Origin of the sequence: Gemmiger sp. An50, assembly GCF_002161595.1 — a bacterium.
Lineage (GTDB): Bacteria > Bacillota > Clostridia > Oscillospirales > Ruminococcaceae > Allofournierella.
This window is the reverse complement of sequence record NZ_NFID01000010.1, coordinates 57013-112931: the sequence shown is the minus strand read 5'-3', so window position 1 is coordinate 112931 and position 55919 is coordinate 57013. Positions and strand designations below refer to the sequence as shown.

Annotated in this window: 54 protein-coding genes (1 of these 54 running past the window's edge); 16 read left to right on the top strand and 38 right to left on the bottom strand. The window is 62.6% G+C overall.

Annotated elements, in window-relative coordinates:
• Positions 1-310: 310 nt before the first annotated feature.
• From B5G03_RS10335 to B5G03_RS10310, 6 genes are all read right to left on the bottom strand, one after another.
• The gene (locus B5G03_RS10335; protein WP_087181622.1) at positions 311-778 is read right to left on the bottom strand and encodes an S-ribosylhomocysteine lyase; all 468 of its coding nucleotides are present in this window, start codon (positions 776-778) and stop codon (positions 311-313) included.
• A gap of 14 nt (positions 779-792) precedes the next feature.
• On the bottom strand, positions 793-1335 hold the full coding sequence (gene yfcE / locus B5G03_RS10330; RefSeq protein WP_087181621.1) for a phosphodiesterase: 543 nt from the start codon (positions 1333-1335) through the stop codon (positions 793-795).
• Complete coding sequence (locus tag B5G03_RS10325) at positions 1332-2669, bottom strand: hypothetical protein (protein ID WP_087181620.1); 1338 nt, start codon at positions 2667-2669, stop codon at positions 1332-1334. Before B5G03_RS10325 ends, yfcE begins: the two co-directional genes overlap by 4 nt.
• Positions 2670-2745: 76 nt before the next feature.
• Positions 2746-4371 carry a phosphotransferase gene (locus tag B5G03_RS10320; RefSeq protein WP_087181619.1) on the bottom strand — a complete coding sequence of 542 codons (1626 nt, stop codon included), beginning with the start codon at positions 4369-4371 and terminating at the stop codon, positions 2746-2748.
• 161 nt (positions 4372-4532) lie between these two features.
• Positions 4533-5588, bottom strand: a complete 1056-nt coding sequence (locus B5G03_RS10315) for a helix-turn-helix domain-containing protein (RefSeq protein ID WP_087181618.1) — start codon at positions 5586-5588, stop codon at positions 4533-4535.
• 143 nt (positions 5589-5731) lie between these two features.
• Positions 5732-6457 carry a Bax inhibitor-1/YccA family protein gene (locus B5G03_RS10310; RefSeq protein WP_242962398.1) on the bottom strand — a complete coding sequence of 242 codons (726 nt, stop codon included), beginning with the start codon at positions 6455-6457 and terminating at the stop codon, positions 5732-5734.
• A gap of 117 nt (positions 6458-6574) precedes the next feature.
• Between B5G03_RS10310 and hemW the strand changes: the two genes are divergently transcribed.
• Positions 6575-7666, top strand: coding sequence for a radical SAM family heme chaperone HemW (gene hemW, locus B5G03_RS10305; protein ID WP_087181617.1), 1092 nt, complete (start codon positions 6575-6577; stop codon positions 7664-7666).
• 153 nt (positions 7667-7819) lie between these two features.
• Here hemW and B5G03_RS10300 read toward each other — a convergent pair whose 3' ends face one another.
• From B5G03_RS10300 to B5G03_RS10285, 4 genes are all read right to left on the bottom strand, one after another.
• Positions 7820-9424 (bottom strand): MBL fold metallo-hydrolase RNA specificity domain-containing protein, encoded by a 1605-nt coding sequence (locus B5G03_RS10300; RefSeq protein WP_087181616.1) that lies wholly within the window; start codon positions 9422-9424, stop codon positions 7820-7822.
• A gap of 229 nt (positions 9425-9653) precedes the next feature.
• Positions 9654-10217 carry an ATP-binding cassette domain-containing protein gene (locus B5G03_RS10295; RefSeq protein ID WP_087181615.1) on the bottom strand — a complete coding sequence of 188 codons (564 nt, stop codon included), beginning with the start codon at positions 10215-10217 and terminating at the stop codon, positions 9654-9656.
• The gene (locus tag B5G03_RS10290; protein WP_087181614.1) at positions 10214-10972 is read right to left on the bottom strand and encodes an ABC transporter permease; all 759 of its coding nucleotides are present in this window, start codon (positions 10970-10972) and stop codon (positions 10214-10216) included. Before B5G03_RS10290 ends, B5G03_RS10295 begins: the two co-directional genes overlap by 4 nt.
• A complete protein-coding gene (locus tag B5G03_RS10285; RefSeq protein ID WP_087181613.1) occupies positions 10959-12038 on the bottom strand; it encodes an ABC transporter substrate-binding protein in 1080 nt (359 codons plus the stop codon). The genes B5G03_RS10290 and B5G03_RS10285 overlap by 14 nt, the downstream gene beginning before the upstream one ends.
• A 130-nt stretch (positions 12039-12168) precedes the next feature.
• Between B5G03_RS10285 and B5G03_RS10280 the strand changes: the two genes are divergently transcribed.
• From B5G03_RS10280 to B5G03_RS10270, 3 genes are read left to right on the top strand one after another with little or no spacing between them, the layout of a single operon-like run.
• Positions 12169-12876: a Crp/Fnr family transcriptional regulator gene (locus B5G03_RS10280; RefSeq protein WP_242962397.1), complete on the top strand. Its 708-nt coding sequence runs from the start codon at positions 12169-12171 to the stop codon at positions 12874-12876.
• Positions 12877-12893: 17 nt separating this feature from the next.
• Positions 12894-13859: a glycosyltransferase family 2 protein gene (locus tag B5G03_RS10275; protein ID WP_087181612.1), complete on the top strand. Its 966-nt coding sequence runs from the start codon at positions 12894-12896 to the stop codon at positions 13857-13859.
• Positions 13856-14548 (top strand): flavin reductase family protein, encoded by a 693-nt coding sequence (locus B5G03_RS10270; protein ID WP_087181611.1) that lies wholly within the window; start codon positions 13856-13858, stop codon positions 14546-14548. The genes B5G03_RS10275 and B5G03_RS10270 overlap by 4 nt, the downstream gene beginning before the upstream one ends.
• A gap of 68 nt (positions 14549-14616) precedes the next feature.
• Here the strand turns inward: B5G03_RS10270 and B5G03_RS10265 are convergent, their stop codons facing one another.
• The 10 genes from B5G03_RS10265 to B5G03_RS10220 all read right to left on the bottom strand — a co-directional run bounded on the left by B5G03_RS10265 (position 14617) and on the right by B5G03_RS10220 (position 24455).
• Entirely contained in the window at positions 14617-14889 is a 273-nt protein-coding gene (locus tag B5G03_RS10265) for a GNAT family N-acetyltransferase (RefSeq protein WP_058965350.1), read from the bottom strand.
• A gap of 48 nt (positions 14890-14937) precedes the next feature.
• On the bottom strand, positions 14938-15192 hold the full coding sequence (locus tag B5G03_RS10260) for a hypothetical protein (protein ID WP_087181610.1): 255 nt from the start codon (positions 15190-15192) through the stop codon (positions 14938-14940).
• Positions 15193-15207: 15 nt separating this feature from the next.
• Positions 15208-17052: a glycosyltransferase family 2 protein gene (locus B5G03_RS10255; protein WP_087181609.1), complete on the bottom strand. Its 1845-nt coding sequence runs from the start codon at positions 17050-17052 to the stop codon at positions 15208-15210.
• A 47-nt stretch (positions 17053-17099) separates the two neighbouring features.
• Positions 17100-18977, bottom strand: coding sequence for a glycosyltransferase family 2 protein (locus B5G03_RS10250; RefSeq protein ID WP_087181608.1), 1878 nt, complete (start codon positions 18975-18977; stop codon positions 17100-17102).
• Between the two features lie 74 nt (positions 18978-19051).
• The gene (locus B5G03_RS10245; protein WP_087181651.1) at positions 19052-19768 is read right to left on the bottom strand and encodes an ABC transporter ATP-binding protein; all 717 of its coding nucleotides are present in this window, start codon (positions 19766-19768) and stop codon (positions 19052-19054) included.
• Positions 19769-19818: 50 nt separating this feature from the next.
• A complete protein-coding gene (locus B5G03_RS10240) occupies positions 19819-20613 on the bottom strand; it encodes an ABC transporter permease (protein ID WP_087181607.1) in 795 nt (264 codons plus the stop codon).
• Positions 20614-20625: 12 nt separating this feature from the next.
• Complete coding sequence (gene rfbC, locus B5G03_RS10235) at positions 20626-21192, bottom strand: dTDP-4-dehydrorhamnose 3,5-epimerase (RefSeq protein WP_087181606.1); 567 nt, start codon at positions 21190-21192, stop codon at positions 20626-20628.
• A gap of 34 nt (positions 21193-21226) precedes the next feature.
• Positions 21227-21667: a sugar 3,4-ketoisomerase gene (locus tag B5G03_RS10230; protein WP_087181605.1), complete on the bottom strand. Its 441-nt coding sequence runs from the start codon at positions 21665-21667 to the stop codon at positions 21227-21229.
• 13 nt (positions 21668-21680) lie between these two features.
• Positions 21681-22781, bottom strand: coding sequence for a DegT/DnrJ/EryC1/StrS family aminotransferase (locus tag B5G03_RS10225; protein WP_087181604.1), 1101 nt, complete (start codon positions 22779-22781; stop codon positions 21681-21683).
• 240 nt (positions 22782-23021) lie between these two features.
• On the bottom strand, positions 23022-24455 hold the full coding sequence (locus B5G03_RS10220) for a D-alanyl-D-alanine carboxypeptidase family protein (RefSeq protein ID WP_087181603.1): 1434 nt from the start codon (positions 24453-24455) through the stop codon (positions 23022-23024).
• A gap of 225 nt (positions 24456-24680) precedes the next feature.
• Between B5G03_RS10220 and B5G03_RS10215 the strand changes: the two genes are divergently transcribed.
• Positions 24681-25265, top strand: coding sequence for a 5-formyltetrahydrofolate cyclo-ligase (locus B5G03_RS10215; RefSeq protein WP_162613386.1), 585 nt, complete (start codon positions 24681-24683; stop codon positions 25263-25265).
• Here B5G03_RS10215 and B5G03_RS10210 read toward each other — a convergent pair.
• Both B5G03_RS10210 and B5G03_RS10205 read right to left on the bottom strand, forming a co-directional pair.
• Entirely contained in the window at positions 25262-25837 is a 576-nt protein-coding gene (locus B5G03_RS10210) for a dipicolinate synthase subunit B (RefSeq protein ID WP_087181601.1), read from the bottom strand. The two genes, B5G03_RS10215 and B5G03_RS10210, sit on opposite strands and share 4 nt — an antisense overlap.
• The gene (locus B5G03_RS10205) at positions 25834-26634 is read right to left on the bottom strand and encodes an NAD(P)-dependent oxidoreductase (RefSeq protein ID WP_087181600.1); all 801 of its coding nucleotides are present in this window, start codon (positions 26632-26634) and stop codon (positions 25834-25836) included. The genes B5G03_RS10210 and B5G03_RS10205 overlap by 4 nt, the downstream gene beginning before the upstream one ends.
• Positions 26635-26968: 334 nt before the next feature.
• Here B5G03_RS10205 and murC point away from each other — a divergent pair, with 334 nt between their 5' ends.
• The gene (murC, locus tag B5G03_RS10195) at positions 26969-28342 is read left to right on the top strand and encodes a UDP-N-acetylmuramate--L-alanine ligase (protein ID WP_087181598.1); all 1374 of its coding nucleotides are present in this window, start codon (positions 26969-26971) and stop codon (positions 28340-28342) included.
• 73 nt (positions 28343-28415) lie between these two features.
• Here murC and B5G03_RS10190 read toward each other — a convergent pair whose 3' ends face one another.
• The 7 genes from B5G03_RS10190 to B5G03_RS10160 form a co-directional block, all read right to left on the bottom strand.
• Positions 28416-30299 (bottom strand): hypothetical protein, encoded by a 1884-nt coding sequence (locus B5G03_RS10190; RefSeq protein WP_087181597.1) that lies wholly within the window; start codon positions 30297-30299, stop codon positions 28416-28418.
• Positions 30300-30592: 293 nt separating this feature from the next.
• The gene (locus tag B5G03_RS10185) at positions 30593-30943 is read right to left on the bottom strand and encodes a type II toxin-antitoxin system PemK/MazF family toxin (protein WP_058962553.1); all 351 of its coding nucleotides are present in this window, start codon (positions 30941-30943) and stop codon (positions 30593-30595) included.
• A 114-nt stretch (positions 30944-31057) separates the two neighbouring features.
• Complete coding sequence (locus tag B5G03_RS10180; protein ID WP_087181596.1) at positions 31058-31438, bottom strand: holo-ACP synthase; 381 nt, start codon at positions 31436-31438, stop codon at positions 31058-31060.
• Positions 31439-31518: 80 nt separating this feature from the next.
• Positions 31519-33321: an ABC transporter permease gene (locus tag B5G03_RS10175; protein WP_087181595.1), complete on the bottom strand. Its 1803-nt coding sequence runs from the start codon at positions 33319-33321 to the stop codon at positions 31519-31521.
• Positions 33318-34001 carry an ABC transporter ATP-binding protein gene (locus tag B5G03_RS10170; RefSeq protein WP_087181594.1) on the bottom strand — a complete coding sequence of 228 codons (684 nt, stop codon included), beginning with the start codon at positions 33999-34001 and terminating at the stop codon, positions 33318-33320. Before B5G03_RS10170 ends, B5G03_RS10175 begins: the two co-directional genes overlap by 4 nt.
• 75 nt (positions 34002-34076) lie before the next feature.
• A complete protein-coding gene (locus tag B5G03_RS10165) occupies positions 34077-35063 on the bottom strand; it encodes a sensor histidine kinase (RefSeq protein WP_087181593.1) in 987 nt (328 codons plus the stop codon).
• Positions 35056-35727, bottom strand: a complete 672-nt coding sequence (locus B5G03_RS10160) for a response regulator transcription factor (protein WP_087181592.1) — start codon at positions 35725-35727, stop codon at positions 35056-35058. The genes B5G03_RS10165 and B5G03_RS10160 overlap by 8 nt, the downstream gene beginning before the upstream one ends.
• Before the next feature lie 202 nt (positions 35728-35929).
• On the opposite strand from B5G03_RS10160, the gene B5G03_RS10155 reads away from it, so the two are divergent.
• Positions 35930-37426 carry a hypothetical protein gene (locus tag B5G03_RS10155; RefSeq protein ID WP_087181591.1) on the top strand — a complete coding sequence of 499 codons (1497 nt, stop codon included), beginning with the start codon at positions 35930-35932 and terminating at the stop codon, positions 37424-37426.
• A 62-nt stretch (positions 37427-37488) separates the two neighbouring features.
• Here the strand turns inward: B5G03_RS10155 and B5G03_RS10150 are convergent, their stop codons facing one another.
• The 9 genes from B5G03_RS10150 to B5G03_RS10110 all read right to left on the bottom strand — a co-directional run bounded on the left by B5G03_RS10150 (position 37489) and on the right by B5G03_RS10110 (position 47579).
• Positions 37489-37845 (bottom strand): EamA family transporter, encoded by a 357-nt coding sequence (locus B5G03_RS10150; RefSeq protein WP_087181590.1) that lies wholly within the window; start codon positions 37843-37845, stop codon positions 37489-37491.
• Complete coding sequence (locus B5G03_RS10145; RefSeq protein ID WP_087181589.1) at positions 37838-38209, bottom strand: EamA family transporter; 372 nt, start codon at positions 38207-38209, stop codon at positions 37838-37840. The genes B5G03_RS10150 and B5G03_RS10145 overlap by 8 nt, the downstream gene beginning before the upstream one ends.
• Positions 38210-38212: 3 nt before the next feature.
• Positions 38213-39136, bottom strand: a complete 924-nt coding sequence (locus B5G03_RS10140) for a sodium/glutamate symporter family protein (protein WP_087181588.1) — start codon at positions 39134-39136, stop codon at positions 38213-38215.
• Positions 39137-39167: 31 nt separating this feature from the next.
• Positions 39168-40418: an ATP-grasp domain-containing protein gene (locus B5G03_RS10135; RefSeq protein WP_087181587.1), complete on the bottom strand. Its 1251-nt coding sequence runs from the start codon at positions 40416-40418 to the stop codon at positions 39168-39170.
• Positions 40415-41386, bottom strand: a complete 972-nt coding sequence (locus B5G03_RS10130) for a glycosyltransferase family 2 protein (protein ID WP_087181586.1) — start codon at positions 41384-41386, stop codon at positions 40415-40417. The genes B5G03_RS10135 and B5G03_RS10130 overlap by 4 nt, the downstream gene beginning before the upstream one ends.
• A 36-nt stretch (positions 41387-41422) precedes the next feature.
• Positions 41423-42598, bottom strand: coding sequence for a hypothetical protein (locus B5G03_RS10125; protein WP_140401676.1), 1176 nt, complete (start codon positions 42596-42598; stop codon positions 41423-41425).
• 12 nt (positions 42599-42610) lie between these two features.
• Positions 42611-44596 carry a hypothetical protein gene (locus B5G03_RS10120; protein ID WP_087181584.1) on the bottom strand — a complete coding sequence of 662 codons (1986 nt, stop codon included), beginning with the start codon at positions 44594-44596 and terminating at the stop codon, positions 42611-42613.
• Positions 44597-44598: 2 nt separating this feature from the next.
• Entirely contained in the window at positions 44599-45729 is a 1131-nt protein-coding gene (gene rffA, locus B5G03_RS10115) for a dTDP-4-amino-4,6-dideoxygalactose transaminase (protein ID WP_087181583.1), read from the bottom strand.
• A 140-nt stretch (positions 45730-45869) separates the two neighbouring features.
• Complete coding sequence (locus B5G03_RS10110) at positions 45870-47579, bottom strand: hypothetical protein (RefSeq protein WP_087181582.1); 1710 nt, start codon at positions 47577-47579, stop codon at positions 45870-45872.
• Positions 47580-47757: 178 nt separating this feature from the next.
• Here B5G03_RS10110 and B5G03_RS10105 point away from each other — a divergent pair, with 178 nt between their 5' ends.
• From B5G03_RS10105 to B5G03_RS10065, 9 genes are all read left to right on the top strand, one after another.
• Positions 47758-48003 (top strand): IreB family regulatory phosphoprotein, encoded by a 246-nt coding sequence (locus B5G03_RS10105; protein WP_058963256.1) that lies wholly within the window; start codon positions 47758-47760, stop codon positions 48001-48003.
• 151 nt (positions 48004-48154) lie between these two features.
• Positions 48155-49273 (top strand): glycosyltransferase family 1 protein, encoded by a 1119-nt coding sequence (locus B5G03_RS10100; RefSeq protein WP_087181581.1) that lies wholly within the window; start codon positions 48155-48157, stop codon positions 49271-49273.
• Between the two features lie 19 nt (positions 49274-49292).
• A complete protein-coding gene (locus B5G03_RS10095; RefSeq protein ID WP_162613385.1) occupies positions 49293-50273 on the top strand; it encodes a glycosyltransferase family 2 protein in 981 nt (326 codons plus the stop codon).
• A 24-nt stretch (positions 50274-50297) separates the two neighbouring features.
• Complete coding sequence (locus tag B5G03_RS10090) at positions 50298-51533, top strand: glycosyltransferase (RefSeq protein WP_087181579.1); 1236 nt, start codon at positions 50298-50300, stop codon at positions 51531-51533.
• A 3-nt stretch (positions 51534-51536) separates the two neighbouring features.
• Entirely contained in the window at positions 51537-52802 is a 1266-nt protein-coding gene (locus B5G03_RS10085; RefSeq protein WP_087181578.1) for a glycosyltransferase family 4 protein, read from the top strand.
• Positions 52799-53749 (top strand): glycosyltransferase, encoded by a 951-nt coding sequence (locus B5G03_RS10080; protein ID WP_087181577.1) that lies wholly within the window; start codon positions 52799-52801, stop codon positions 53747-53749. The genes B5G03_RS10085 and B5G03_RS10080 overlap by 4 nt, the downstream gene beginning before the upstream one ends.
• Positions 53746-54759, top strand: coding sequence for a glycosyltransferase family 2 protein (locus B5G03_RS10075; RefSeq protein ID WP_087181576.1), 1014 nt, complete (start codon positions 53746-53748; stop codon positions 54757-54759). The genes B5G03_RS10080 and B5G03_RS10075 overlap by 4 nt, the downstream gene beginning before the upstream one ends.
• Positions 54760-54789: 30 nt before the next feature.
• On the top strand, positions 54790-55791 hold the full coding sequence (locus B5G03_RS10070; RefSeq protein WP_087181575.1) for a glycosyltransferase family 2 protein: 1002 nt from the start codon (positions 54790-54792) through the stop codon (positions 55789-55791).
• Positions 55792-55819: 28 nt separating this feature from the next.
• On the top strand, positions 55820-55919 hold the start of the coding sequence (locus tag B5G03_RS10065; RefSeq protein ID WP_087181574.1) for a glycosyltransferase family 2 protein. The gene runs 908 nt beyond the window's last position; the window shows 100 of its 1008 coding nt (coding positions 1-100); it begins with the start codon at positions 55820-55822; the stop codon falls past the right edge of the window.

The following is a 55919-nucleotide window of genomic DNA, read 5'->3' as shown; positions in this document are numbered from 1 at the left end:
GGGATACATTCTGTTTTGTGCCGTCTTATCCGTACGGGCCGGATATTCGGCACGCTTTTGGTTAGCAGAAACTAACCAAGGAGTAAAAATTTTGCGCGGCTGGCCGGTTCCCTGCCGCGCATTGCAAGTGTTGGATCAATCCCGAATCATTCCAGGCAGCAGAACGCGCCGGAAAATTTTGGCGCGATAGCCTTGCCTGAGCTCTTGGGCATGAATTGTGCGGGATCGGCCTTATTATAGCATGCAAAAAAGCAGCCGCGCAATCAATTTGTTGCGCGGCTGCTTTTGAAATTTTGCGGTTTGGAAACGCTTACGCCTGGTAGTCGTACTGCAGCATGGGCACGGTCCAGTGCTCCAACACCTTGCACATATCCGCCGCCACGGCCTTGGCGCCGGGCAGGTCGTGCTCCAGATAGTTGCCGCACTCCTTGCGCTCGCTGCCGGGGATCTTGCCCTCGAAGCCAGCGATGAAGGCGAAGCACTCCCGCACCAGGGCAATGGCCTGCTCCTTTTCCAGGGCATCCCGGGTGAGGAAGTAAAAACCGGTGCGGCAGCCCATGGGGCCCACATAGATGATCTGGTCGCTGTAGGCGGAGTTGCGCACATAGGTGGCGAACAGATGCTCGAAGGTGTGCATGGCGGGACTGGGCAGATACACGCCCCCGTTGGGCTTGACCATGCGGATATCGTAGGTAATCACGTCGCCGTCCACCCGGGAGACATACATGCCTTTTTCCAGCTTGTCGTGGTCGACGGTAAAGCTTGCGATGGTTTTCATGGGAATCCTCCTGCTCAGTAGGCAATGCTGCCCAGCACCTGGCCGTCGATGGTCTTGGTGGTGAACAGGCCGTTTTCATAGATCATATAGCTGTGGGAGCCGTCCTTAGGAATGGACACACTGCCCGGGTTCAGAATCAGGGTATCGTCCCGCCAGCGGGCATGCTTCACGTGCACATGGCCGAACACAAAGGCGCTGTGTGCGGGCATGGGGGGCAGGTTCTCCGGGTTAAATTTATGGCCGTGGGTGGCAAACAGGCATTTGCCTTCCTCCAGCCAAAGGGTGGTGTAATCCGCCATCACCGGGAATTCCAGCACCATCTGGTCCACCTCTGCCTCGCAGTTGCCCCGCACCGCGATGATCTTCTCCTTCAGGCCGTTCAGCATGGGGATCACCTTTTTGGGTGCGTAGCCCTCGGGCAGGTCGTTGCGGGGACCGTGGTACAACAGGTCACCCAGCAGCAGGATGCGGTCCGGCTGCTCGGCCTGGATGCGCTCCATCAGTTTTTCACAATAATAGGCCGAACCGTGCAGGTCGGACGCAATCAGAAGCTTCATATGGTTACGACTCCTTTGGAATGGATTTTCTCTTTTTCCTCTTCCTTTTCAAAGCCTGGCTGGCGGCGGGGCCAGAAAATCACTCCGCACAGCAGCCAGATGGTCACATTCACGCAGGCCCACATCACATGGGTCTCCATGGTGGCGTGGCAGAGCATCACCAGGCAGCACACCGCCTCGGCGGCCAGGCCCTCTTTGAGCAGCCGCCATACCAGCAGGGCAAAGCCCAGCCAGATCAACGCACTGGCCACCGGACCGGCCACAATCCAGTAGTGCAGGTAGGCATTGTCCACCAGCATTTCCTCCCCGGGCATCTGGCCCGCAATGGCAAAGGGCATCGTGGTAAGGCCCTCCCAGCCCAGCGAGATCCGGGTACTGAGCAGGCCATCCAGCCGGGCCAGCAGCGGGTTCTCCGGGTTCCAGCCAAGGGCAAGGCCCATGCTGGCGGCGAAAGCAAGCAGCGGTGCGGCCGTGAGCAGCAGCCGCACCGGCAGCGGCCGCAACACGCCAGGCCAGACACGCACCACCAGCAGAGCTGCAATGAGCAGTGCCAGGCACATGGTGGCGGCACGGCTGTCCGGTCCGAAGTTACAAAGCAGTGCCAGAGCTGCCAGCAAAGCAAAGTCAAACCATTTCAGCCGCTTTGCTCCACGCAGGCACACGTACATCAGCGCCAGCCCCAGCAGGCAGGCACCGAAAAAGTTGTACCATCCATAGCCGAAACTGTTCCGGTAGCGGCCGGTGCCCAGCTCCTGCATGGTATCGATCACACCGGTCACCGAGCTGAGCGCCACAACGCCCACGCTGAGCGCCCCCACCGGGAACACCAGCTTCAGCGCCCGGCGCAGCGGCACATCCTTGGCCGCCAGCGCGAACAGCAGTGCCATCATCATCCACTTGTCGTGGTTATTCATGAACACCCAGCGGATCACAAACAGCACGCAGAAGACGGCAGCCAGCTGCCGTCCGTCGTACCGGGTGCAGAACAGGATCTTCCCCAGCAGGCAGAGCGCCACAAGGTGGTCCAGCGCCATGGTCCCGTATTCAAACAGCCAGGGAAGACGGTCCCGGTACAGACTGTTCACAAAAAAGATCTCGAACTGGTAGACCGCCGCTGCCACTGCAAACAGCCAGGGCGCCAGCGTCTGCCGCGCGCCGCCCAGCCAGCCGCCGAACAGCTGCCGCTGTACCGTCAGCTGCCTGCCCAAACCGAACCAGGGCGCCTCCATCGGGCGGCGCAGCGTCTGCCAGGCGTACCACACGCAGGCAAGCGCAAGCCCCAGCACGGCGAGATCCGCATAGCCGTAAAGGCAGTCGATAATAAAAGAATGCAAGGGTCCTTCTCCTTCAAAAAACAGGGTGGCAGAGCCCGCGCCGGCAGGCCCTGCCTTGTGCCGCGTCCCGTGCGGCTCAGCTGTATTTCTTCACAATGGCCTGCATGGCCTCGAACTGCTGCTCCATATCCTGCACCAGCTTGAACTGGGTGCGGGCCCGAACCAGATTGTGGGTGGGATACTGGGTCTTGAAATAGGTATCCCCCTGCAGATAGTCGGTCAAGAAGCGCATGCCGCATTCCAGGGTCAGGATCTTGGCGCCCCAGGCCAGGTTCGCCTTCTCGTTTTCGGTGAGCACATCGCCCGCGGTTTCCAGATAGCCCTTGGTGTAGGCCTCGAACAGATCAATGTCAAAGCTCACCTTGGACAGATCCGGCTCGTCCTCGGCGGCATGGGTGGCGCCGAAGCGGATGGAATCGCCGAAATCGTTGAGGGCAAGGCCGGGCATGATGGTATCCAGATCGATGATGCAGATGCCCTGGCCGCTCTTCTCGTCAAACAGGATGTTGTTCAGCTTGGTGTCGTTGTGGGTGACCCGCAGCGGCAGAGTTCCCGCCCGCAGCTGGCTCATGAGCACGCTGCAGTCCGCCGCGTGGTCCAGCACAAACTGGATCTCGTCCTTGCAGGTGCGAGCACGGTTTTTCACATCCCGGCGCAGCGCCTGTTTAAAGTTCTTCAGCCGGTCCTCGGTATCGTGGAACTTGGGAATGGTCTCATACAGGGTGTCGGCGGGATAGCCGTCCAGCTGCTTGAGGAAGCGGCCGAAGCTGCGTGCAGACTGGTAGAACTGCTCCGGGCGCTCCACGCTCTGGTAGCACACGGAATCCGGAATGAAGTTGTAGCACCGCCAGGGCAGACCGTCGGTGTCCTCGTAATAGTTTTCCCCGGCTTTGGTCTTGATATAGCTCAGGGTCTCCCGGTCCGGGTCGCCGCCGGAAGCGCGGATGCTCTGACGCAGATACTCGGTCACGCCGAAGATGTTCTCCATTACCTCGCGGGGCTTTTTGAACACGTGGATGTTGATGCGCTGCAGCACATAACTCAGCTCTTCCTCGCCGTTCTCGCCGGGCATGAACACCGCGTAGGTCTCGTTGATGTGGCCCGCGCCGAAGGGCTGCACATAGCTGCACTGGTTGCCGAAACCGAAGGCATACAGTGCATCCTCCAGCATGCGGCTGTCCACGCCGTCGATCTTGCGGCGCTTGGCGAAGATCACCTCGCCCGCCTCCACCTTGCGGTGGGCCTCCACATGGCAGTTGGCCTTGACCACGCTGCCCAGTCCGATGTGCGCGCCCTCGTCCACCACGGTGTCGTGGTCGATGATGGCGCCGCTGTTCACCAGGCAGCCCAGGCCCAGCTTGGTATGGGTGTTGATCACGGCGCGCTGCATCACGAAGCTGCCCGCGCCAATCTCGGCGCTGGGGCTGACCACCGCGCTGGGATGGATGATGGTGGGCACCACAAAATCGGCCTCCAGCAGCTTTTTCACCCAGTGCAGCCGCATCTTGTTGTTGCCGAATGCAGCCACTGCACAAGGGTATTCCTTGCGGAAGTCTTTATAGTCCACCAGCTTGCCGATGACGCAGCTCTCCTTGCAGGCGTCGTCCAGCATGGCGATCTTATCGAACTGGCGGGTCGCCATGGCGGATTCATAGACCATATGGCCAAAACCGCCCGCGCCCAAAATCAATAGGTTCGGCATTGGGTTTTTCCCCTTTCTGTTCTGCCCGGCCGCCGCGTTCTGCGCGGCGCATCCGGTGAAAATCTGTCAGAAATCAATGTAATTCTATTATAGTAAAAGAGACACCCCAATACAAGGTATCGGGGTGTTTTTCCTATTGGTCATCCAATTCACAAAGTTAGTCACCAGCTGCCGCCGCCCTGCATGAATACAGCCGCCAGCAGCTGCAAAACCATCAGCGCCGCCGCACCCAGCAGCATGGCCGCTCCGCTTTTGTTCATTTTCCATTTTTGCTCCTCGGCCGCCATTCGTTTGGCCCGGCTCGTCTGGCACAGCAAAAAGGCGATGCCCAAGCAGACACCGGGCAGCATGGTGGCCATCTGCGCCACAGCGCCCGGACTGTTGTTGGGAATGCGAAATACTCCCACGCAGAACAGACACAGAAAGAATTGCGCCCCAAACAGTCCGCTCCACCAAAGCGCCGGCTTTGTCTGCTGGGTCTGGATGTCACGCGCCTTCTGCCGCCCTGCCTGGCCCGTTTGCCCGAGCCCGGGATATCCGGTGACCAGATCCCGGCCATATTTGTACTGAACACATCCCACGGCCCCCAGCAGCCCGACCACCTGGGAGATGATCAGTACCACAAAGCCCGCCCCACTGGCGGCAAAGCCGACGGGCACCGCCATCAGGCTGATGCCCAGATTTGCCAGCTGGACCCACAGATCCATGGCACGCACCAGCGTTTCCAGCTTTTTTCTATCATAGGCCGCGTCCGGATCATACCCCGCCAGCATGGTGTAATCGCCGCTGGAGATCATCACCGCCAGCATCGGATGCAGGCTGCCTCCGCACAGAAACAGCAGCACCGGCAGCAGTACCCATTCCATCGTTCCCCGCATCGCGCCCAGCACAAACAGCCCCAGCTGAACGGCCAGTGCCAACCAGAAGGCAAGGCGGGTGGTCTTCTGCCAGGAGGCACAGCGGCGGCGGAAAGCGGCGTCCGGGTCCAGCCCGCCCACCAATTCATCCAAACTACAGCCCAGCACCGCGGTCAGCTGCTGCAGGGTGGCAAGGTCCGGCTGGGTGCGGTTGCCCTCCCAGCGGCTCACCGCCTGCCGGGTCACGAACAGCTGCTCGGCCAGCTGCTGCTGGCTCAAACCCGCCGCCCGGCGCAAGGCCGCCAGTCTACCGCCAAAATCCTGCCGGTTCTCCCTTTGTTCCGCATGCTGTTCGCTCATAATCCTTCCCCGCTTTCTCGCCGGTTTTCTGCCCTCAGTATAGCACCGGCCCGCTTTCCGGGGCAAGAAACATCCTGTTGCTCGCCTCTTTGCGCGCAAAAAAGCGGGAGCCGCTGGCTCCCGCTTGGATGCATTGATTCAAATCAGTCCCGGCTGCGGCTAAAGATGCGCAGCAGGTACAAAAACAGGTTGATGAAGTCCAGATACAGCTGCAGCGCCGCGTAGATGGAAGCCTTTTTTGCCATGGCCTCGTTGCCCGCGTAGGCAAAGTACAGCGCTTTGATCTTCTGGGTGTCGTAAGCGGTGTAGCAGGAGAAGATCACGATGCCCAGGATGCTGAACAGGATGCTGGACCCGCTCATGAAGAACATGCCGATCACGCTCACGATCATCAGCACGATCAGGCCAACCATCAGCGGAGTGCGCCAGCTGGTCAGGTCCCGCTTGGTCAGGTAGCCGTAGGCAGCCATCACGCCGAAGTACAACGCGGCCGCACCGAAGGCCATGAGCACATCCCCCATGCCATACAGCCACAGGTAAGAGCTGAACACCAGACCGTTCACCGCCGCATAGACGAAGAACAGGCCCCGGGCCGAGCTCACGCTCATGCTGTGCAGGCGGGAAACCAGCGCCATGACCAGCACGATTTCCAGAATCGCCAGACCGAAGAAGGCAAAGCTGGAACGCAGCAGGTAGAAGCCCAGATTGCTTGCATAGGCCGCCAGCGACACGCCGAAGGTGACCAGCAGGCCTGCGAACATCCACAAAAAGGTTTTTGCGGTGTAGTTGCTCAGGGTTTCGTACTGGAATTTTTCGTTCATATAAACGGTGTTAGGGCCGGAATTGTTCCATTGATTGTAATCATTCATATCATCAGATCCTTTCTTTAAGACTGATTATATCGTATATTATATCTGTATTTGTAAATAAAATCAAAATCTTTTATAATGACTTTGTGACAAGATCCCCCAAAAGGAGCGTTTTCCATGGCCTTTGGTCTTTATCTTCATATCCCCTATTGCCTGGCAAAATGCCGCTACTGCGATTTTTATTCCAAGGGCGGCAGCCGGGGCGTTCCGCAGGAATATGTGGACGCGCTGGTGCGCCGGATGGACAGCTTTCGCCGACAGGGCCTTTTACCGGAGCATCCGGACACAGTGTATTTCGGCGGCGGCACGCCCAGCCTTCTGACCCCGGAGCAGGCCGCCCGGCTCATCTCTGCCGCCTCCCCTGCTCCCGGCGCGGAGGTGACGCTGGAGGCAAACCCGGAAACCGTGGATGAAGCCAGTCTCTCCGGATTTTTGCAGGCGGGAGTGAACCGGCTGAGCCTGGGGGTGCAGACCGCCTTCGACGAGAGCCTGGCCCGTCTGGGCCGCCCCCACACCGCCGCCCAGAGCCGGGAAGCTTTTGCGGCAGCAAGGCGGGCGGGATTTTCCAACATCAGCGGCGACATCATGCTGGCCCTGCCCCAGTATACGCGGGAGGAGTTCGACGCCACCCTGGAGCTGATCGGCTCCGGCGGGGCCACCCACATCTCGGCCTATCTGTTAAAAATTGAGCCGGGCACCGCCTTCGGCAAGCGTCCCCCCGCCGGTCTGCCGGACGAGGACGCTGCCGCAGATTTTTATCTCTACGGTGTAGAGCAGCTGGAAAAGGCCGGCTTTGCCCAATACGAGATCAGCAACTTTGCCCGCTCCGGTTTTGAGGGACGGCACAACCTGTTGTACTGGAACTGCCAGGATTACCTGGGTCTTGGCCCTGCGGCCCACAGCTGCGTGAACGGCAAGCGCTTTTACTGGCCCGGCGACACCCATGGCTTTCTGGACCCGGACTGCCAGCCGGTGCAGGATGGGGGCTGCGGCGCGGAGGATTACATCCTTTTGCAGCTGCGTCTGACCAGCGGCTTGGACCTGAACGCCTTGAAAACACAATACAATGTGGAGTTTTCTCAAAAGCAATTGCGATTTGTAGAAAAATGTGTGACCGCCGGGTATGCCCGATTCCAAAACAATGTGCTCACCCTAACCCCCGCCGGTCTCATCATCCAGAACAGCATTCTGTGTGAACTGCTTGCCTGAGGTGTGTATTCCCGGCTTCCGACCCAGGGTCCCAGAGAACCTCACAGCAAAACTGCGCCGCCCGCCTTCGGTTTTGTCCGAAAGCGGGCGGCGTTTTCATACAGTCTTATTTACAAATCGTATATTCCCAATCATTTTCTACGAGTTTTCGGATCAATCCTCCCATTTCTCGCACAGGGCTTCCACCTGGCTTGCCATGCGGGCCAGCTCCTTGTTGGCGTGGCCCTCCTTGGCCTTGATGATGTTCAGCAGGCGATGACCGGCATCCAGCAAGCGGCGGAACACCGGGTTCTGGCTGCGCAGGCCCGCCTTCTTCTCCTCGATGCGCTTGCGGTTACCCAAGGCCAGGCAGTGGCCGCTCACCAGATCATAGACTGCGCCGTTGTAGGGGGCGCTGGCGGAATAGCCCAGCTCGGCCATCAGCCGGTTGGCGAAGATATCGCAGACGGTGTCCTCGCCGTGGGTCACAAACACATGCTGGGGCTTGTGGTCCTTGAAGGCGGCGGCCCAGCGCATCAGGCCCTCGTTGTCCGCGTGGCCGGATACGCCCGCCAGCACCTTGATCTGGGCCCGCACCTCGATGGTCTCGCCGAACAGCCGGACCTCCTTGGCCCCTTCCACCAGTGCACGGCCCAGGGTGCCGGGACTCTGATAGCCCACAAAGAGCACGGTGCACTGGGGCTGCCACAGGTTATGCTTCAGGTGGTGCCGGATGCGGCCCGCCTCACACATACCGCTGGCAGAAAGAATCACCTTGCGGCTCTGGTCAAAGTTGATGGCCTTGGAATCGTCGCTGCTCACAGCCAGCTTCAAGCCCTTGAAGCTGATGGGGTTGACCCCCTGTTGCACCAGGGTCCGGGCCTCCTCGTCGTAGCATTCCGCCCACTGATCCCGGAAGATGTGGGTGGCCTCCACGGCCAGCGGACTGTCCACATAAACGGTGAAGTCGCCGTGGCCCTTCACCTGGTTCTGCTCCTTGATCTGGCGCAGGAAATACAGCATTTCCTGGGTCCGGCCCACCGCGAAGCTAGGGATGACCAGATTGCCGCCCCGGTCAAAGGTCTCCTGAATGACCCCCGCCAGCTCGGTCACGTAGTCCGGCCGTGGGCCGTGGCTCCGGTCGCCGTAGGTGGATTCCATCACCACATAGTCCGCTTCGGTCAGGTAGGTGGGGTCCTTGAGCAGGGGCTGATGGTCGTTGCCGATGTCGCCGGAGAAAACCAGCTTTTTGGTGACTTCACCCTCGGTGACCCACAGCTCTATGCTGGCCGAGCCCAGCAGATGGCCCACATCCACAAACCGGCCCTTCACGCCGGGGGCCACATCGAAGGTCTCGCCGTAATCAATGGGTTCAAACAGCTTCAGCGCTGCCTCCGTATCCTGCATGGTGTAGATGGGCTCGTATTCCGCCGCGCCCGAGCGCTTGGCCTTGCGGTTGCGCCATTCCGCCTCAAATTCCTGGATGTGGGCGGAGTCGCGCAGCATGATGTTGCACAGCTCACTGGTGGCGGTGGTGGCGAACACCGGCCCCCGATACCCGTTTTTCACCAGCAGCGGAATGCGGCCGGAGTGGTCGATGTGGGCGTGGGTGAGCAGCAGGCTGTCCACCTGGCCGGGCGCCAGCGGCAAGGGCTGATTTTCATAAATGTCCTTGCCCTGTTCCATGCCGCAGTCGATCATGATGTTCTGGTCGTTTGCCTGAAGCAGATAACAGCTTCCGGTGACCTCATGGGCTGCGCCCAAAAATGTAAGCTTCATATCCTGCGGGGCCTCCTTTTTTGCCGCCCGCACCTGCACCCGAACGGGGCGGCGCGGGCCGGTCCTGTCGTTACCTTTATTATAGCCTTTGCCCCTGGCGCTTACAAGCAAATTGTCAAAAAGAAAAGCAAACAGATTGTAAATTTTAGGCAATACCGCACAATTCCAAGTGGGAGTGCGGGCAAAATCGCCTGATACAATCTGTTTGCTTTCTATCCAGTTTCTACAATTATGAAATTCCCACGCTGGCTCCGCCGAAGGCCTCGGCCTCCTGCTCGTCGTGGGTAATGAGCAGCAGCCAGCGGCCTTTGAGCATCTGGCGTACCCAGTCCATGGCCCGCTGCCGGGTTTCCTCGTCCAGCCCCTTAAAAGGCTCGTCCAGAATCACGCCCTCTGCCGGGGCCAGCACCGCCCGGGCCAATGCCACCCGCCGGGCCTGCCCGCCGGACAGCTGCCGCGCGGGCTTGGACCAGTCCTCTTCGCAAAGGCCCAGCGCCGCCAGCGCCGCTTCAATCTCTTTCGGGCGCAGCTGGGGGCAGCACAGGGCCACATTGCCCACCGCTGTGAGCTGGCCGCAGAGCCGGTCCTCCTGGAACTGGGCCACGATCCGGCCGTCGGTTTCCACCCGGCCCGCATCCGGCGTTTCCAGCCCCAAAAGCAGCCGGGCCAGGGTGGTCTTTCCCCGGCCGGAGGGCGCCATCAGAACGTTGGCTCCCTCCAGGGTCAGGTTCAGATCCCGCAGCACCCACTGGTCCCCGTAGCGCTTGCTCACGCCGTTCAGCACCGCCTTCATGCGCCGCCTCCTTCCATCCGCCTGCCCGCTGCCGCCAGCAGCCGGACGAACACCGCTTCAAACACACCGCTTACCAGCACGATCACCGCCGTCCAGGCAAACAGCTCGCCGGTTTCCAGATAGAGCTTCGCCTGATACAGCGCCTCGCCGATGCTGCCGCCCGGCAGGCCGATGACCTCGGCGGCGATGCCGCTTTTCCAGGCAAGGCCCATGCCCACGGTGCAGCTCTGCACAAAATAAGGCCAGACCTGGGACAGCCAGATGGCTCCCAGCGCCCGGGAAAAGGGAATCCGGAACACCTTGGCCATCTCCAGCAGCTGCCGGTCGGTCTGCTGGATGCCCTCCAGCACCGCGGTGTACACCACGGGCAGCACCATCAGAAAACTGATGAGCACCGCCAGGTTGGCGCTGCGCACCCACAAAAGGGCCAGAATGATGAAGCTGGCCACCGGAACCGCCTTGATTAGCTGCATCAGCGGCCGGATCAGCACCCGCACCGGTTCCAGCCAGGCGCTGGCCGCCGCCAGCACCACGCCCGCCGCCAGCGCGCTGAAAAAGCCCGCCAGAATGCGCAGGGCGCTGAAGCTCACCCGCTGCCAGAACACGGCGGTGGGCACAAGGCCCGCCAGCTTTTCCAGGGTTTCCAGCGGGGAGGCCAGCAGAAACTTCTGGGGGATCGCCATGGCCGCAAACTGCCAGACCGCCACCCAAAACAGGATGGCGGCCGCTTGTTTACCTCGTTTATTCCACTCCATAGTAGAAGTCGTCGCCCGGCAGCGCACCGCCCACCGAGGCAGCGTCCTGCTGGTACAGCACGTCCAGATAGCCGCTCAGGGCCTGCTTCATGTCCGCGCCGTCCATGTAGGTGATGTTGCAGGCAGGCAGGGCCTTTTCGGCCAGGGGAGCCTTGGCCACGATGCCGTACTCCGCCACCAGCTGGGCCGCGTCGGCGGTGTTGGCGGTCACCCACTCAATGCTGCTGCGGTAGTCCGCCAGGAAAACCTCCAGCTCCTCGGGATGCTGCTGGGCGTAGTCGCTGCGCACGGCCAGCACGCCGGTGATCAGCTGGGAATCCGGGTCGATCTTGTTCCATTCCTCGGTCAGGTCCAGCGCCACGGTCAGGCCCTCCACCTGGGCCTGGGCAGCAGTCACATAGGGCTGGGGCAGAACCGCCACGGCGCCCTCGCCCGCGCTCTGCAGGGTAGCCAGCACCTCGGTGGCCTCGCTCTTGTACTCGATGGTCACATCCTTGGCCGGATCGATGCCGTTTTCGGTGAGGATGTAGTTGAGCACATACTCAGGGGTAGTTCCCTTGCCGGTGGAATAGATGGTCTTGCCGGCCAGGTCGGCCACGCTGGCCACCTCGTCACCGGTGGTCACCACATACAGAACACCCAGGGTGTTCACCGCAGCCACCTGGATCTTGCCCTCGGTCTTCTGGTACAGGGTGGCGGCCAGGTTGGCGGGGATGGCCGCCGCGTCCAGCTCGCCCTTGGTGAGCAGCGGCACGATCTCATCGGCCGCGCCGTACATGGTCACGTTGTACAGGGGGCTCTCCATGCTTTCCTGGTCCTTCATCAGCTTGACCATACCCATGGTGGTGGGGCCCTGCAGGCCCGCAATGCGCATGGCTTCGCCCGAAGCTGCGGTATTCTCGGAAGCACTTGCTGCGGAGGAAGCGGGGACGCTTTCCGCCTGGCTGGAGGCAGGCGCGCTGGACGCAGCCTGAGAAGAAGCAGTGCTGGAAGCGCCGGCGCCGCCGCAGGCAGCCAGGCTCAGGGCCATTGCGGCCGCCATTACCATGCTCAACAAACGTTTCATGAAAGTTCTCTCCTTCTGGGCAGTTGTTCCGGTAAAGATCCGGTTTGCCTTTTTATTTGTATTCTACTATAATAAAAGAAATTATGCCGTTGCGGCGGCAACCAACCACCCGCACAAAGGAGCCAATGCCATGCGCAATTCCATTCTATTGGAAGATCACCTTCCCATCCTGCTGCAAACCACCCTGTTCCGTGGCCTGAGCCTGGCGGAGCTGCGCATGACGATGGAGTGCTTCCAGCCCGCCGCCCGCGCCTTTTCCAAGGGCGAGATCGTGCTGCTTTCCGGCTATGAGATGCGGGACGTGGGCATCGTGCTGGCCGGTCAGGTGGAGGCGGTGAAAAACACGCCGGACGGCGGCAGCGTGGCCATCACCCTGATGGAGCCGGGCAGCCTGTTCGGCGACGTACTCAGCGGCAGCAGCACCAAAAGCCCGGTCACGGTGATCGCCAAGACCGACTGCCAGGTGCTGTTTGTGCCCTACCAGAAGATTTTGCACCCCTGCGCCCGGATGCACGGCAGCCATTTTCAGCTGATGCAGAATCTGGTGTGCACCATTTCCGACAAATACTTTGCTCTGAACCGCCGGGTAGACCTGCTGATTCTGAAAAGCCTGCGCAGCAAGCTGTGCGCCTATCTGCTGGAGGAATCCGCCCGGGCCGGGGCCGACACCTTCACCATCCCCTTCTCCCGTGCCGGGCTGGCGGATTACCTGAACTGCGAGCGCAGTGCTCTGAGCCGGGAGATCTCCCGCATGCGGGACGAGGGCCTGATTGAAACCTACAAAAACAGCTTCAAGCTGCTGAATAAGGCGGAGCTGACCCGCCAATATCACTGTTAAAAGGAGAGATTTCTGCCATGAAAGCCCCTGTTTTATACATTGTGATCCCCTGCTACAACGAGCAGGAGGTCCTGCCGGTGACCAGCGGCATGTTCCTGGAAAAGATCACCAGTCTGATTGAAAAGGGCCGGGTGGCCCCCGAGAGTCGGGTGGTCTTTGTGAACGACGGCTCCAAGGACAACACCTGGAACATCATCCAGGATCTGGCCAAAAGCGACGAGCACTTTGAAGGCGTCTGCCTTTCCCGCAACCGGGGCCACCAGAATGCCCTGCTGGGCGGTCTGATGACCGTGAAGGACCGGTGCGACATCACCATCAGCATCGACTGCGACGGCCAGGACGATATCAACGCCATGGATGCCATGGTGGATGCCTACTGGGACGGCTGCGAGGTGGTATACGGCGTGCGCTCCAAGCGGGACACCGATACCTTCTTCAAGCGCTTCACCGCCGAGGGCTTCTACAAGCTGATGAACTGGATGGGCGCGCAGGTGGTGTTCAACCACGCGGACTACCGGCTCATGAGCAGCCGGGTGCTGAATGAGTTCGCCAACTTCAAGGAGGTCAACATCTTCCTGCGTGGCATGGTGCCGCTGGTGGGCTTCAAGAGCACCAGCGTATATTATGAGCGGGCCGAGCGCATCGCGGGCGAGAGCCACTATCCCCTGAAAAAAATGCTGGCCCTTGCCTTCGACGGCATCACCAGCCTGTCGGTGAAGCCCATTCGGCTGATTACCGGCTTCGGCGCGCTGATTTCCGTCATCAGCTTCCTGGGTGTGATCTGGGCCGTGGTAGAAGCCATTCTGGGCAGCACGGTGGCAGGCTGGGCCTCTACCACCAGCATCGTCTGCTTCATGGGCGGCATCCAGCTGCTGTGCCTGGGCGTGATCGGTGAGTACATCGGCAAAATCTATCTGGAGACCAAACAGCGTCCCCGGTTCATCATCAGCGAGACCACCTTCCCCGATAAGGAGGACAAATGAACAAGATCACCTGGAAGGGCAGCGTGCTGCTGGGCCCCATTCCCCCGGTTCTGGTCAGCTGCGGCACACCGGAAGCCCCCAACGTGTTCACCGTGGCCTGGGCGGGCATCGTGAACACCCACCCGCCCCGGGTTTCCATCTCGGTGCGGCCCAGCCGCCACAGCTACGGACTGATTCAGCAAAGCGGCGAGTTCGTGATCAATCTGCCCACCACCGCCCTGGCCCGGGCCGTGGACTGGTGCGGCGTGAAAAGCGGCCGGGATGTGAACAAATTCGAGGCCATGAACCTGACCGCCCTGCCTGCCAGCCAGGTGGGCTGCCCCCTGGTGGGAGAAAGCCCGGTGAATCTGGAATGCAAGGTATTCCAGCAGATTCCGCTGGGCACCCACGATCTGTTTCTGGCGGACGTGGTAGCCGTAAACGTGAGCGAAAACCTGCTGGACGCGGCAGGCAAACTGCATCTGGAGCGAGCGGGCCTGCTGGCCTACGCCCACGGCCAGTATTACAGCCTGGGCGAGGAGCTTGGCACCTTCGGCTGGAGCGTGCGCAAAAAGCAGCCCCCGATCAAGAAAGGACCGGCGCCGAAAAATGGCGTCTTTGAAAAGGCGCCCCGCAAAGCAGGCGAGGCAAAGCGCAGCCCGGCCCCCAAAAAGACAGGCTATGGCCCCCGACGCCCCAAAAAGAAATAAGGCAGCACAAAACAAAGGCCGCCGGTCTTCCCTGTTCAGGGAAAACCGGCGGCCTTTTTTCGCTTGTCTTACTTGTCCAGCAGGTCCGCTTCCTCGGGGTGCTTTTCGAACCACTTGGCGGCATAGCTGCAGCTGGTGCGGGCCTTGCGGCCGCTGGCGCGCAGCTGGGCCACGCACTGCTCCATCAGCTGACCGGCCATACCCTGGCCCCGCAGCTCCTCGCCCACGAAGGTGTGGTCGATGTCCACCACGCCGGGCGCTACCTGGGGGAAGGTGATCCGGGCCAGTTCCCGGGTCTCGTCGCCGTATACGATGCTGTTTTCGTTGATCTTGAATTCCATAGGATACACCTCTTTTTTTGGGGTATTGTTCTGCCGGTTTAAAACCGGTCAGTCGTCAAATTCCACGGTGCGGCCGCAGCGGATGCAACCGCCCTTGCCCTTCCAGCGGGGCAGAACGCCGGGGTAGCCGCAGTGAGGGCAGCGCAGCCCGAATCGTTTGACCATCCAGGCGGCCACCACAGCCGCCAAACCCAGCTCAAACAGGAGGAACTGCTGCAGGCAGCCGCCGGCGATCACCAGCGCCATGCCCGCCCAGAAGGCCCGGATGGAGAACCGGGCCCTGCAGCGCGAAAGCTTTTTCATTGCATTGCCTCTCTTTTACAGGGCGGTCTGCGGGTCCTTCAGATTCCGCAGATCGGCGCTCTCGGAAAAATCCTCCCGGTCCAGGGTCAGACTGGGATTGTAGTAGGGGTCGTGGGTCAGGCCGTGGCGGGTGAAGCGGTCGGTCAGGCGCTTTTGCTCGGTGGCGAACCGCTCCTTTTTCGCCTTGTCCTTCTCGTCGCTGCCCCGGCTCTTGCTCTCGTAGTGATACAGCCGGGCGTAGGGGGTCCAGATGATTCGGTAACCCGCATCCCGCACCCGTAAACAGAAGTCCACGTCGTTGAAGGCAACGGTGAAGCCCTCGTCCAGGCCGCCCATCTCGTCGTACACCTGGCTGCGCACCAGCAGGCAGGCGGCGGTGACGGCGGAAAAGTCCTGCACGGTGGCCAGCCGGAACATATAACCGCTGCCCCCCGCCTTTTTGTACTTGTGGCTGTGGCCCGCGTAGCCGCCCAGACCGGTGATGATGCCCGCGTGCTGGATGGTATCGTCCGGGTAATAGAGCATGGCGCCGCAGATGGCCGCGCCGGGGCGGCTTGCCTGCATGAGCATCTCGGTGAGCCACTCGCCGTCGATGATTTCCACATCGTTGTTGAGCAGCAGCAGATATTCGCCCTTGGCAAATTTGCGGCCGAAGTTATTGATGGCGGAGAAGTTGAATCCTCCCTCGAACTTTACCACCTGCAGGTTGGCAAACCGCTCCTTGGCCTTTTCATAATACTCGAAGGTGGCCGGATCGGTGGAGTTGTTCTCGATCACGATGACTTCAAAGCGCTGCCAGGTGGTTTTTCCGTAAACCGAGGCAAGGCACTTTTCCAGATCGTCGGTGTGGTCCTTGTTGGGAATCAGGATGCTCACCAGCGGCTCGCCGGGGATGACCCAGTCCACCTTGTAGGTGCTGGGGAAGATGCCGTCCTTCACCTCGCCCTGCTGGCCAGTGCGCTGCAGGTGGTCCGCGATGGCCTTTTTCGCCGCCTTGGCCACATAGGGCTTGGCCGCCACGCCGCCGCTGGTGCTGGCCGCGTGCACCCGCCAGTAGTAAAGCACCTGGGGGATATGACAGATCTGAGCGGGCTCCAGCCGCTCCAGCAGCCGCAGGAACAAATCGTGGTCCTGGCTGCCGTCGCACTCCGGCCGCTCGCCGCCCACCGCCAGAAATTCCGACCGGCGGAACACCGCCAGATGGCAGATGTAGTTGCAGCAGAGCAGATAGTCCGGGGCGTAGTCCGGCTTGAAGTGGCCCACCGTGGGCTTCTCGATCTTTTTGGTGAACAGGGCCTCGTCGCTGTACAGGAAGGCCGCGCCGGTCTCGGCAATGGCCTTCTGCACAGTATAGATGGCGTGAGGGGCCAGCACATCGTCGTGGTCCGTCAGGGCCAGATATTCCCCGGTGGCCAGCGCCGCCGCATGGTTGGTGTTGTGGCTGATGCCCTTGTTCTCGATCGCCTTATAGCGGATGCGCTCGCCCGCCTTCTGGGCCGCCGCGTCCACCAGTTTTTTCACCGCCGGGCGGTGGGCGTCGTCGGAGGCGTCCGCCAGACACAGCTCCCAGCCGGGACTGGTCTGATTCAGCACGCTGTCCAACAGCTGGCGCAGGAAGGGTTCCGGCGTATTGTACAGCGGTACACAGATGGAGATCACCGGCCCGGGCGCGCCCTGGGCGCATTCCTTGCGCTGGGCCTCCAATACCTGCTTTTTGGGCAGATAGCGGGCCTTTTTGCCGAAGAAGCGCCGCTTGATGAAGCCGACAGCCCGGCGCAGTACCGGCACGATTCCCTCTTCTTTCAGCACCTGGAGGGTATAGGCCATCAGTTCTTTGATGCGTTTCACTTTCAGATTCAATGGAGGTTCCTCTCCTTTGATGGATTTCAAATGGATTGCGGACTGCCTTATTTGAGGCCGTAATTTTCAAACAGCAGGTTGAAATGCCGGTTGTAGTAGGGGTCGCCCTTCTGGATAAGGTGGGTGTACTTCTCGATGAAGTTCGCCTTTTCCCGCTCGTAGCGCTTGGCGTTCTCGCTCAGGGTATCCAGACCGCGGCTCTTGCTTTCGTGGTGGTAGGCCTCGGCAAAGGGGGTGAACACATTCAAAAGCCCCTGCTGCCAGAGCTTCAGGCACAGGTCGATGTCGTTGTAGGCCACGGCGAATTTTTCCTCGTCCAGGCCGCCGCAGGCGTCGTACAGCTCCGCCTTCACCATCAGGCAGGCGCCGGTCACTGCCATCAGGTCCTGGGGGGTGGCCAGCCGGTACAGATCGCCCGCCGAGGCGCGGGGGTGGCTCTTGTGACTGTGGCCCGCGGTGCCGTTGATGCCCAGGAACACGCCGGCGTGCTGGATGGTATCGTCCGGGAAGTAGAGCTTCGCACCCACGCAGCCCACGTCCGGCCGCTGACTGTACATGAGCATCTCGGCCAGGAAGCCCTCGCTGAGCAGCTCCACGTCGTTGTTCAAAAGCAGCAGCTGCTCGCCCTTTGCAAATTTGCGGCCGAAGTTGTTGATGGCGGAGAAATTGAACCCGCCCTCGTACTTCACCACCTGCAGATTCGCAAACTGCTGCTTTGCCTTCTCATAATATGCGAAGGTGTCCGGGTCGGTGGAGTTGTTCTCGATCACGATGACCTCAAACCGGCTGTAGCCCGCGTATTTATACAGGCTTTCCAGGCAGCGGGACAGGTCCTCCGCATGGTCCTTGTTGGGAATCATGATGCTGACGAGCGGTGTGCCGGTCAGTTCATACCGCACCCGGTAGGCGCCGGGGCAGCCCGGAATTCGGGTCGCCTCGCCCGCAAGGCCCACCCGCTTCAGATGGTCATTGAGGGCCCGCTCGCCCGCCGCCAGCGCGTAGGGCTTGGCGTCCATGGAGGAGGCGGTGGAGGCGGCGTGACTGCGCCAGATGTATAGCGCATAGGGGATGTGCACGATTTTCCTGGCTTTCTCGGTGAGCCGCAGGATCAGCTCGAAGTCCTGGCTGCCGTCGTACTCCGCCCGTTCCCCGCCGCCGGTGGCCTCAAACAGCCCCCGGGAAAAAGCGGCCAGATGGGTGATGTAGTTGCAGCCCCGCAGATAGTCCGGCTCAAAGTCCGGCTTGAAGTGGTAGTCCACCAGATGCTTTAAATCCGCGCTGAGCACGATCTCGTCCGAGTAGACGAAATCCGCGCCCGCCACGGCGGCCTTCGCCACCTCATACAGAGCGTTGCGGTAGAGCACGTCGTCGTGATCCAGCAGGGTCAGCCAGTCGCCATTTGCCAGCGCGAAGCCCTGGTTGGTGTTGCCCGCGATGCCCTGGTTTTCCGCCAGCTTCTGGTAGGTGATGCGGCTGTCCTTTGCGGCATATTTCCGGGCCACCGCGCTCACCTGGGCATGGGCCTCGTCCGAGGCGTCGGCCAGTACCAGCTGCCAGTTCTGGTAGCTCTGGCCGGTCACGCTCTCGATCATCTGCTTCAAAAAGGGCAGCGGAGTGTTGTAAAGGGGCACCACCACACTGATCTTCGGCCCGCCGGGCACACCCTCGGCCCGCTGGCGTTTGAGCATCCGGCGGGTGGGCAGGTCCGCCCGGTACTGCCAGGTATCCCGGTGCATCGCCAGGTTCACCCGGAAGCTGATCTCCCGCCACAGGGCCTGGCCGCCCTCCTCTTTCGCCACCTGCGCGCACCAGGCGGCCAGCTGCTTCACATGGGCCGGATCCAGCAGGCGCTTTGCCATACCGCCCACGCTGTCCTTTTGGGCAACGTCCGCGGGCAGAGGCTGGTTGTTGTTTTGCTTTGCCATTTCGCACATTCCTTTTGAAAACAGCCAAGGGAAAGCAAGGGAGTCATCTCCCCCGCCGCCTTGGCTGTGTATTGTTAGATTTTGTCGTCTTCCCGGGTGGTCTGCTTATAGGCCTCGCAGACCTCCTCGGTGGGGCCGTTCATCTTGATGCGGCCATGCTCCAGCCAGGCCACCTTGTTGCACATGCGCTCGATCTGCTCGATGGAGTGGCTCACCAGAATCACGGTGGTGCCGCCGCTCATCAGCTTCTGCATGCGCTGCTCGCACTTTTCCTGGAACAGAAAGTCGCCCACCGCCAGAATCTCGTCGGCAATGAGCACGTCCGGCTTGGTGATGGTTGCCACCGCAAAGGCCAGACGGGCCACCATGCCGCTGGAGTAGTTCTTCAGCGGCACGTCCAGAAAGTCCCGCAGCTCGCTGAATTCCACGATCTCCTCAAAATGAGCGTCGATGTATTTGGGGCTGAAGCCCAGAACGGTACCGTTCAGGTAGATGTTCTCCCGGGCGGTCAGGTCCATGTCAAAGCCCGCGCCCAGCTCGATCAGGGGCGCAACGGTGCCCCGCACCTTACAGCTGCCGCTGCTGGGCTTATATACGCCGGAGATAACCTTGAGCAGGGTGGATTTGCCGCTGCCGTTCAGACCGATCAGGCCGTAAAAATCGCCGGGCTGAACCGAGAGGCTCACGTCCTTCAGGGCAAAAAACTCGTCAAACCGCAATTTGCCCTTGACCAGCTGCAAAAAATACTCTTTTAAGCTCTCGCTTTTTTCCTTGGCCAGGTTGAAGCGCATGGAAACGTTATTGACTTCGATAATGGGCTGCTGCAATTTCCCGCGCCTCCTTACATATACAGAACGAATTTATCCTGGGTCTTTTTGAACACGAACATGCCCAGCGCCAGCATGACCAGAGCCCAGGCGGCGCAGATCAGAATCTGTGCGCCGCTCAGCAGCTGGCCGTACATCACGGTATCGCGGAAGGCGGTGATGTACTGGTACAGGGGGTTCAGGGCGATCAGACCCTCCAGCAGGGCGTTTCCGAACTGCTCGGGGGTGTAGAAGATGGCCGAGAACCACATGAGGATGGTGGTGAATACCTCCCACAGATGGATCACATCCCGGAAGAACACCGCCATGGCGGCCAGGATCATGCCGATGCCCAGGCTGAACACCGCCAGCATCAGCAGCGGATACAGCCCCAGCAGGATGGTGGGATACAGCCGCGCCCGGGTGATGAGCATCACGATGATGAGGGCGATGAAACTGAACAGGCAGTTCACCAGGCCGAAGCAGATCTTCTGCAGCGGGAAGATGTATTTGGGGATATAGACCTTGCGCAGCAGCATGGCGTTGTTCATCACGCTGGACATGGCCATGGTGGTGGACTCGCGGAAGAAATTGAACAGCAGCTGGCCGATCACCAGATACACCGCAAAGTTCTCGATGCCCTCGCCCCGCATGCCTGCCATGAGGGTGTTGAAGATCACGAACATCACCGCACACATCATCAGCGGGTTGAGCACGCTCCAGGCAACGCCCAGCACACTGCGGCGGTATTTCAGCTTGAAATCACGGCTGATCAGATTGTAAAGCAGGTAGCGGTAGCGCAAAAAGTCCTGCACATAAAGTTTCAGCATACCGGCGCTCCCTTACCACTTGTTAAAATAATCAAAGCTCTGGGCGGCAAAGGGCTCGTGCTTTTTGTCCTTTTCGCTCAGCAGATACTCGCAGCCGCAGTCCGGCCATTCCACATTCACGGTGGGATCGTTGTAGGGGATGCCGCCCTCGGCAGTGGGGTCGTAATAATCGGTGCATTTGTAGCAGAACTCGGCCTCGTCGCTCAGCACCAGGAAGCCGTGAGCAAAGCCCTTGGGCACGTAGAACTGCTTTTTGTTCTCGTCGCTCAGGGTCACGCCCACCCATTTGCCGAAGGTGGCGCTGTTCGGGCGGCAGTCCACCGCCACGTCGAACACCTCACCCTTGGTCACACGGACCAGCTTGCCCTGGGTATGCTCCTTCTGGAAATGCAGCCCCCGCAGCACGCCTCGGCTGGACTTGGACTGGTTGTCCTGCACGAACTCGTTGGTGATGCCGGCGGCGGCGAACTCTTCCTTCTGGAAGGTCTCCATAAAGTAGCCCCGGGCGTCACCGAATACGGTGGGCTCGATCACCAGCACACCGGGCAGTCCGGTCTCAACAAACGTAAACTTCCCCATTTTCGTATGTCTCCTTGTTTTGTTGTTTTGGCTCTCAGCGGTCCGATTCGCTTTCGCGGGCCATCTCGGCCCGGAACGCCTCGTAGTCGCGAATGTATTCCTCTCCATCGTAGTGTTCGCTGCAAAGCACCAGCAGCACACTGTCCGGCGAAAAATCATACATATCCTTCCACACCATGCGGGGGATGTAAATGCCGGTGTTGGGCTGGTCCAGATGATAGACCTGCTCGCGGCCCAGGCCGTCGTCCACGCGGACCTTGCTCTTGCCCGCCACGTTCACCAGCACAAACTCGGTGTTCCGGTTGGCGTGCTGGCCCCGCATCACGGTGGCGTCGCTGCCGTAGATATAGAACACTCGCTGGATGGCGAAAGGAACATCCCGCTCGCCCTCCACCACGATCAGACTGCCCCGCTCGTCGCCCAGGTCGCCGAAGCGCAGCAGCTTCACCTTATCGTAATTTGTATTTTGTTTCATCGGCTGTTATTCCTCACGGCTCCCACTGGTTGATGGCGTCGATCACATAGCGCTGCTCTTCTTCGGTCATGCCGTTGTACATGGGCAGACTGAGCACCTCGCCGGCATAGCGCTCGGCAATGGGGAGATCCCCCGCCTTGAAGCCCAGATAGGCATACGCCTCGGACAGGTGCGGCGGGATGGGATAATGGATGATGGTACCGATGCCCTTTTCCTTCAGATAGGCGGCCAGCGCGTCGCGCCCCTTCGGCACATGCACCACATACTGATGCCAGGTGCAGTCCGCACCGGGACGAATCTTGGGCAGCTGCACATGGGGATTCTTCAATTCCCTGTTGTAGGTATCGGCAATGGTGCAACGCTCGGCGTTGAAGCCGTCCAGGTGGGTCAGCTTCACTCGAAGCAGACCTGCCTGCAGCTCGTCCAGCCGGGAGTTGGTGCCAACCACCTGGTTGTGGTAGCGCTTTTCGCTGCCGTAGTTGCGGTAGACCCGGAACTTCTGAGCCAGCTCATCGCTGTTCGTCACAATGCAGCCCGCGTCGCCGAAGGCACCGCAGCCCTTGGTGGGATAGAAGGAGAAGCAGCCCACGTCGCCGAAGGTACCCACGGTCTGGCCCTGCCAGTGGTTGCCGTGGCTCTGGGCACAGTCCTCCACTACCTTCAGATCATGGGCCTTTGCAATGGCCATGATACGGGTCATGTCGCAGGACTGGCCGTACAAATGCACCGCCAGAATGGCTTTGGTTTTGGGGGTAATGGCGGCTTCGATCTTTTCCGCGTCGATGTTGTCGTATTCATCCGGCTCCACGAACACCGGAGTGGCCCCGTTCATGGAGATGCCCATCACGCAGGCGATGTAGGCATTGGAACAGACGATCACCTCGTCGCCCTCGCCCACGCCCAGCAGCCGGAAGCTGATCCACAGCGCATCCAGCCCGCTGGCCAGACCCACGCAGTGCTTCGCGCCGATGTAGGCGGCCCATTCCTTTTCAAAGGCCTCCACCTCTTTGCCAAGCACATACCATCCGCTGCGCAGCACCTGCAAGGCTTTTTCCTCATACTCCGCCGCGTGCAGGCTGTACTGGCGGCCCAGATCGTTGGGCATGATGTTCATCAACGCAATTCCCTCCCGCTGTGTAAACGCCCCGCCGGTGCGGCAGGACAAACATATTCATGGTATATTTTACCCCATCCCGCCCCAAAGCGCAACAGCAATTCCTGTAAAAGGCTTTGCCCTCTCTGCGGATGGCATTTTGCTTTTTTTCCAAAAGTGCAGAAAAACAGCCCGCCGCCCCGGGAAGCTTCGTTCCCTGGGGCGGCGGGCCGCCTGACTTCATTCTATGGTTTTGTGCGCTCAGCGCCGGGGCAGGTCGGTGCGGTCGTCGTGCCCTTCCTTGGTGGAGGAGCGGCGCACGTCCAGCGTGCGCACCGGCGCGGAATTCACCGGGTTACTGCGGGTGATGATCTGGAAGTCCGCGGGCAGGCCGGTCTCCTGGGCCCGCTTCGCGGCAAAGCTCTGCAGTCCGCCGCCGCTGCGCACCAGGCGCGCCGCCAGCAGAATGGCAACCGCCGCCGCGGCCACCGCAACGCCGATGCCCAGATACATCCGCCCGTCGCCTGCGGTCTTCTGGGGCACATAGGTGTTGGCCTGCAAGATCTGCTCCAGACCGCTCACCGAAAGCCCCACCGTGCGCAGGGCGGTGGGCTGGATAGCGTTTTCCGCCAGCACATAGGTGACCGTGGCAGAGAAATTCTGCCCCAGCACGTACTGCTCGGGAATATTGAACTGGGCGGTCACGTCTGCCTCGGTGAAGGCGTCGTTCAGCAGCACGTCGGCCCCCTGGGCGGACACCTGCACGTTGCCCAGGCTCTCGGGACCGCCGCCCACCAGCGGCACCTCATAAGTATCCTGCGGGCTGGCGATGGTCACCCGCCGGTAATGGGCAAAGGCGTAGTCCAGCAGGGCCGCGGCGTCCTTGTAGTTGCCGTTGAGACCCACGGATTTGAGCACCACCACGATCAGGTTCAAGCCGTTCTGCTCGGCATAGCCCACATAGGTGTAGCCCGCCTGGTCGTGGAAGCCGCTTTTGCCGCCCTTTTCATAGGCCCGGTACAACAGCGGTCCGCCCACCCGCAGCCAGTCGGTGCAGTGGAAGGCCCGCTCGGGCTGCAGGTTGGTTGCCGCCATGCGCCATTCCTCGTTGCGGCAGAACACATCCATAAAGCCCGGCTGCTGCATGGCCCAGCGGGTCAGGTTCGCCATATCCCGGGCGCTGGTATAATGGTTTTCATCATACAGGCCGTGGGGGTTGGCATAGTGGGTGTTGGTCAAACCCAGCTCCTGGGCCTTGGCGTTCATCTTTTCCACGCCGCTGGCGATGGTGCCGTCGTCACCGAAGTATTCCGCCAAAGCGTTGGCGCCGTCGTTGGCGCTCTCCATCTGGGTGCCGTAGATCACGTCCTCCAGCTTCACCACCTCGCCGGGCAGAAGGGCGATATGGGTGGATTTGGCCTCCAGACTGTGGGCCACGTCGTAGTCAATGGTCAGCTCAGCGGACCAGTCCCCCTGCGCTTTTTCCATGGTCAGGCCCAGGGTCATGATCTTGGTGATCGAGGCCGGATACAGCACCTCGTCGGGGTTCTTTTCCATGATGACCTGGCCGGTGTCCGCGTCCATGACCACATAGGCCTCACAGGTCACCTGGGGCAGGTCCTCCGCTGCCGCGGAAGGGGCCAGCACCGCAGCGCCCAGCACAGCGGCGGCCAATATTGAAAACAGTTTTTTCAAACCGAATACATCCTTTATCTATTGGTTTTTCCGTTCGCTTTCTCAATTTTGCGATATATTGCTTTAACTGATTTATTATATCCTACCGCCCGCCCCCGGTTCAAGTTCTGCACAAAATTTCCACAGAATGTTTGCATCCCGGCGCGCGAGGGCGGCGGATTTTATGCTATGATACAATCAAAATCAGCAAGCCGGTGCGCTTGCCGAAACGGAGGCTCCCCTTCTATGGAAAATCATTTCGATTCCACCGCCGCCCGCAAGGCCGCCCTTCGCGCCCAGGCCCGGGCCTTTCTGCGCCAGGCAGGCCCGGAGCGGACCGACGCCTGGGGCCGGGCCATGGCCGGATATCTGGCCGAAAGCGAGCTGTGGAAAAAAGCCGGGACGGTGTTCTGCTTTGTGAGCACCGCCCGCGAGCCCTCCACCCGACCGCTGCTGGAGCTGGCGCTCGCCCAGGGCAAGACCCTCTGTGTGCCCCGCACCGGGCCGGAGGGATTTATGGAAGCGGTCCCCCTCACAAGCCTGGAACAGCTTACCCCCGCCCGCTTCGGCCTGCTGGAGCCCGCGCCCGGCCTGCCCGCTCTCGCTCCCGAGCGGCTGGACCTGGTCGTCGCTCCCTGCCTGATGGCCGCCCCGGACGGGTTGCGGCTGGGCCAGGGCGGCGGCTACTACGACCGCTTTCTGCCCCGCTGCCATTGTCCGGTGGTGCTGCTCTGCCCCTCGGCACTGGTGCAAAACGACCTGCCCGCCGAGGCTCACGACCGCCGGGCCGATCTGGTTTTGACCGAGCAGGGCTTCGGTTTCGAAGGCTAAACGTTCAGCACCGGGCCCAGCTGGCGGCCCCGCAGGGCGGACTCCAGAGTGTCCCCGATCAGGGAAAAATCGCTTTGCAGGCTGCTGGGCTTTTTCAGGTAATCATCCTGGGCAAAGGGCACGATGTAATAATGTTTGCGGTTGGTCAGCGCCGCCAGATTTTCAAAGCTGGCAGCCAGCCCGTCATTGGTGGAAAGCGCGATGACCACCGGCTTGCCGCTGCGCAGCATACTTTTCGCGCCCAAAGTGACCGGTGTATCACTGATGCCGTGGGCCAGCTTTGCCATGGTATTGCCGGTGCAGGGGGCGATGACCATGGCCGCCGCCATGTTTTTGGGTCCCAACGGCTCGGCGCCCTGCAAGGTTTCGATGGGCGGCGTGCCGCACAGCTGTTCCAGCCGCCGCTTCCAGTCCGCCGCCGCGCCGAATCGGGTATCCATCCCGGCGGCATTGAAGCTCATCAGCGGCAGCACCCGCACCCCGCTTTTCACCAACTCCTCCATGCGCGGCAAAATGTTTCCGAAGGTGCAGAAGCTTCCGCACAGCGCCCACACCACAGTTCTCTCGTTCATATGCACACTCCCTCCTCACGCAGCATGGCCAGCACCGTGTCGGCCACAAATTCTCCGGCGGTCACCGGCGCGCAGCGGGCCGGCAGGCTCAGCGCCCGAATGGCCCGGAGCCCCAGCTCCTCCGCCGCTTCCAGATCCACCCCGCCGGGCAGGCTGGCCAGGTCGATCACCAGACTGCCCGGAGCCAGCGCCGCCAGTTCCCGCCGTCCCAGCACCGGCGCCGGGATGGTGTTCACCACCGTTTCAAAGCCGGGCAGCGCCCGGTGGAGCTGCTCCAGGTCCCGAACGGCCAGCCCCTGACTTTCCGCCTGTGCCCGCTGGCCGGGGCTGCGGGCCGCCACCGTGACCCTGGCCCCCAGCGCTGCCAGCCGCACCCCCAGCGCCGCGCCGCACCGCCCGTAACCCAGCACCAGCACCGGGCTGTTCCAGAGCGTTCGGGTGCGATTTTGCAGCAGCAGGGCGATGCAGCCTTCCGCGGTGGGCACCGCGTTCAGCACCGCCAGCTCCTCCCGCTCCAGGTAATCCCGCAGCGGGACCCCCGCCTGGGCAGCGGCCTGCCGGGCCGCCGGGCCCACCCTGCCGCCGAAGGCCTGTGCGCCGGGCTTTGCGCCTGTCAGCAGCCGGACCAGCTCCTCGCTCTCGCCGCTCAGCGGCATGGGCAGCAGAATCACGTCCGCCGCGGCCAGGCGTTCCCGCCCCACCACCTGCCAGCCCCGCTGGCGCAGGCGGTCCGCCGCGGCCCGCTGACGGGCATCCGTCCCCAGCACGGCAAACACCGTCTTTTTTTCGCTTGCCATTGTTTGCGCTCCCCCTTTTGTGTGGATTCGCGGCCAGGGGCCGCGCTGCTTTTGCCCATGCTATGCCCGCCCGCCTGCAAGTGTGCGCCCCCGCTTTGCCTTGGCATTTTGGTAAAAAAACCGGTTCGTTTTTCGCCAAAACAGAAAAATTCATCGAACACATCCCAAAAAATGCCCTTAAAGTGTTTATTTTGTGGAGCAAAAATTATATAATGATAGCTACAGAAATCCATATTCGGCGCGTTTTGCGTGCCGGGCACATGTGCGGCGGCTCCTTCGGGGCCGCCGGGACCCTTTTTCGGGATACGATCATGCTAAGGAGAGGTGGACCATAATGAACTTCCTGAGCGGCTTTAATGCCAACTTGCTGGATGGCGTAAAGCGCCTCCATTTTATCGGCATCGGCGGCAGCGGCATGTATCCGCTGGTGCAGATTCTGCATGCCCGGGGTTATACCATCACCGGAAGTGATGTGAACGAGGGCAGCATCATTGATTCGGAACGTGCCATGGGCATCGAGGTGTTCATGGGGCACGATGCCAAAAACGTGCTGGGGGCGGATATGATCGTGTATTCCGCTGCCATTCATAAGGACAACCCCGAGCTGCGGGAAGCAGATGCCCGGGGCATCCCCATGCTGGAGCGCAGCGTTCTGCTGGGCTATGTGAGCCGACTGTACCCCCGCAGCATCTGCGTGGCGGGCACCCACGGCAAGACCACGGCTACTTCCATGATCACCAGCCTGCTGGAGCTGGCCGGGCAGGACCCCGCCGCGGTGATCGGCGGCAAGCTGCCCCTGATCGGCGGCTACGGCAAGAACGGCAGCGGCAACACCATCGTGATCGAGGCCTGCGAGTTTGCCGAGACCTTCCTGCATCTGACGCCGGACATCGCGGTGCTGCTGAACATCGACAACGACCATCTGGACTACTACGGCACCATGGGCCAGCTGAAGTTCGCCTTCAAAAAGTTCGCCCTGATGGCCCGCCACACCATCGTGGCCAACGCGGACGACACCAACGTGGTGCAGGTCATCAACAGCCTGGACCGTGCGGTGCGCACTTTCGGCATCCACGCCGGGGCGGATTATCAGGCCGTGAACATCCAGGAGCACAAGCCCGGCTTCTATGAATTCGACGTGCTGGAGTGGGGCTACCCGGTGGCTCACCTGAAGCTGAGCGCCCCCGGCTACCACAACATCTACAACGCGCTGGCCATGGCCGCCTGCTGCTTCACCGTGGGTCTGACCGGCGAGGACGCCGCCGCGGCTGCTGAGAGCTTCAAGGGCGCGGGCCGCCGGTTTGAGATTCTGGGCGAGTTCAACGGCGTGACCGTGGCGGACGACTACGCCCACCATCCCACCGAGATCGCCGCCACCCTGAAGACCGCCCATGCGCTGGGCTACAACAAGGTGTGGGCGGTGCATCAGCCCTTCACCTACAGCCGCACCCGCGAGCTGATGGACGACTTCGCCCAGGTTCTGGCGGACACCGATCACGTGGTTCTGACCCCCATCATGGGCAGCCGCGAGGTGGACGACGGCAGCGTGAAGAGCGAGGACCTGGCCGCCAAGATCCCCGGCAGCGTGGTGGTTGCCGGTCTGAAGGAGGCCGCCGACTACGTGAAGGAGCACGCACAGCCCGGCGATTTTGTGATCACCATGGGCTGCGGCGACATCTACAAGGCCGCCCACATGATGCTGGAATAATTTCTTTACAAAACAAAACGCCCGGAACATCGCAGGATGTTCCGGGCGTTTTCTATTCTTTTTCCCGGCTGCCTCAGCCCTCGGCCAGGGCGGGCCAGACCCGGGCCAGCTGTACGCCGCCGTCCTCTGTGGTCTGCACCGCGTAGAGCGCGCCGCCCACAATATCGCCGGGGTCGGCAAACAGCTCGCTGTATTTGCCCGCAAAGGAGGGGCTGATCTGGTAAAGATACACGTAGGTGTAGCCCTCGCCGGTCAGGGTGTCGGCCCACTGGCTGGCGGTCACGTCGCTGGCCCAGGCAGCCCAGTCCCCCTCCGTGTTGAAATTATATCCGGCAGAGGTGCCGATATTCCAGGGATAGAAGCTGTAGTTCGCGCAGAGCACCTCATAGGAGGCGGTGTCCTCCGCCACAAAATACAGCTTGTCGTCCTCGTTCCATTCCATCGGGAAGGATTCCGGAGTGAAATAAGCAGCCCGCTGCTGTTGTTCCAGCGCCGCGCCCTTGGCCGGGGCCACCAGACGCTGGATCTCGGCGCTGGTTCCGGGCATCACCAGCAGTACCGCTGCCAGCACACAGCCCGGGCCCAGCAGCCGTTTGCCCTCGGACCGTCCCCAGGCGCCCAGCGCCAGATACGCCGCCAGCAACGCCGCTGCCAACAGCCAGCTGCCCAGATACCGCTCCAGGCTGGCCACCCGTGTGGCCTCATAATCCGAAAACTGGAAGAAATACAGATACAAAAGGCCGATGCAATACACCGCAAAGCCCGCCGCAAGGCCCAGACTCAGCCGCCGCAAGCTGGACTCCAGCCGGGGCAGCGCCCGCCGCAGCGCCCAGATCGCCGTAAGGCCCAGAACCAGCCAGGCCGCGGGAGAAAGGGGCAGCGTGCTCTCGTTGCCCACAGGCAGGAACAGGTGCTCCAAGAATGCCGCCAGGGTCAGGCTCCATTTTTCCGGCCAGGGACCCGCCAGCGCCAGCAGGCGGCTTAATGTATTGCCGCTTCCGCCCGCGGTCAGGCCCTGCATGGCCACCACGATGCCCCAGCTCAGCCGGGCCAGCACCAGCGCGCCCGCCGGGAAGGCCAGCTGCACCGCACACTGGCGCACCGCCCCGGGCTGGCCGCCCGCACGGGCCAGACGCAGACCGTCCCAGGCCACAAAGGCCAGGGCTGCCAGCGCGAAGATCACGCCGCTTTCCTTAGTGAGCACCAGCACCGCGGTGCCCAGGCTCAGCTGCAGGGTCACGAAGCCCTGGAGCCGCCGGGTACTCAGCCAGGCATACAGCAGGTAGGCAAACAGCAGCGCCAGGGTGCCGTCCACACACAGGTCGCTGTAGAACTGGCCGTAAAAGGCCAGGGGCAGCAGGAACACACCCACAAAGCCTGCCAGCGCACCACCCAATCGCTTCCAGCCGAACCGGGACAGCACCGGCAAAAGCAGACTCACCTGGAACAGCATCATTGCCCGGTAGAGATAGCCCTCGGTGAAGCCGGGGGTCAGCCGGACGAACAGGTATTCCAGCAGCGCCAGCGCCGGAGGATATTCGCCGAAGAGCATCTCCTCCGAATGCCACACGCCCAGCTGGTCGTGGTTGACCATTACCTTGACGGTGTAGGCCCAGTGGCTGAACTCATCGTTGCCGATGGCCAGCCGCCCCGCCTGCATCCAGGCGATGAAAAACACCATCCCCACCAGCACCGCCGCGCCGGGGGTCAGCCACCGGTGTAAAAACAGCTGTTTGCGGCGCACCGCCTGTGCCACCAGCCAGACCCCGGCCGCGCCGCCCAGAAGGCTTACTGCCCCCAGGCCCCACAAAAGCGGCCCCGCAAGCCCGAACAGATACAGCACCAGAATCCCGATAAACAGAGCCGGGGCGAAGGTCTGCTCCAGCCTGCGGCCAAACTGCACCGCCAGCGCCAGAGCGATGACCGCGAACACCGCCACCCAATACAGATAGATCACTTGCTTCTTCACTTCCCACGCGTTTTTGTTTTAGGCAACATCGCACAATTTCAGGTGGTGGAGCGCGCCGGAAATTTTTTGTGATATGAACCAAAAAGCGCAGCCAATCCTTGGTGGATTGGCGAGCATTTTTGGAAAATAGCACGTAAAATTTTGGCGTGATACGCCGCCTGAGCCGCCAGGCGTGAATTGTGCGGTGCTGCCTTTATCATACCACGAAGCGGGCGGCAATTCCAATAATTAAGGGCGCCGCCCGGCAAAAAGCCGGTCGGCGCCCTTCACTGTTTCGTTGTTCACATGCTCACAAGGCCCACGCTGATGCCCAGCGCCTGGTCCACCCGTCGCTGGTCGCTCTCGCTCAGGCGGCCTGCCTTTTCCCGCAGGCGGCGCTTGTCCAGCGTGCGAATCTGCTCCAGCAGCACGATGCTGTTGCGGGTCAGGCCGCAGGTCTGGGCCTGCAGGCCAATGTGGGTGGGCAGATGGGTCTTGTCCTGCTTTGATGTAATGGCCGCCGCAATCACGGTGGGGCTGTGGCGGTTGCCCACATCGTTCTGCAGAATCAGCACCGGGCGGATGCCGCCCTGTTCCGAGCCCACCACCGGGCTCAGGTCCGCGTAAAACACTTCGCCTCTATGCACTTCCATGGTCATACTCCCTCCAGTGATCCGCCCCGCCGCACGGCGCACGCCTATGTGCCCCCGCCGCTGCGGGGCTGTTTGGATGTGTTCTGGTGGTAGTATGCCCGCCTTGCCCGGCTCTTAATCGCCGGTTTGCTCCAGAATCGTGAAGGCCTGGGCAAGGCCGCCGTCGTGGCTCAGGCTCAGGTGGGCGGTGAGCCGGTTCTGTTTCAGCCAGGCCGCCGCCTGCCCGGTGAGGGCGTAGTAGGGCGCTCCGCTTTCAGCGCGCAGCACCTGGATTTCACAAAGGGCAAAGCCGCCGATGCCGATGCCGCAGGCTTTTAAAAAGGCTTCCTTGGCGGCAAAGTTCGCCCCTGCGCTTTCCGGCTGCTTGCGGGGAGAGAGGCTCAGCAGAAAGGCCCGCTCCTCCTCGCCGAACACCCGCCGCAGAAAGGCCGGGCTGGCCAGGCTTTTTTCCATCCGGTCGGTGCGCACCAGATCGGTGCCGATACCGTAGATCATTGGCTGTTCCCCCTCGTTTGCCCCGCCGGGGCCGTTTCTCGCTTTTTATTATACGGAACCGCCGGGCGGGGCGCAAGCGGTCAGTCCCGCTGGGACAGGCCTTCCAGAATGGAAAACCGGCGCAGCATCCGCAGTGAGACCAGAAGTGCCAAAGCGCTCACCGCTCCCACGCAGACCACCGGGGTGAGCAGCGCCGCCGGGCTGAGGGAGCGAAGCAGTGGGATATCCAGCACCCGGTCCGTCAGAAGCCAGGCGAGGGCGAGGCCCGCCGGAACTCCCCACACCATTCCCCGAATGCCATAACCCAGACACTCCCAGGCCAGCATACGGGCCAGCTGGCGGCGGCTCATGCCTGCGGACAGCAGCAGCGACAGCTCCCGCCGACGCTGCAGCATGCCGCTGCTGACGGTGCTCAGGATGTTGGCCGTGCTGGTGAGCAGCACCACCGCCGCAAAGCCGCCGCAGAACACCGTGAGCAGAATGCGCACCCCGTTGCCCAGCAAAACGGTCTGTCCGGTGGGAGTGTAGTCCTGAAGCTCATACTGCAACCCACGCCCGGCCAGAACCGGCGCCACCGCCCGGGTAATGGCCCGGCCGTCTTCCACATCCCAATAAACCGCATAGCTGCGGATCTCCCCCTGCCCGAAGGAGATGCCGCTGGCCTCAAAGGCGCTGCGGCTGGTAACCAGCACCAGCGTGAACCGGTCATCTTCCGCGCCCTTTTGCCTGATTCCACCGGGCAGCGGTGCGTCGCTGGTTCCGGCCACCACCATTTGCGGTCCGGCATATTTCCAAAGCAGCGTCTCCTCGCCCAGCTCCTCCGGAGAAAGATCGGAAGCCGCTTTCGCCCAGACCACCGGAACCATGCCCTCTTCACCGGCCAGCGGCTGGCCGTACCAGCTTTCAAAATCCTCGTCCTCCAGCACGATCTGGAGAGTGTTGAGCATCCGCTCTTCCCGCACCCCGTAAAACTTTTCCATCAGCTCGGTCACCGTGCCGGGCTTATCCGGAACCGCTTCGGCCACCTCCCGCAGCAGCTCTTCGGGATACTGGCCGCTCTGGTCTCCCCAGATGTAGACCCGGTAGGAAAAGGGCGCATGGCTCACATCGTAGTAGCGCACCAGCGCCCGGTTGAAGGTGAAGGCCATCAGGATCAGCGCAGCGCTCACCGCAAGGCCCAGGCTCAGCACCCGGTAGCGGCCGGGCGTCCGCTGCCTGGCCCGCTTTGCCAGCAGGCGCACCGCACTGACCGGGGCATGTTTTCCCTTCTGTTTGGGCACATTTTGCAGCTGGGGCCGCATGGCCTGCATGGGGGAAAGCCGTGCCGCCCGCCGGGCGGGGCCCCAGGCGGCCAGCAGCAGCGCCAGCGCACACCAGAGCGCCGCGGCCGCCAGACGATCTGCCTGAACCGCCATTCGGATGCCCTGCCCGTTGGTGATGGTCTGGATGCCCTGGGTCTGGTTCATGGCAAAGAAACCCACCTGCAGGCCCAACACCGCAACGAACATTCCCAGCGGAATGGCCACCACACCCAGCAGGGCCGCCTCCAGCAGCACGCTGGCCCGCAGCTGGGCCGGGGTGGCCCCCACACTGGCCAGCTGCCCCAGCATCCGGGTGCGCCGTTCCAGCGAGAGCCAGAACCCGCCCCGGATCATCAGCGCGGTACCCGCCAGCAAAATGCACAGCAGCAGCTTCACCGCCGCCATCGCAACCAGCGCGAACTCGCTGTAATATTTCATATTCAGGGTGTACACCAGGGAATCGCCCCCCAGCAGCACTGCGCTGATCAGCACCGAGCTGAGCAGCACGCTCAGAAAGGCAAACCCGGTGCTCACCTTTCCCCGCAGCAGCTGGCGCACCGTAACCGACCAGATGGCTCTCATGGACGGATCACCTCGTCTCTCTGCAGGCGGCCGTCCCCGATCACCAACACCCGCTGTGCCTGCTGGGCCAGCTCACGGTCGTGGGTGATCATCAGGATGGTCTGGCCGGTGCCCTTGTGGATGGCCCGCAGCAGCTCCATCACCTGAGCGGTGTTGGCTGCGTCCAGGTTGCCGGTGGGCTCGTCCGCCAGCAGCAGGGCGGGCCGGGTGATGAGCGCCCGCCCCAGGCTCACCCGCTGCTGCTGCCCGCCGGACAGCTGGTCCGGGAAGGCGTCCAGCTTGCCCTCGATGCCCAGCTGCTCCACAATGCCCTCCAGCTGGCCCGGCGCCGGGCGGCGGCCGTCCAGCAGCAGGGGCAGCAGCAGGTTCTCCTTCACGGTGAGCAGCGGGATCAGGTTATAAAACTGATACACCAGCCCGATCTGGCGGCGGCGGAAGACCGCCAGCGTTTCGTCCGGCTGGTTTGCCAGGTCCATGCCGCTCAGCCGCACCGTACCGCCGGTGGGCCGGTCCACCCCGCCCAGCAGGTGCATCAGGGTGGATTTGCCCGACCCGGACGGCCCCACGATGGCCACAAACTGGCCCTTCTCCACGGTAAAACTCACATCGTCCAGGGCTTTTACCTGATTTGCCCCGGTCCCATAGATCTTTGTCAGATGCTCCACTTCCAGAAACGGCAAGCGGACCACCTCCTTTCCTGCCCAAAGAATATCCCGCCCCGGTGACAGGCCGGTGACGGCCCGCTGACGGTTTTGTCACCGAAACAGCCGCAGCCGGAAGAGCGGACCCTCCGGGGTGTTTTCGGCGGTCACATCCCCCTGCTGGCCCCGGGCGATACTGCGGGCCAGCGGCAGGCCGATGCCCACGCTGCCCGGACTGGCCGAAGCACCCCGCCAGAACCGCTCGAACAAGCAGGGCAGCTCCTCCTTTGGGATGGCCGGTCCCTGGTTCTGCACCCGGAATTCAAAATACAATGCCTGGCAGCTGCACTCCACCCGCACCCGACCGCCGGGCGGGGTGTGCTCGGCGGCGTTTTTCAAAAGGTTCGCCAGCGCCTCGGCGGTCCATTCCAGGTCGCAGACGCAGAAAAGCTCCTCCGGGCAATCCGCCTGCAGCTCCACCCCGCGTTTCAGATAAAGCTCCGCCAGGCCGCCCACCGCCCGCTGGAGCACCTGCCGGGCGGGATGCTCCTTCTTTTCAAAGGGCACCACCCCCGCGTCCAGCCGGGAAAGGCGCAGCAGCGCTTCCACCAGCCAGCGGATGCGGCCGGTCTGGGTCTCGATCTGGGCAAGGCCCTCCTCCGCTTCCCCGGGCGGCAGCTCCTCCCGCAGAAAGTCGCATTGCAGCAGAATGGCGGAAAGGGGCGTGCGCAGCTGGTGGGCGATGTCGCTCAGGCTGTCCGCCAGAAAGCGCTTGTCCGCTTCCAGTGCCGCCGCCTGCTGCTGCAAAATGCTGGTGATTTTGTAAAGATCGTCCTGCAAAGCGCTCAGCTCCCCCGGGGTCTGGCCGCTGAGCCGGGGCGGCTGGCCCCCGGTATAGACCTGGGCCAGATATTCCGACAGCTGCCCGATACGCCGGTACCGCCGCAGGGTGTACGCAGCGGCAAGGGCGGCGAGCGCTCCGCCCAAAACCAGCGCGGTGGCCGCGCCGGGCACGCCCCAGGCCAGACCCTGCCCGATGGCCGCAGCTGCCGTCAGGGCCAGCATGGCGGCCAGCATCCGGTAAAATTCCCTGCTATGCATCCGGCTCCTCCTCCCAGCGGTAGCCCAGGCCCCGCACCGTGGCGATGTGCCAGCCGCAGCCCTCCGCCAGCTTTTCCCGCAGCCGCTTCACCGTAACAGTGAGGGTGTTGTCGTTCACAAAATTGCCCTCCTGGTCCCACAGCGCCTGCAGCAGCTGGCCCCGCTCCAGAATCTGGCCGGGATTGGAAAGGAACACCAGCAGCAGCCGGTATTCCTGGGCGGTGAGGGTGATCTGGGTTTCTCCCACAAACACCCGGGCGCTGCGCCGGTCCACCGTAAGCGCGCCGAAGTGCATCCGCTCGGGTCCCTTGCGGCGGCGCAGCACCGCCTTCACCCGGCTGATCAGCTCCCCGGCCCGGAAGGGCTTGGTGATGTAATCGTCCGCGCCGCCTTCCAGCGCCCGCACCACGCTGCCCTCGTCCGCCCGGGCGGTGAGGATCAAAATGGCCGCGTCGCCCCGCCCGCGCAGCGCGCAGCAGACCTCTTCGCCGCTGCCGTCCGGCAGGCCCAGGTCCACCAGCGCCGCGTCGAAGGTCTCCCGTTCCATGGCCTCCAGTGCTTCGGCCACCGTGGCGGCGGCCGTGACGGCCCAGCCCTGACGCTCCAGCAGCTTTCGCAGCGGCAGCACAATGGCCGCCTCGTCTTCTACAAGCAGGATCTTCATGGACCCCATTCCCCCTTTTTCTGTTGCAGCTTTCCTATTTATTATACCGGAAAACCCTGCGCTTCGGGTGACGGAGCTGTCACTTTCCCGACCCCAGGCCAGCGCCGGGCCGCTTGCCCGGGGCCGGGCATCCGTGCTACAATACAGTCGCGGTTTGCGCCTGTTTGGGCAGAGCCGATCGTTATTGCACCGAGGTGGCATTATGAAAAATCTTCTCACGCGGCGGTACACTCTGCCGCTTTTCTGCCTTTTGTGTTCCTTTGCAGTTCTGGCGGTCTGCTCCCGTTCCAGCCCGCTTTACCCCACCAACGACTGGGTGGACGCCAACATCTATTTCACCATCGGGCGAGGGATGCACCAGAGCCTGATGCCCTACCGGGACCTGCTGGACCACAAGGGCCCGCTGCTGTATCTTTTACACTGGGCTGCGGCTGCGGTGAGCAGTACCAGCTTCTTCGGGGTATGGCTGCTGGAGGTGGCCGCCGGGTGGGGCTTTTTGTACGCCAGCGCCCGCACCATGCTTTTGTACTGTGGCCGGAGTTGGACCTTTTTCTCGCTGCCGCTGCTGGCTGCCTGCGTTTACGCCAGCCCCGCCTTCGCCCAGGGCGACAGCGCCGAGGAATTCTGTCTGCCGCTGCTGGCCATCGCCCTGTATTTCTTTTTGGCCTGCTTCGGGCCCGGCAAAAAGCTTCCTTCCCTCTGGGTCTTTGCGGTGAACGGCGCTGCCGCCGGGGCCATCTTCTGGATCAAATTCACCCTGCTGGGGCTGCATTTTGCCTGGATGGCAGCCTTCGCTCTGCTGATTTGGATCGGCCACCGTTCCTTCGTCCGTGCGCTGGCCGCTTGCGGGACCTTTCTGGGCGGGATGGCCGCCATCTCGGTGCCCATCCTTCTGCCCTATGCGCTGGGCGGCGCGCTGCCGGACCTGTTCCAGACCTATTTTGTGACCAATCTTACCTCCTACAGCTCCACCCCCACCCACTGGAGCACCCCTCTGTACAACCTGGCCGTGTCCGGCCTTGAGACCGCGCTGAACAATCCGGTGTGGGCAGTGCTGGCGCTCCTTGGCGGCGTGTTCTTTGTATTTTGCCGCGGCATTCTGCATCCCGCAGCCAAGGCGGCACTGCTTGCCCTTGCGTTCTTTTCCGGCTTTTTCATCTGGGCCGGTTCCATGGGCTGGCCCTATTACGGCTTTCCGCTGTCGGCCTATGCGGCGCTGGGCTTTGTCTGCCTGGGCCGGCTGTTGCAGAATCTGCCCGCCCGTCTGCCCCGGGGCGCAGTCCACGCGGGCTTTGTGCCCGCGCTGGCGCTCAGTCTGGCGTTGTGCATGGCGTTCAGCCCAAACGTGCCCTTCATGAAGCTGAAAAAGGAAGATCTGGTGCAGACCAAATTTGCTTCCATCATCCAGCAGGAGGGCGGCCAGACCCTTTTGAACTACGGCTTTCTGGACGGCGGATTCTATCTTTCCAGCGGCATCACCCCTTCCTGCCGGTTCTTCTGCCGCATCAACCTGCCGAATTATCAGGAGCTGGAGGAGCCGGTGCGGCAGCTGGTGGAGCAGGGTTATTTCGATTTCATCGTGACCCGGGAGGAAGGCCCGCTGCCCGGCATGGAGGAACATTACGAGCTGGTATGCACCGAATACCAGCTGTATGACGGCACGCTCTTCCCCTACAGCCTGTTCCGAAAAATCGCATGAGCACACCAAAAAACGGCGCCGGTTTGCAAAAACGCAAACCGGCGCCGTTCTTTTCTATTCGTTCAGCCCGCCAGGGCATAAATGAGAATTCCCACCAGGATCAAAGACAGTGCGATGCACTTTTTCCGGCTGAGCTTCTCCTTGAAGATGGTCACGCCGAACACCGTCACATACAGGTAGCTGGTGGCCTCCAGCACCGGGCCCAGGCTCATGGGGATGCCCTTGTAGGCCAGGATGCTCAACAACGTGCAGCCCACAAAGATGCCATAGCCCAGAATCACCCGCCAGTCCAGATATTCCATAAGAAAATTTTTATGCGGGCGCATGGCGGCCTTTTTCAGCAGCACCTGGGACACAGCGGCCAGAAACACTCCCAGCAGATAGATCAGCGCGTACAGCGGCTGGATGGTATCATTCATGGCGTTTTTCCTCCCCGTCCGCTTTCACAAACAGCACCACACCGGCCACGATCACGGCCGCGCCGATCAGCTTGCCGGGCGTGATGGACTCGTGGAAGAACAGCGCCCCCCACAAAATGCCCCACACCACCGTGACCGCCTTGTTGGCGAAGGCCAGCGTCAGGGGCAGCCGCTTGATCACCTGCTGCCAGCCCACGGCATACAGCACCAGAATGGCCATCATACCGCAGTAAAAGGCGATGTACTGCCAGCTCAAAAAGGGCTGGGCGGCGGCATTTTTGCTGAAAAAGCCGCTGAGGGAATACACCGCCAGCAAAAGATGCAGCCCGATCAGGGTGAGGGCGTAGGAATTGTGCTTTTTCATGGGTCATTCTCCTCGCTTCGAGGCGGGAAAGATCACCTTGCCGGCCTTATCCCGCACACCGTAGCGCAGCGCGCACAGACCCAGCAGGGCAAGGCCCGCCAGAATCAGCACCGCGCCGCTGGTCAGGCCATAGGTGGGCACGCTCACCGAGAAGGTGCGGTTGATGGCATTGCCCACCAGATAGGAAGCGCCCACCGCCACCATGATGAGGACCAGATGCCAGGTGAGCGGGTCCATGGACATGGTGCTGATGGTGCCGCTGCCCAGGCTGGTCTGCTTGTCCGCCGGGACAAGGCCGGTCTTCATCTCCTCCGGCAGGTCGCTGGCCCGGCAGATCACCTTGGTGTAACCCTTGCGGGCACAGTAATTGATCATCAGAACGCCGCTGAACACGCCGCCCAGCAGGCCGAAGGTGGCAAAGGTCTGGCCGATGGTCACGGCGTCGGCCCAGCCTGCTTTTTCCAGCACGCCGCCCACAGCCGCGGCGGTGCCGTGGCCGCCCGCGAAGCCGCTGGGCATCATCAGGGCGAACCAGCCGGTGAGCTGGGGAAACAGCACCCGCAGCAGCGCGCCGCCCACCAGCAGGGCGATGCCGAACTGCAAAATCTCAGCCGCGCTATTCAACAGAAAGGTATCGCCCACATTGCGCATCATGGTGCTGAATTTCGCGCCGCTCTGCTTGCCCAGATACATGGTGGCGAAGAGCACCGTGATCAGGATGCCCGCATAGCTGGAGGCCTGGCTGCTGAGGGTGAGCACCCCCAGCCCGTGGCTGCCCAGCAGCACGCCGAAAAAGCCGGCGATCAGCGCCGTGGGAATGAACAGGTTCTGCAGCGGGCGCATACGGATGCGCACCAGCTTGGCAATCAGCATCAGCAGCGAGATGATGCATACGTCATAGGTCAGATCCAATGCAGAAAAATCCATGGGTCTTTCTTCCTCCTGTTTGTTGCCCGGCTTACTGCTCGAGCTGATTGCTGTACAGCAGGTTCTTGCCCTCGCCGTCCAGCATGCGCACCGTGCCGAACAGGGTGCGGGTCAGCTCGTCCAGCGCCTCGCGCCGGTCCGCGGTGATGTAATAGCGGGCGGCATAGGGCTTCGCGCCCACGCCGTGGGCGATGGTCTCGCCCGGCTGATAGTAGATGATGCTCTGGGCCACGCCGGGCAGCTTTGCCGCCGCCTCGGCCGCGCTCACGTCCGCCACCGTGCCCTCGTAGCCGTGGAAATACAATCCGCCGCTCAGGCACTTGAAGTGGGGATCGTGGGCCTGGAAGGTACGCTTGAGAGCCGCTTCGTCGTACACGTAGTCCAGCAGCAGCTGCTCCACACTCATGCCGCCCGCCAGAGTGACCAGCTCGTGCTCGTAACCGAACATCCGCCCGGCGATCTCGCACACCTGTACTCCCTGCCCCGGGGTGTAGAAGAACTGCATGGAGATGGGACCGGTGGTGATGCCCACGAACTGCGCCACCTTGCGCACGATGTCCATGGCCTGCTCGCGCACCTCGTCCAGGAAGCGGCTGGGATAGACCAGACGACTGATGTGGGGGATGTCGCCCTCGATCTCGTGGGACTTCTCCCGGTCGGCGATGCTCAGCAGCTGCAGCTCGCCGTCCACCATCCAGGTCATCATGTTGAACTCATGGCCCTGGTTGTAGGTCTCGGCCAGGATGTAATCAAAGCTGGAGAAGGAAGCGGTGTTGGCGAAATGGGCGCGAATCTCGTCCGCGCTGTTCACCACATAGATGCCCCGGGAGCCGTAGCCGTTGGCGGGCTTGATGACGCAGGGCAGGCCCACGGCTTCCAGCTCACTGTCGGCAAAATCGGCGTTCAGCCGGATGCTGGTGGGGGTGGGGATCTGCAGCTGGCGGAACATCTCCTTCATCAGGGGCTTTTCCCGCAGGTAGCGAATTTTTTCCGGGGTGCAGTAGCACTTGAGGCCGGCCTTCGCGGCGATCTTCACCAGGCACTCGGCCAACAGGTCCGAGAAGGAGGCGATGATGCCGTCTGCCTGTTCCTCCCGGCACATGGCGGCCACGCCGTCGATGTCCCGTACGTCGATGTTATAGGCCTTGTCCGCAAAGGCCTTGGCGGGGCCGTTTTCGTAGCCGTCGCACACAATGGTATAGATGCCCTGGCTGCGGGCCAGCTTGACCAGCTCCACAAATTCATCCATGGAGCCCAACACGACCAAACGATGCTGTGTCATTCCTCTTCCTCCTTATGCTGTTTGCCATCGGCGGCACCCAGATTGCACCGGGTACGCACCACATACTGGGGCTGCTTGTTCGCGATCATGAACATGCGGCCCACATACTCGCCCACCAGGCCCAGGCAAATCAGGTTCACGCCCGCGGCCAGCAGGATCACCACCATCAGAGAGCTCCAGCCGGTGAGCACCGTGGGGTCCATCAGCTTCTGGATCACCACCAGGATGGCCCCGATGATGCCCGCCGCACCGAACAGCGCGCCGCACAGCAGCGAGAAGCGCAGCGGCAGCACCGAGAAGTTGGTGGAGGTGCTCCACAGCCGGATCAGGCTCTTCAGATTGTAGCCGGACTGGCCCACCGCCCGGTCAAAATGCTCCAGCGGTACATTACCCACATTTTTGGTAATGCGCATCAGCAGGCCGGACATCTGGGGATAGGGACCGCTGTAGCTCAGCGCCTCGCGGCACACAAAGCTGCGGGCCACCCAGAAGCTGCTCACCTTCAACCCCTTGGGGCGGCCGGTGAGCACCCGCATGGTCCAGCCCTCGAAGCGAGAGCCCAGATTGCGGAACCAGTTGTGGTGTTTCTGGGGATACCAGCCGTACACCACGTCGTAGTTGCTCTCGTGGATGGCGTCCAGCAGCTTGCCGAACTGGGAGGGATGGGTCTGCAGGTCATCGTCCATGCTCAGCACGTAATCGCCGGTCACGTAATGCAGCGCCGCCAGCAAAGCGCTGTGCTGGCCGAAGTTCCGGCTCAGGTCCACGCCCTTCACCTTCGCATCCTCGGCGCAGAGGGCCCGGATCTGGGCAAAGGTTCCATCGGTGGAGCCGTCGTTCACCAGCACGAATTCGTAGTCATAGCCCAGCCGGAGCAGCTCCTCCCGGGCCAGATGCACCGCCTTGGCGATGGTCTTTTCGGAATAATAGCACGGGATGATCACCGATACCGTTTCCTTGTTTTCCATGATGCCTCTCCTCTTCAGGCGCCCGTTCGGCGCTTTTTACAGATAGAATGTGCCGTTTTTGATAAACAGGAGCATATATTCCAGCCCGCACGCGCTCTGCCAGGCAAGCAGCAGCCAGCACAGGCAGATCAGCCCCTTGCGCAGCGGCGTCTGCTCCTTCCAGCGGCCGGTCTGCTGCCACAGGCGAACCGCGCTGGCCAAAAACAGCAAAAACAGGCTGACGCTGGTGCCCCAGGTCCAGTTGCCGTCCGAGGCGCGGGGACCGGTCTCCACTAGAAAGATGTGCTGCAGGTAGGCAAAGCCGGTCATGCCCCAGCCCATGCAGAGCATGCGGTCACGCAGCAGCGAGCCCGCGCACAGCACAGCCACCGCCAATACGAACGCGGCCGACTGCAAAATGGACGCGATGGGATGCTGGGTGCGCTGCAGCAGGTTCGCCCCCAGCGAAAAGGCCAGGCCGCTCTCCTCATGCTGCTGCGGACCGCCCGCGAACAGCACCAGATACTGGGAAAGCACCACCGCCAGCGCCGGGAACACCGAGCAGCCGAGCCACACATAGCGGCCGAACCGCTGGCAGCGTCCCCGCACAAAATCCCACAGCATGAGCACCGCCATGGCCGGGGCAAAGCAGAACAGCAGGCTGGGCTTGACGCCGGTGGCAAGCGCCAGCAGCACCATGAAGGCCAGCCAGTCCCGCCAGTGCAGCCCCTCGTCGAACTGCCGCACCATGCGCAGATACAGCGCCAGCACGAACACGCCCAGCAGCTTGATTCCGATGAGGGTGGGGTTATGCCACACCCCGAAGGCCTGCACCCCCAGGGTGCGGTAATCGTTCAAAAAGGGCAGATAGACCGGGTCCGCGCAGAAGCAGCACCAGCCCAGCAGCCCGCTGGCAAAAATGCCGGTGCCCGCGTACCGGTGCAGGAACCAGCCGGAGGCGGCGATGCCGCCCAGGCACATGAGCAGCACGAACAGCACCATGCTGTCGTAGCTGCCGGTGAGGGCCCACAGCCCCTGGTACACCGGGTTCAGGGCGCTGTAGCCGGTCTGGGTGGGGTCCAGCGCCGTTTGGATGTGCACCAGAAAATCCCCCGCGTAGGGGTTTGCGATCTGGATCTGCAGAATGCGCCACAAAAGCCCTGCCGTAACGGCATACAGCACCAGCACACCCGCCCACTGCAGGGCGGCGGCCTTGTTCAAACGTTCTCTCATAGTTTCCTCCGCTCAGCGTTGGCCCAGCGGCACCTCGCCGCTTCTCAGCCATCCGTTTTCGGTCTGCACCAGCAGGGCGGCGCTTTCCAGCTGCTCGGGCTGCGCCCAATCCAGATAGAACACCGCCTGCCAGCCGCCTTCCTCGGTTTGGTACAGGCACACCCGCCGGGTCTCGCCCTGGCTGTTCAGCTCCAGCCAGGCCCGCCGGGGCGCTTCGCCCTGCGGCAGCTCCGCCCGGAGCCGGTACCAGCCGGGGCCCCGCTCCGCTTCTTCCAGTCCGCTCAGGCTCCACTGGGCCTCCAGTGGGCCGGCGCTCCCCTCATAGGGCAGCACCGCCTGCCACAGCAAAAACGAGCCCACCTGCCGCCCGGCGCTGAGCGCCGCCTCGGGGTAGTGATGCTCCTGTACATAGCGAAGCTTTTTCTCCGGGCTGGTCTCGTCGAAGAGGTAGATCGCGTCCTGCTCGGCCCAGTTTTTCAGCGGCAGGGTGAGGCCCATCTGTTCCAGATTCTGCCGGTACAGCCCGCTGCCGCTGGTCCAGCCGCCCAGGCTCACCAAATTCCGGTAGTGGTCCTGCCAGGGCAGCACCCGGGCATCGTACACGCCGGTCAGATAGCTGGCGTCCTCGGTGTTCAGCAGGAAAATATCGTCCGGGCTTGTCTCCATGTGGTCCACCAGCTGGTTGCCGGTGGCGCCCGCCTGGCTGGGACGCGGGGCGGGCAGCTGGAACTGCTGGCCCATGCGCACCAGAAGCAGCAGGGCAAAGCATGCCCCCGCCAGCGCGCCGGGCACAAGCCAGCGCCGGGTGCAAAAACGCCTGGCGCCGCTGAGCGCCAGCACAAACACGCACACCGCGTAGAAGTTCACACTGTCCTCCACGCGGGTGGGCAGGCGGCCCGTCCACAAAAAGAAGGTGTTGATCACCAACGCTCCACCGCCCGCCAAAAGCGCGGCCAGCCGGTCCCGCCCGGAGCAGCACACCACCGCTGCGGCCAGCAGCAGCCAGAAGGCGGTGCTGGGCTTATTGCCCAGCGCGCCCTGCATAAAATGGTCCGCTGCCTGGGCCAGGTCCGGCACAAAGGCCGTCTGTCCCCGCAGCTCGCCCACCTGTTCCAGCCTTTCGGTGGTGAAATAGTCGCTGTCGCAGCTTACCCAGCTGAGCAGCAGCTCGTAGTCGTTTTCGCTCACGCCCATGGCGCTCAGCTGACCGGCGGCCTCTTCCCATTCGGGCATGGGATAATCCGACAGCACCGACCGGGCGTTGTTGAAGGCCCGGTAATCCCGCCATTGGCTGCTGCTCTGCCAGGCCAGCTCATTGACGCCCACCGCAGCAGCAAACAGCACCGCCATACCGCACACCGCGGCCGCGGCCCGCCGGGCCCGCTGTTTGAGCCCCGGCTCCGAGGCCAGCACCGCCCACAGCAGAGCCAGCGCCCCGAAGGGCAGACCCAGCAGTGCGGCGTTCTGGCGCAGGCACAGCCCTGCCAGAAAAAACGCCAGCCCGGCAGCCAGCGCCCGGCGGCCCATCCAGCCCCGGGCATAGAAGGCAAGCAAAACAAAGCCCGCAGCGGCAAACAGCCCTGCGCTGCGGGAAAAATTGGTCTCTGACACAAAGCCCGGCCAGAAGGCGAGCAGGATCACCCCGTCCGCCGCGCAGGCCACCGGCGCCGCCAGGCGGCTCCACAGCCCGTAACGGACAAACCCCACCGCCAGCACGCTCAGCACCAGCACGGTCAGGGTATACCAGTCCGGACCGGGCAGCAGCCGCCCAAGCAGCGCCACCGGCGCGCTGAACAGTACATTCAAAAAGGGGCACAGCCAGGTGGGACCGTACAGCCCCGCCAGCACCTGGGCGATGGTCCAGTCATCGTCCGGGAAGGCATGGGGCCGCGAAAAGATGGCCGCCACCGCCAGAACGGCAGTGGTGGCCATCACAAACACCCAGCGGCCGGTGCGCCCGCTCAACCGGGGGCGCGCCTTTTGCTCAAGCAGCGGCATCGTTACACCTCAAAAAACGCCTTCACGGCCTGGATCACCTGCTGCCGGTCCTGAGCGGTGAGGCCGTAGTACAGCGGCAGACGGACCAGCCGGTCGCTTTCTTTGGTGGTGTACACATCCTCACCGCTGAACCGGCCGTACCGCAGGCCGGCGGGAGCGCTGTGCAGCGGGATATAATGGAACACGGCCAGAACGCCGCTGTCCTTCAGATGCTGGATAAAGGCGGTGCGTTCCTCCAGGTCCCGGCACTTCACCCAGAACATGTGGGCGTTGTGCACGCAGCCCTCCGGGATGGCGGGCAGCTCCAGCTTGCCGGCCTGCTCCAGCGGGCGCAGCGCCTGGTAATAATCGTTCCAGCTGGCCAGACGGTCGTTGTTGATCTGGTCCGCGGCCTGCAGCTGGCCCCACAGATAAGCGGCGTTCATCTCGCTGGGCAGGTAGCTGGAACCGTAGTCCACCCAGGTGTACTTGTCCACCTGGCCCCGGAAGAACTTGGCCCGGTTGGTGCCCTTCTCCCGCAGGATCTCCGCCCGCTCGTTGTATTCCGGGTCCCGGATGAGCAGCGCGCCGCCCTCGCCCATGGAGTAGTTCTTGGTCTCGTGGAAGGAGAAGCAGCCGAAATCACCAATGGTGCCCAGCGCCTTGCCCTTGTAGGTGCTCATCACGCCCTGGGCGGCGTCCTCCACCACCTTCAGGCCGTGGCGGGCGGCAATCTCCATGATGGTGTCCATCTCACAGGCAACGCCCGCGTAATGCATGGCGCAGATGACCTTGGTCTTGTCGGTGATGGCCGCCTCGATCTTGGTCTCGTCGATGTTCATGGTGTCGGGCCGGACGTCCACGAACACCAGCTTGGCCCCCGCCAGCACAAAGGCGGTGGCGGTGGACGAGAAGGTGAAGCTGGGCAGGATCACCTCGTCGCCGGGCTGCAAATCGCACAGCAGCGCCGCCATCTCCAGCGCGGTGGTGCCGCTGGTGGTCAGCAGCACCTTCTGGCTGCCGAACCGCTCGCTCAGCCACTGGTTGCACTGCTTGGTAAAGGCGCCGTCGCCGCAGATCTTGTGATTCTCCACCGCCTGCTTCACATAGTCCAGCTCGGTGCCCACATAGGGTGGGATGTTGAACGAAATCATTCTTGTATTCCTCCGCCTTTCGGCTTTATTCTGCCCGGAACACTCGCTCCGCGCAGGCTTGCTTTCCTTATAAAACGATGCATTGGCGCATGATACAACAGAATTATAGCATTGCAATGTTCATTTTTCAACAAAACCCGTCATTCTGCGCGAAGATAAAAGGTCCCTGTCCGGCCGGGCTGCGGGCGGTAGTCCTCCAGCAGACGGTCCCGAATCCAGCCCTCCTCCAGGCACTCGGCCAGCGGCTGCTCCAGATTGTAATTGGCGCGTCCGTCCGGCAGCGGTCCCGCCAGATACACCACCTGGGGCAGCTGCCGCCCCGGCTGCTCGTAGTACCACTGGATCATGGGGTCCGCCGCGCTGTGAATCCAGTAGTCCGGCGTGTTGGGCAGGCTATCGCAGGCCATGTAGGCCCAGGGCAGCACGTTCATCACAAACAGGCTGTCCCCCGGCTGCACCTGCCCGCGCAGATCCTCGCAGGTCTGGTTGTAATAGCTCACGGTGTCGGCGGTGTCCCACATTCCGGCGCTGGGGCCGCTTTCGATGCGGACCCGGCAGGCGAACAGGTCGCCCGCGTAGTCGGTGAAAAAGCGGATGCCCGCCAGCTGTACCAGCACCAGCGCAGCCAACAGGGCCGATGCGCCCGCCCACCGGCGCAGGCAGGCGCCGCTGTGGCGGCAAACCTCCTCTTCCAGCCAGAGCAAGGCCGCCAGATCACACAGCAGAAAGCCGTAGCTGGCATTCACCAGGCCCACGTCGGTGCCCAGGGCAATGCCGCCGCTGTAAAGAACGCCCGCCACCCAGAGCAGCAGCCCTGCGGCGGGCTTTTTGGGCTGCACCGCCAGAAACAGCGCAGGGCCCAGCAGGGCCAGCGGCACCAGCTTGAAGTTGATCCAGAACAGGCCGCCCGGCCGCATCACCAGGCCCCAGACCGCCACCAGGGCAAAGCCCGCCCAGAACACCGGCCGCAGCCGGGCCGCGCCGGGCAGAAAGCGCAGCGCAGCGGCCAGCAGGGTGACCAGCACCACCGCCGCCAGATAGGCAAGGCCGAACCACCAGACAAAATCGCTCAGGTACTGCCGGGCGCTGGCCAAAAGGCCGCCGGAGCCCTGATGGGCCACGTCCTTCGCGAAGAGGTTGGGCAGCGCTTCGATCAATCCGGCCGGGCCCAGTCGGGCCGTGAGCCAGCCCAGCACCACCGCCGCGGGCACGGCACCGCCGACGCACAGACCGCCCAGAGCCAGCAGGCGGCGGGAGCGTTCGGCCCGCCAGACCATCACCAGGGCCACCGGCGCGGTGACCACCAGCGGCGGATAGGCCGCGGCGGCCAGCGCAAAGCAGACCCCCGCCCCAAAGGCCCGCCAGAATCCGGGACGGCGGGCAAGCGGCTCGGCGCAGGCGAAGAACAGCAGAATGAAAAACAGCCCCATGCTGTTGTAGGACAGGGCCGTCAGATTCAGCGGAATGAACAGCTGGCACAGCAGGCCCCCGGCCAGCGCCGCCCATTCTCCGGTGATCTGCCGCAGCCAGCGCCACACGGCCAGCGCCGCGCCGGTCTGCAGCAGCACTGCCGCCACCCGGCTTGCCAGATACACACCGTCCAGCCCGCCGGTGACGAGCCGGTACAGCCACATCAACGGCAGCAACAGGATATTGCTGATCTGGGTCAGGGCGCTGATGTCCGCCAGAGGGCGCACGCCCATCAGCATGGCATAGGTCTTGGCCAGGTAGTAGCTTTCGTCCGGCCCGTTCATGCACCACTGGGCGCGGAAGATCAGCGCCGCGGCCAGCGCCACAAACAGCCCCCATGCAAGGGCGGGGCGCAGCGCCTGTCTGCTTTTGTATTCCATAATATTTGATCGCTCCGTTTTTTGGGATGATTTGTCGTTTTTATGATAGCATATCTGCCCTTTTTTTCAACGTCCCGGCGTATATTTTTGCACTTTTGCCCCAGTCAGCCTTGCATTCCGCGGCCAAATGGGGTATACTGTATCTAAATTGATTCTGCTGCAAAAGGGGGGCCGTTTTATGTCTGATCCTACCGCTGTATTCTCCATTTATGATGATCGTGACCGGGAGATCCGTGCCGTTGTGCAGGAGGTCTACGACGCACTGAAGGAAAAGGGGTACAACCCCATCAACCAGCTGGTGGGCTACATCCTGTCGGAGGACCCCACCTACATCACCACCTATAAAAACGCCCGCTCGCTGATCCGCCGCGTGGACCGCGACGATCTGCTGCAGGCGCTGGTTCGTAACTACGTCAATCCCTGATCCTTCAAACCGGTCCCGTGCGCCGCATGGGGCCGGTTTTCCTTTGTGCCCGGGCTTTGCAAAGCCCGGGCTTTTTGTTATACTATAGACTGTATTATTGCGGGTGAAAACAAGCACAGGCTTTTCGCCCGCACAAAGCGAGGTGCTTTTTATGGCGGCTGTGCGTGTGCTCCACTGCGTGGCGGGGCTGGCCCACGGCGGGTACGAAAGCCTGATCATGAACCTGTACCGCTGCATCGACCGAGATGCGGTGCAGTTTGATTTTGTCAGCTCCTTTCCCGGCATATACGAAAGCGAGATCGAAGCGCTGGGCGGCGTGATCCACCGCATCCCCTTCATCACCCAGAAGGGTCCCTTCGTCTATACCCATGCGCTGGACCGGGTGCTGACCGAAAGCCCTCGCTACCCCATCGTACATTCCCACATGGATAAATTCAGCGGCCTTGTGATGCGTCAGGCCAAAAAGGCCGGTATCCCGGCGCGCATCGCCCACAGCCACAACACCCAGAACGAGGGCGGTCTGGCCTTCCAGGTGGTGAAGGACTACTACGGCAAAATGGTGCTGCCCAACGCCACCCATCTGTTCGCCTGCTCCAAGGCGGCGGCGGACTGGATGTACGGCCCCGAGGCGGCCCGGGCTCACATTCTGCTCAACGGCATCGATCCGGAGCGCTTTGCGGTGAGCGAGGTGGCCCGCGCCAGTGTGCGGGAGGAGTTCGGCCTTTCGGACGAATGCCTGGTGTTCGGCCATGTGGGCCGGTTCACCCCTCAAAAAAACCACGACCGCATTCTGGATATCTTTTCGGTACTTCACAAAAAAGCGCCGGACAGCGCCCTGCTGCTGGCAGGCACCGGCCCTTTGCTGGACGAGATGCGCCAGAAGGCCGCCCGGCTGGGTCTTTCCGGCTGCGTGCATTTTCTGGGCAGCCGGGAGGACGTTCCCCGGCTTTTGCAGGGCATGGACGGCTTTTTGTTCCCCTCGCTGCACGAGGGGCTGCCGGTGACCCTGATCGAGGCCCAGGCCTCCGGCCTGCCCATCACTGCCGCCTCCACCATCACCCGTGAGGTGTGCGTGACGCCGCTGGTGCGCCAGCTTTCGCTGGACGAAGCTGACGAGCGCTGGGCGGACACCGCCCTGGGCCAGGCCGTGCAGAACCGGCCGGTGCGCACTTCTCCCCGGGCACAGATCGCCGCGGCGGGGTACGACATTCGTCAGACCGCCGACTGGCTGACCAATTTTTATCTGGGCCTGGCCCATTCCAATGACTGAATCCCAGGAGGATGCTTTTATGAACCAAACGCCCCTTGTCTCGGTGGTGGTGCTGGTGTACAACACCGGCGATTACCTGCCCCCCTGCCTGGAGAGCATCGCCGCCCAGACCTACCACAACCTGGAGGTGCTGATGATCGACAACGGCAGCCAGGACGGCTCCGGCCTGGTGTGCGACGAATTTGCCGCCAAGGACAGCCGCTTTCGCACCATCCACCAGGAAAACCTGGGCATCATCGGCGGCCGGGGCACCGGCGTGACCCACAGCCGGGGCGAATACCTGGCCTTCGTGGACGGCGACGACCTTTTGCACCCGGCGATGATCCAGCTGCTGCTGGACGAGTGCCTGAAAACCGACCTGCCGGTGAGCTGCTGCCGGTTCATCCCCTTTTTCGGTTCGCCGCCGGAGCCCGGCAAATGCCCGGACGACTGCCTCACCTTCGAGAGCCCGGCCCATCTGGACGCCCTGATGCACGACAAGCGGGTGGAATACAGCCTGTGCAACAAGCTCTACGCCCGCCATCTGTTCGACAACATCCCCTTCTATTCCCCGGTGGTCTACAACGAGGACCTGTATCTGAACTGGAACATTTTGCAGCACGCCCGGGGCATGGCCTTTGCGGATTTCATCGGCTACTACTACCGCCAGCATGCGGCCTCCACCACCCACCGGCCCTTAAAGGACCGGGTGCTCACCGACCAGATCTACGTGGCCCGCACCATTCTGGATACCGCCCGGGGCGGTCCGCTGGAGGTTTCGGCCGAGGCGTTCTATTACGAGAAGCTGCTCTATCTGAACAGCATGATTCTGCGCCAGGCAAACGCGAAGGATTTTGCCGCCGAGCACCGCTCGCTGAAAAAGGAGATCCGGGCAGGCCTTGGCAAGGCGCTGAAAAACCCGCATCTTCCCCGCTCCATGAAGCTGGCCGCCCTGCTCTCCTGCTGGGGCGGCGTATTCTACGCCGGGCTGTGCCGGCTGATGCTCACCGACCGGCGCTGACCGGCCGCGTTCTGAGGTTTTTGCATGAAACTGCTTTGCATTCTGGACAGTGTGGAATTCCCTCTCGCCCCCACCCCGGCCATCGCCCGGCGGGCGGCGGCGCTGCTGGCGCAGCAGGGGCACACGGTCCATTTTCTGGAACTGTATGACGGCGAGACCGTCCCTCCCGAGCTGCCCGGCTGCGGCCGGACCCTAGTGCCCTTCGCGGACGAGCGGGTGATGAACCGGATGCTGGAATTCGGCAATTCGGGCGGCACTCCGGTGCCGCTGCGGCTGTTAAAGCTCTGCGGCCACCCGGCGGCGGCGCTGGCCGCGGTGCGGCAGATCGCCCTGAAAAAACCCCGGCGCATCACTGCGGCGAAAAAGGCCATCGAGGCGCTGGACCGCCGGTATCACTTTGACGCGGCGGTGGCGGTGGCCGCCCCCTACGCGGGCAGCTTCGCGCTGGCCGCTGCCGGTTTCGGCGGCAAAAAGGCCAGCTGGCAGATGGACCCCTACGCGGCCAACCGCAGCTACTCAGCCCCCGGTGCGTTCCAGCGGGAGAAGGAGCTGCTGGACGCGCTGGACGCGGTGTTCATCGCCCCGGCCATGACCCGGTATTACGCCCCCGGCGCGCCGCTGGAGGATTATGCGGCCAAGGCCCATGTGCTGGACTTTCCCAGCCTGGTACCCCCGCCTCCTGCGCCTCAGGTTCAGAAGGAAAACGGGCGGCTGCGCTGCGTGTTCGTGGGCAGCCTGTACCCCACCCTGCGCACTCCCCACTACGCGCTGGAGCTGTTCTACGCTCTGAACGACCCGAATCTGGAGCTGGTGTTTGTGGGCGGCGGCTGGGAAAACTACCCCGCCGGGCTGCTGGAACCCTACCGGAAAATTCTGGGCGACCGGCTGACCGTCACCGGCCCGCTGCCCGCTGCCAGAGCGGCGGAGGAGGTTGCCAAGGCGGACGTGCTGCTGAGCCTTGGCAACGGGGTGGACAACCAGGTGCCCAGCAAGATCTTTGAATATTTCGCGGCGGGCAGGCCGGTGCTGCATCTGGCCAAGCTGGAAAACGACCCCTGCCGCCCCTACTTTGACCGCTGGCCCCTGGCCCTGACCCTGCTGGAATCCGAGGGCACCGGGCCGGAGGTTCTTGCCCGGCTTTCGGCATTTCTGGCCGAAAAGGGGCGCAGCCGCCTGCCCTTTGAGGAAGCGGCGCGGCTTTTTGAATCCAACACGCCCCAGGCGGCGGCCCGTTGCCTGGAGGAAACCCTTGGAGGCTGAACCATGACGGTATTCTGGCTTTTGAATTTTCTGCCCCCGCCCATGGCCCGGGCACTGGACCTGCCGGTGCAGGCCAGCGGCAGCTGGGTGATGGCTCTGCAGCAGGCACTGGAGGGTCAGCCGGTGCGGCTGATTCTGTGCGCCTACAGCCCGGCGGTGAGCGAGACCCAGCGCCGGGAGATCGGCGGGGCGGTGTATCTGGCGCTGCCCGCTGCGGGCGGCAAGGATGCCCTGCAGGCGGCGCTGGTCGCCGAACAGCCGGACCTCGTGCAGATCTTCGGCACCGAGAACGACCACGCAGTGTGGGCGCTGGAAAGCTTTGCGCCCCAGAAGACACTGCTTTATATCCAGGGTCTGGCCGGGCCCTGCGGCGAGCACATGGCCGACGGCCTGCCACCTCGCTTTCTGCGCCGCCAGCGGCTCAAGGAGCGCCTGGCCGCCAAAACCGGCGGCGCCACCGTGCGCCAGCTGCGCGAGGGTCTTCTGGAAAAGGGCGAAGCGGAGAAAAAGGCATTTCTTTTGGCCCAGAACCTGCTGGGCCGCACCGAATGGGACAAGGCCTTTGCCGCCTCGGTGAACCCTTCTGCCCGGTACTACCGGCTGAACGAGATTCTCCGCCCGGCCTTTTATCAGGGCGGCTGGCAGCGGGACGTACTGCGCCGCCCCCGCATCTTTGTGAGCCAGGGCAACATCCCCCTGAAGGGGCTGCACCGGGTGATCGAGGCGCTGCCCGCCATCGCCGCCCGCTACCCGGACGTGCAGGTGGACGTGGCGGGCTGGCCCCCGCCCCAGAAGGGCGCGCTGCTGCGTCCGGTGATGAACTGGCTTGCAGAGTATTCCGGTTATCTGGATTCTCTGGCCCGCCGCCTGGGCGTGGCCGACCGCATCCGCTACACCGGTGTGCTGAGCGCCGACGCTATGAAGACCTGCTTTTTGCAGAGCAGCGTCTTTCTGATGCCCAGCAGCGTGGAGAACAGCCCCAACTCGCTGGGTGAGGCCATGCTTCTGGGCATGCCCTGCGCCGCCGCGAATGTGGGCGGCATCCCCAGCATGCTGGAGAGCGGCAAAGAAGGCCTGCTCTTCGACCCCGCCCAGCCCGGCCAGCTGGCCGAAACGGTGCTGGCCCTGCTGGACGACCCCATTGCCGCCGAGACCATGGGCAAGGCCGCCCGGGCCCGGGCACTGGCGGACCATGACCCCAAGGCCATTGCCGCCGCGCAAATGGCCCTTTACAACCAGCTTTTCGAAGCAAAGGAGGTCAGACCGTGAACCAGCCCTTGGTGACGGTACTCATCACCACCTACAATCAGGAATGCTACATCGGCACGGCCATCGACAGTGTGCTGGCCCAGAAGACCGATTTTCCCTTTGAAATTTACATCTCCGAGGACTGCGGCTCGGACGGCACCCGCGCCATTCTGCAGGATTATGCCGCCCGCTTCCCCGAGATCATCCGCCTGAACCTGCGCGAAAAGAACGTGGGCATCAGCCGAAACTGGTACGAGGGCCTGTGCGCTGCCAAGGGCCAGTACGTCTGCACCCTGGAGGGCGACGACTGGTGGCGGGATGACCACAAGTTGCAAAAGCAGGTGGATTTCCTGCGCGCTCACCCGGACTATCTGGCGGTGAGCCACACCCTGCTGCTCACCGACGACGCGGGCAACACCTACGGCACCCTGCCGGATGATGGGCGCATTCTGGGCAAGGACGCCACAATGGAGCTGTTTCTGGCCGGCGTGACCTATTCCTGCACCGCCTGCCTTGTGAAAAACATCTTTGACCCGGCAGACAAGGCCCTCTACGACTACGTGACCGCCAACCGGAGTATTGCGGACTTCGCGCTGTGCATGCTGTATCTGGACCGCGGCAAGGTATTCGTGATGGACGAGGCCCTTTCCGCCTACCGGGTGGCAGGCACCGACGAAAACCACCAGAACTACAACGGCACCCAGAGCGCGCTGAAAAAATACGCGGATTTTCTGGACGTGGTGAACGCCAGCCGCCGCTACTGGCAGGGCAAGTACCCCTTTGCCAAATGCCTGTGCGCAGGCAGCTTTTACCCCTTCATTGACCGAATCAAGTACGGCGATCTGTGGCCCTTTGTGCGGCTGATGGGCAGAATGTCCCTCTCTGCAAAAGTGCTGTTCCCCTTTTACTTCATCGGCCGGTGCTTTGCTCTGGCCGTCCACAAATTCACGGGAGGGAGAAAAGCATGAACCAGCCTTCCATCAGCGTGGTCGTGCCGGTCTACAAGGCCGAGGCCACCCTGGAAAAATGCGCGCGGAGCATCCTCTCCCAGGCGCCCGCCGATCTGGAGCTGATTCTGGTGGACGACGGCAGCCCGGACGGCTCCGGTGCGCTGTGCGACCGGCTTGCCGCACAGGACAGCCGGGTGCGGGTGATCCACCAGAAAAATTCCGGGGCCAGCGCCGCCCGCAACGCGGGTCTGGACGCCGCCGCCGGGCGGTATCTGCAATTTGTGGACGCGGACGACTGGGTACTGCCCGGTCTGTACGAAACTGCGCTGCCCATTCTGGAAAAGGGCGCGGACGTGCTGTTTTTCGGGGTGGAGAACATCGGCTACACCCCGGAGCCGCCCCTGCCGGACGCGGCCTACCAGAACCTTGGCCAGCTGGCGGACCAGTTCGAACGGTATCTGGTGACCACCGGCCAGTTCGCGGCCCCCTACAACAAAATCTACAAGGCCCAGGTGATCGGGCCGGTGCGCTTTGACCCGGCTCTCAAGATCAACGAGGACCTTTTGTTCAACCTGCTGGCCCTGCGGCGCTGCGGGCCGGTGCGGTTCATCCCCACCAACTTCTACGCCTGTGACCACACCGGCGAGGGCTCGCTCTCCCGGTCGCTGCGGGCGGACCTGCTGGACGCCGAGCAGGCTACCCGGGCGGCGCTGCTCGAATTTGCGGCCCATTACGGGCTGGATGAGGCCGGCGCACAGGCTCTGGCCGCTGCCCGGCAGGGCAACGTGGCAGTGGCCCAGATGTCGGTGCTGATGAGCCGGAAGGGTCCCCTTTCCCTGCGGGGCTACCGGAAGGTCTTTGCCCGGATGCTGGCCCTGCCCGCTGCCCGCAATGCGCTGGCCGTCTGGCTGGCGGCGGACGAAAACCGGCTGATGGCCCTGCCCTACCGCATCTGTGTGGGGCTGCGGCTGGCCCTTCCCATGGCGTTTTGGTGCTGGCTGCGGTGCAGCACCAGCCATGCCCTATGATTCTTTTTTCCCAAGGAGGCAAACATATTTATGGCGGCTGTATTGAGCTGTATCATGCCCGTGTACAACGGGGAGGAATATCTTGAAAAAAGCGTGCAGAGCGTGCTGGACCAGAGCTTTGCCTGGTTCGAGCTGATTCTGGTGAACGACGGTTCCACCGACCGCACCGCCGATCTGTGCGCCGAGTTCGCCCGCAAGGACGAGCGGGTGCGGGTGCTGACCCAGCCCAACAAAGGCGCGGCGGCGGCCCGGAACGCGGGCATCCAGGCGGCCGAGGGCCGTTACATCACCTTTGTGGACGCGGACGACATGCTGCTGCCCAAGGCCTTTGAAAAGACCGTGCAGGCCATGGAGAACCGGGAGCTGGACCTGGTGAGCTTCAACTTCTCCTTCTGCAGCGACACCGGCTTCACCGAGGCGGTCTACCCGGCCTTTGCCGCCGCCTCGCTGGAGGAGTTCTGGCCCCACTTCATCGAATACTACCGGGCCAACCAGTTCTTTTCGCTGTGCAACAAGGTCTACCGCACCCAGCTCATCAAGGGGCTGGGCCTGAAGCTGGACGAGAGCCTTCGCACCGGCGAGGACATCCAGTTCAACTTCGCCTACTTTGCCAACCTGGGCAAGATGGAACACCTGGACGGCATCTACTACGAATACTGGCGGCATGCCCAGACCCTGACCCGCGCCGCCACGCTGGACAACATGGAGACCAGCCAGCGGGTGCTGCACGGGGTGCGGCGCTTTCTGGAGCAGTGCGGCCAGAGCGAACTGTATCCCCAGCTGGCCGCCGCTCAGCTGCCCTGGGACGCGGTGAACTTCTTCGACTTGCTTACCGACTCCTCCAAGCCCTATACGCTGGAGGAACGCAAGGCCGGGCTGGAAAAGCTGTTCGCCAATCCCATGTGGCACACCGCCCTGATGACCCGGCTGGAGGGCCGGGAGGGCCTTTACAACGGCTGGCTGCGCAAAGCTGCCGCCAAGAAAAACGCCGGGCGCGCCCTGCTGCCCCTGCGCCTGAAGGGCAAGCGCTGACCCGAACGATCAAAGAAGGAGGCATCCCATGCCCGCCATCAGCATCATCACCACCGTATACGACGCCAAGGACTATCTGCCCTTAACCGTACAGAGCATCCTGGCCCAAAGCTTTGCCGATTTTGAGC

What these genes read in the sequence shown, in the direction of transcription:
- B5G03_RS10335 (WP_087181622.1), bottom strand. Translation starts at nt 778, where the DNA reads ATGAAAACCATCGCAAGCTTTACCGTCGACCACGACAAGCTGGAAAAA.
- yfcE (WP_087181621.1), bottom strand. Translation starts at nt 1,335, where the DNA reads ATGAAGCTTCTGATTGCGTCCGACCTGCACGGTTCGGCCTATTATTGT.
- B5G03_RS10320 (WP_087181619.1), bottom strand. Translation starts at nt 4,371, where the DNA reads ATGCCGAACCTATTGATTTTGGGCGCGGGCGGTTTTGGCCATATGGTC.
- B5G03_RS10315 (WP_087181618.1), bottom strand. Translation starts at nt 5,588, where the DNA reads ATGAGCGAACAGCATGCGGAACAAAGGGAGAACCGGCAGGATTTTGGC.
- B5G03_RS10310 (WP_242962398.1), bottom strand. Translation starts at nt 6,457, where the DNA reads ATGAATGATTACAATCAATGGAACAATTCCGGCCCTAACACCGTTTAT.
- hemW (WP_087181617.1), top strand. Translation starts at nt 6,575, where the DNA reads ATGGCCTTTGGTCTTTATCTTCATATCCCCTATTGCCTGGCAAAATGC.
- B5G03_RS10300 (WP_087181616.1), bottom strand. Translation starts at nt 9,424, where the DNA reads ATGAAGCTTACATTTTTGGGCGCAGCCCATGAGGTCACCGGAAGCTGT.
- B5G03_RS10295 (WP_087181615.1), bottom strand. Translation starts at nt 10,217, where the DNA reads ATGAAGGCGGTGCTGAACGGCGTGAGCAAGCGCTACGGGGACCAGTGG.
- B5G03_RS10290 (WP_087181614.1), bottom strand. Translation starts at nt 10,972, where the DNA reads ATGGAGTGGAATAAACGAGGTAAACAAGCGGCCGCCATCCTGTTTTGG.
- B5G03_RS10285 (WP_087181613.1), bottom strand. Translation starts at nt 12,038, where the DNA reads ATGAAACGTTTGTTGAGCATGGTAATGGCGGCCGCAATGGCCCTGAGC.
- B5G03_RS10280 (WP_242962397.1), top strand. Translation starts at nt 12,169, where the DNA reads ATGCGCAATTCCATTCTATTGGAAGATCACCTTCCCATCCTGCTGCAA.
- B5G03_RS10275 (WP_087181612.1), top strand. Translation starts at nt 12,894, where the DNA reads ATGAAAGCCCCTGTTTTATACATTGTGATCCCCTGCTACAACGAGCAG.
- B5G03_RS10270 (WP_087181611.1), top strand. Translation starts at nt 13,856, where the DNA reads ATGAACAAGATCACCTGGAAGGGCAGCGTGCTGCTGGGCCCCATTCCC.
- B5G03_RS10265 (WP_058965350.1), bottom strand. Translation starts at nt 14,889, where the DNA reads ATGGAATTCAAGATCAACGAAAACAGCATCGTATACGGCGACGAGACC.
- B5G03_RS10260 (WP_087181610.1), bottom strand. Translation starts at nt 15,192, where the DNA reads ATGAAAAAGCTTTCGCGCTGCAGGGCCCGGTTCTCCATCCGGGCCTTC.
- B5G03_RS10250 (WP_087181608.1), bottom strand. Translation starts at nt 18,977, where the DNA reads ATGGCAAAGCAAAACAACAACCAGCCTCTGCCCGCGGACGTTGCCCAA.
- B5G03_RS10245 (WP_087181651.1), bottom strand. Translation starts at nt 19,768, where the DNA reads ATGCGCTTCAACCTGGCCAAGGAAAAAAGCGAGAGCTTAAAAGAGTAT.
- B5G03_RS10240 (WP_087181607.1), bottom strand. Translation starts at nt 20,613, where the DNA reads ATGCTGAAACTTTATGTGCAGGACTTTTTGCGCTACCGCTACCTGCTT.
- rfbC (WP_087181606.1), bottom strand. Translation starts at nt 21,192, where the DNA reads ATGGGGAAGTTTACGTTTGTTGAGACCGGACTGCCCGGTGTGCTGGTG.
- B5G03_RS10230 (WP_087181605.1), bottom strand. Translation starts at nt 21,667, where the DNA reads ATGAAACAAAATACAAATTACGATAAGGTGAAGCTGCTGCGCTTCGGC.
- B5G03_RS10225 (WP_087181604.1), bottom strand. Translation starts at nt 22,781, where the DNA reads ATGAACATCATGCCCAACGATCTGGGCCGCCAGTACAGCCTGCACGCG.
- B5G03_RS10215 (WP_162613386.1), top strand. Translation starts at nt 24,681, where the DNA reads ATGGAAAATCATTTCGATTCCACCGCCGCCCGCAAGGCCGCCCTTCGC.
- B5G03_RS10210 (WP_087181601.1), bottom strand. Translation starts at nt 25,837, where the DNA reads ATGAACGAGAGAACTGTGGTGTGGGCGCTGTGCGGAAGCTTCTGCACC.
- B5G03_RS10205 (WP_087181600.1), bottom strand. Translation starts at nt 26,634, where the DNA reads ATGGCAAGCGAAAAAAAGACGGTGTTTGCCGTGCTGGGGACGGATGCC.
- murC (WP_087181598.1), top strand. Translation starts at nt 26,969, where the DNA reads ATGAACTTCCTGAGCGGCTTTAATGCCAACTTGCTGGATGGCGTAAAG.
- B5G03_RS10185 (WP_058962553.1), bottom strand. Translation starts at nt 30,943, where the DNA reads ATGGAAGTGCATAGAGGCGAAGTGTTTTACGCGGACCTGAGCCCGGTG.
- B5G03_RS10180 (WP_087181596.1), bottom strand. Translation starts at nt 31,438, where the DNA reads ATGATCTACGGTATCGGCACCGATCTGGTGCGCACCGACCGGATGGAA.
- B5G03_RS10175 (WP_087181595.1), bottom strand. Translation starts at nt 33,321, where the DNA reads ATGAGAGCCATCTGGTCGGTTACGGTGCGCCAGCTGCTGCGGGGAAAG.
- B5G03_RS10165 (WP_087181593.1), bottom strand. Translation starts at nt 35,063, where the DNA reads ATGCATAGCAGGGAATTTTACCGGATGCTGGCCGCCATGCTGGCCCTG.
- B5G03_RS10160 (WP_087181592.1), bottom strand. Translation starts at nt 35,727, where the DNA reads ATGAAGATCCTGCTTGTAGAAGACGAGGCGGCCATTGTGCTGCCGCTG.
- B5G03_RS10155 (WP_087181591.1), top strand. Translation starts at nt 35,930, where the DNA reads ATGAAAAATCTTCTCACGCGGCGGTACACTCTGCCGCTTTTCTGCCTT.
- B5G03_RS10150 (WP_087181590.1), bottom strand. Translation starts at nt 37,845, where the DNA reads ATGAATGATACCATCCAGCCGCTGTACGCGCTGATCTATCTGCTGGGA.
- B5G03_RS10145 (WP_087181589.1), bottom strand. Translation starts at nt 38,209, where the DNA reads ATGAAAAAGCACAATTCCTACGCCCTCACCCTGATCGGGCTGCATCTT.
- B5G03_RS10140 (WP_087181588.1), bottom strand. Translation starts at nt 39,136, where the DNA reads ATGGATTTTTCTGCATTGGATCTGACCTATGACGTATGCATCATCTCG.
- B5G03_RS10135 (WP_087181587.1), bottom strand. Translation starts at nt 40,418, where the DNA reads ATGACACAGCATCGTTTGGTCGTGTTGGGCTCCATGGATGAATTTGTG.
- B5G03_RS10130 (WP_087181586.1), bottom strand. Translation starts at nt 41,386, where the DNA reads ATGGAAAACAAGGAAACGGTATCGGTGATCATCCCGTGCTATTATTCC.
- B5G03_RS10125 (WP_140401676.1), bottom strand. Translation starts at nt 42,598, where the DNA reads ATGAGAGAACGTTTGAACAAGGCCGCCGCCCTGCAGTGGGCGGGTGTG.
- B5G03_RS10120 (WP_087181584.1), bottom strand. Translation starts at nt 44,596, where the DNA reads ATGCCGCTGCTTGAGCAAAAGGCGCGCCCCCGGTTGAGCGGGCGCACC.
- rffA (WP_087181583.1), bottom strand. Translation starts at nt 45,729, where the DNA reads ATGATTTCGTTCAACATCCCACCCTATGTGGGCACCGAGCTGGACTAT.
- B5G03_RS10110 (WP_087181582.1), bottom strand. Translation starts at nt 47,579, where the DNA reads ATGGAATACAAAAGCAGACAGGCGCTGCGCCCCGCCCTTGCATGGGGG.
- B5G03_RS10105 (WP_058963256.1), top strand. Translation starts at nt 47,758, where the DNA reads ATGTCTGATCCTACCGCTGTATTCTCCATTTATGATGATCGTGACCGG.
- B5G03_RS10100 (WP_087181581.1), top strand. Translation starts at nt 48,155, where the DNA reads ATGGCGGCTGTGCGTGTGCTCCACTGCGTGGCGGGGCTGGCCCACGGC.
- B5G03_RS10095 (WP_162613385.1), top strand. Translation starts at nt 49,293, where the DNA reads ATGAACCAAACGCCCCTTGTCTCGGTGGTGGTGCTGGTGTACAACACC.
- B5G03_RS10090 (WP_087181579.1), top strand. Translation starts at nt 50,298, where the DNA reads ATGAAACTGCTTTGCATTCTGGACAGTGTGGAATTCCCTCTCGCCCCC.
- B5G03_RS10085 (WP_087181578.1), top strand. Translation starts at nt 51,537, where the DNA reads ATGACGGTATTCTGGCTTTTGAATTTTCTGCCCCCGCCCATGGCCCGG.
- B5G03_RS10075 (WP_087181576.1), top strand. Translation starts at nt 53,746, where the DNA reads ATGAACCAGCCTTCCATCAGCGTGGTCGTGCCGGTCTACAAGGCCGAG.
- B5G03_RS10070 (WP_087181575.1), top strand. Translation starts at nt 54,790, where the DNA reads ATGGCGGCTGTATTGAGCTGTATCATGCCCGTGTACAACGGGGAGGAA.